Below are 55,455 nucleotides of genomic sequence, written 5' to 3'. Positions count from 1 at the left end.
GCCCGACTTCATCACGAGCGAGAGCTCAACAGGTCGGCCCGCATTCACCTGTTCAGCAATGCTGCACACCTCACACCCGGACAGGTGCTGGAGCCGCAGGCTGACGTCATTACGGCCCTGAAAAAGGGAGTGCTCCTCACGCTGGTGACCTTCCGTGGTGCCCGCGACTCCCGTCTGCACGTGTCGGTCTTGGGCCTGCCTTACACGGAACGTTACTGCTTCCGTCCGGCAGAGATCCCTCGCCCGGTCATCCCGGGGACGCTTCCGGCACGGATCGAAAGTCGCGAAAAAAATGATACTTACGCACACCTGGACGAGCAGGGCCGCTATCGGGTGAAGCTGGACTTCGACCGGGAGGGGACGGAAGCCGGTTACGGTTACCTGTGGCTGCGGATGGCGAAGCCGGTTGCCGGTGAAACGCTGGGCTGGCACCACGCCGCTCATCGACGGCACCGAAGTGGCGATTGCGTACAGCAACGGTGATATTGACCTGCCGTACATCGCGTATGCGCTGCATGACTCCGAACATCCCGACCTCGTGAACCGGGACAATCACACCCGAAATATCCTCAGGACGCCCGCCAACTCAAAACTGCGGATGGAAGACAAACGCGGCGAGGAGCACATCAAACTCGCCACGGAATACGGCAAGTCGCAGCTTAACAGCGGACACCTGGTGGACAACAAGGGAGCGTCTCGCGGCAGGGGCTCAGAATTACGTACCGATGAGTGGGGAACGCTGCGAGCCGCGAAAGGACTGTTCGTCAGTGCAGATGCCCAGGCGAAAGCCCAGGGGGAGGCACTGGACATGGATGCGGCGCTGAAGGAAATCGACAGACTTAATCAGCAACTGCAACAGCTGGAAATGGCCGCAGAAAAAGCGCAGGCGCTGAAGGGGGATGTCGACAGCCAGATACAGATGTTTGAGCAGCGGCTGAAACCGCTCAATGAAACGGTGCTTTTCTCGGCGCCGGATGGCATGGCCATGACCAGTGGCGAAGATATGCAGCTGACCGCTGGCCAAAATGTGGCCGTCAATGCCGGGGGCGATATCAGCGTCGGAACAATCGGCAATGCGACCCTGCTTTCCGGGGAGAAGCTGGGGCTCTTTGCCCGCACCGGTCAACTGAGCCTGAAATCCGGGGAAGGGCCAGTGGATGTCCAGGCGCAAAACGCCAGTATGCGGTTGTTCGCTGAGAAGAAGCTGACGCTGAGCTCGGCGAGTGACATGACTTTTGCCGGAAAAAAACGTATTACGCTGATTGGCGGAGGAAGCTATCTGAGGCTTGAGGCCGGGAAGGTCGAGTATGGTACGACGGCGTCGTACATGCGCAAAGTGAAGCGGACTATGGCTGCAGCAGCAATGTCAATTGAACCGCTGATGATAAAGGGAGCTGAGGTTTCCAGTGGCTTACCGGGGCAGGATAAAATTTCAGACTCTGTTTGCAAACCTAATGATGTTGTGGGTGTGGTTGAATCCTATTTTAGCGATGATCCGGTTCAGTTGGATTCTGTAAAAAGGAAGAGGAATGCTGCCGAAGACATTATTAAAACTGGAACTTTGCTGCTGGGGGAAAATCATCAGCAATCGGATAGCCGGGTGGTGCTACTTGATCTCATTGCAGGCGGGAAAATCAACAAATTGTTGCTGGAAATTCCCGACCATGATCTTCGCAGTCGCTTTGTGGAAATGAAAGGTAAGCCTCGAGAAAACTCTTCTGAGTGGGCCGCTACAAAGGACTTGATTGATAGAGTCGTCGGCAGGAGTGAAGCTCAAAACCGGGTAAAAATGAGCGATATCATTCACATTGCCCTTGCAGAGGGAATAGATGTGTACCCAATGGACCTGGAGAGCGTTGCCGGGGAGCGTCGTCAGGCAATGAGGCTACGTAACCTCCATATGGGGGACGTTTACAAGAAAGCGGCGACAGCTAATGAGCCTGGAGTCGCTGTTTTGGTTGGAGATGACCATCTTAAAACATTCCCCGGCCGCGCCGCATCAGGTTTTATGAGAGGACAGCAAGAAGTCCCTTCTTTAACTGATTGCTGCTCGTTATCTCCGGGGCAAGTATTGCGTGTCGACGGTGGAGAAATCTGAATGATTTTCAGGTAATAAATGAGCCAGTCAGTAATTCTTTGGTGTGACACGCATACTGTTTATGCGATTTTTTCAGCCAGTATGTAGCAATAAGTTTGAAGAAAAGGCGTCCGACAGTGGCCGAACAGATTTGGACTATTGCGGCTTATGACCTTAAAAACGATAAGGATCAAATCAGCACCAGGTCGTATTAATCGCTGCTGTGGATAAACATTAATTCTTAACAAAAGGTGAATACTGAAAGGTTGCTCTGGCTGCCATCGGGATGACAAAGACAGGTTACACCGGGACTCATTAAACCTGGAGCCGCCACCGGGCTTAAAACCCGTGAAAGTAATAGGCGTGAGTCAGTGAATTACATAAGGGCTGGCAGCGTTTTGGCTGCAAAAAAGGCGTATATAATTCTGCAACTGATCCTTCAATGTCAAAACAATGGATGCCCTGCAAACGGGATGTGTTCATATAATGAGTGATGTCCCGGGAACATAACACAGCTTCACTGTATGAAATACTCACCGGTCATTTTACCGGCGGCCTGAGCCTTAGCCAGGTTGATGAAAAAAATCAGGTCATTCTCTCGGTGCTCGATAACATGCAGCGCATCCTCAACTGCCGGGAGGGCACGCTGGCGCATCTGCCAGACTATGGCCTGCCGGATATGACCAGAGTTCTTCAGGGGATGCCGGGTACCGCCCATGAGCTGATGGGCACATTGTCTGCCGTGCTGCTCAGATATGAGCCGCGTCTGAAAAAAATCGCCGTGGTCCTGCTGGAGCAGAACGTCCCCGGCGAGTTGCGCTACGCCATTGATGCTGAGCTGAAGGGCATTGGCCCTGTACGCTACGGCACTGAATTTATGCCCGAAGGCCGCGTGCTGCTGCGACACCTGAAGAGTCAGCAGTATGTGGACTCAGCCACCCGTCTCTGAGGTCAGATAACATCATGTCACTAAAATCACAGTTTCTGAAAGAGGAGCAGGCCGGACAGCCCGCTCCGGTTGCATCAGCCACCTGGTGTCAGGCCGATATCGCAGAGTTTCACCTGAGAATGACGCTGCTTCAGGAGCAGATGGACGCGTGGCTCGACGGTACCGGGCTAAAGGTGGGAACGTTCAGCGTCTGCGTTACGGACCTGCTGGCGGAGGTTAGAGCATTTGATATCGACGGCATCGTACTGCGCGTGGACGACCGGGCGGTAAAGTTTACGCCGGTATTTTTGTACGGTCAGAGCGTGGTCGGATATGTGGACGTGACCCTTCACGCAGAAGGGTGCATCACTTCAGTGGGGCGTTTATTCATGCAGGCAGGTCAGCTTAACGACTGGCGACTGACTCAGCCAGGGGCACCGGCCCTCCCCGGAGAGCATTTTGACGAAGGCGCGTTTTTTGGCCTGATTTTATCGCTGCTGCCATAGCGGGCCTGCAGAACCCGCAAAACCGCGTGAAGCGGCTTAAGCAGAAAACAACGTCCCGGAATCCTGATATGGATATTCAGCCGTGAATAACATGACTCCCCGTAAAATCAAAACCGGTGGCGACCCCAGGTCGCTGCCGGATTATGCCGCCCTGCGCGATGAGCTGGGCAAACTCACGCATCCGGCACGTCCGGATGTGAACTGGCGATATGCCGAAAAACTCTGCCTCTCACTGTTTGAGCAGAACGGCGTGGAGCTGCAGACGGCAGCCTGGTATACGCTTGCCCGTTCACAGCTTGCCGGGCTGTCCGGGCTCAATGAAGGTCTGACAATAGTCGAGGCGCTGATAAGCCATCAGTGGAGGGCTCTGTGGCCGCAGCCGGTCCATGCCCGTGTGGAAATTCTCAGCAGTCTGAGCCAGCGTCTGCAGCAGCGGATGCGCTCGCTCCCGCTCAATGACAGCGACCTCAGCCAGCTGTACCGGGCGGAGCAGCTCCTTACCCGTCTGGGGGCGGTGCTGCAGCGCCTGGAGCTTAAGCATCTGAGCCAGTTCGATACGTTGCGCACGCTGATGCACAACAGCGCCGTCCGGCTGGAAAACAGCGATGGCATAACCAGCGCCGGGTCGGACATTCAGCCCGGTATCGTGTTGCCTTCCACCGTGATGAATGGTTCGACCGCATCCACGATAGACCTTGCTGGTGGTCCGGATGACGATTTCAGGGGACCAGACAGTGCAGTGAAGTGGGTATATGTCGCGCAGCCGAACGTGGACGTTCTGGCGACAATGCCCGCGCCGGTAAAAAAATGGAAATCCTTCGCCGCCGGGATGTGTACCATGCTGGTGATAAGCGCAACTGCAGCATTCGGCTGGCAGTATCTTCACCGTTCCGACCGGCTACAGACTCAGCTTGCTGCTTCACTGGCTCCGTTCCCGGCAACTCTCTCACCTGAACAACTGGATTTGTTGCGTCAGCAGACTCCGTTACCGAAGGATCTTATCGCACAGACACAGCAGCAGCTGGCCAGACTGGATGAATTACCTCCCGACTGGACTATCGCCTACGGCAGAAAACTTGCTGAACAGGCACGGACGCTGTGGCCGGAGCAGGCTAAGCCTCTGGTACAACAGTGGGAACAGCAGCTCAGTAGCGCCTTACTGCCAGCGGAACAGCTGAACGGCTGGCATCAGGGAATGACAATCCTGCAAAAACTGAGCGACAGGCTGAACGGGCTGGATGAGCAGAAAGGGAAATACATGACGGTCAGCGAGCTCAAATCACAGGTTTTTGCTGCTGCACAGGCATTCGGTAAAACGGTACCGGTTGAAGAACAGCTTCGGCAAATGAGCATTCCGGGTCTTTCACAGACAATCCCGGCCGCGCAAAAGATGCAGACAGAACTGCATCTTAAGCAGCTAATCACGCGGTATTCCGCCGTAACAGAACGCCAGTAACTGTCCTTACGCGTATTTTCGGAGTTTCAATGGATGAGAACGAGCTTCACAGAAATCACTGGTGCGAATGGTCAGCCGCAGACCTCACTTTTCTGGAAGTCAACTACCGTACCATGCCCCTGCCTGAGCTTGCCCGGACGCTGGGACGAACGCCGGGTTCCGTTCGCCTGATGGCTCATAAACTGGCCTGTCAGGAAAAGGCATCGCCACGATGGACCGCAGAAGAAGACGATATCATTCGTCGGCACTATGCTGCAGGCGCAGGCGCTGCTCTCATTGCGACGCTTCTTAAGGACAGAACGTCTTCGGCTGTCTTTACCCGGGCCGATACGCTGGGAGTGACCAGCGGCAGGTACTGGCGGGAGGAGGAGCGTCAAATTCTGAAGGAACACTATCCTGCTATCGGTTCCGGGGTGCTTAATCTGCTGCCAGGCAGAACCCCTGAGGCTATCAAAATAATTGCGGGAAGAATGGGGCTTCGTAAATCCAGCAGCAGCCGTGAGGGGTTCCGTCCGTGGAGTGAAGCAGAGTGGAGGCTGCTGGAGGAAAATATGCATCTCAGCATTGCTGAGCAGCAGGCAACACTGTTTCCGGACAGAACAAAACGAGCAGTGGAGAAGGCGCGCGAGCGATTACTCAAAAAAAAACGGGCTCTTTGTCGCGAGCTTAAGGCGTGATGCGTTAGCCAGTTGTCTTTAGTGCCGGATAACACCAGGTGAACCGTGCTGTTCGCCACGGGCAACACTTCAACTTTGTGGTGAGCATTTTCCCGTAACGCCGACGCCAGACCATGGCCGCCCGGAGCGGAATACGCAATAACGGCCTGCAGACAGCATGAATTTAAATTCCGCTATATGCAACGGCGATATCTCCATTATATCCACCCCGCATCATAAATTTCCGGTGCGGTTCGTAATATTCGAAATTCGCAAGCGAGAACTTAAATAAAAATCGCAAAGAAACGCTGCAGGCATATTTATATTTTAATTATGGAGGATCTGGTGCGTCAAGAAATCGTAAGACCATGCCGGCATTGTGGGGCGCTTATTTCAACTGATGCCACACAGTGTGCGTATTGTAAAGTCAGGAAGCCCTTTTCCGGACGGCGGGCAGAGCATTTACTGCCGTGGATACTCAGTGCCTTATTACTTGCCGGTTTTGTGTTATTTACCTCTTTTTACGGGTGATATATATGGCCTGCATATACAGGATGGCGGGAACGTCATTGCCTGAACTTATTTTCAAACAGCACCCGTTTGGGTGAAATTTTAAAATGGAGTTGTAAATGAAAGAGCTGAACATTACAGATGAAGTTGATAGGGCCGGTGAGTGGCTTGTAAAAAACCAGGGGTTATTAACCGAATATGCGGTCAATATTATTTCGGCCGCCGTCCTGTTAATTACCGGACTGATACTTGCCCGTCTTGTCAGTGCGGCGCTGGAGCGTGTGCTCTCCCGTCGCGGAATTGACGTGACGGTATCGGGCTTCCTTGCTGTCATGGTCCGCTATGCCATAGTGGCCTTCACGGTCATTGCCGTTCTCGGTCGTCTTGGCGTGCAGACCGCGTCGGTCATTGCCGTCATGGGGGCCGCCGGTCTGGCTGTGGGACTTGCCCTGCAGGGCTCGCTGTCTAACTTCGCCGCTGGCGTGCTGCTGGTGACGCTGCGACCACTTCGTACCGGTGAGTTTGTTGATGTGGGCGGTGTGGCCGGCATGGTTGACCGGGTGAGTATCTTTTCCACCACCCTGCGCACGCCTGATAACAAAATCATTATCGTGCCGAACGGCAAAATCATAGCCGGGGACATCATCAACTTCTCACGCGAGCCGCGTCGCAGGGTGGATATCACGGTGTCGGTTGCCTGGTCTGCCGATATTGAGCAGGTGAAGCGCGTGGTGAGTGATGTCGTTACGGCCGATGTCCGGATTATCCAGGAAAACGGCATTACGGTACGACTGAACGAGATGGCGCCGCCGGCGCTGAACTTCGTGGTGCGCTGCTGGACGGATACCGCCCTTTACTGGGATGTCTGGTTTGACCTGACGGAAGCCATCAAGCGCGGGCTCGACGACAACGGTATTCCTGCACCGCGCCCGCAGATGGATGTCAGCATCAGGAACGCCGGGCAGGAGCCTGCACGATGAGCACGCAAACGCATAACCGCGACCTGCCTCAGACCGTTCTTGGGGTTCTGCTGCTGCTCACGCTGCTGGTCTGCAGCGTCTGGATTATCCGCCCCTTTATACTGAGTGCCGTCTGGGCGGGGGTGATTGTCACCGCAACCTGGCCTCTCTTTCTCTGGCTGCGTCACAGAATGGGGAGCCGACGTCTGCCTGCCATTCTGGTGATGATGCTGTGCCTCTGTGGTCTGGTGTTACTGCCCATGGTGTATGGGATGACGGCATTATCCGCCGCGGTGTATGAGACGACAATAACTCAGTCCGGTTGGCGCTGATTATTCTGGCCGATTTTGTAATCTGAGCATCATGTACACGATCCCACAGGAAATGGCGTGACGCTCAATACTCATCAGGTCAGTTATTACATGACTCAACGTAAAAAAGGTGTAACCCAGCATATCTCGGCCATGAAGGCCGGTATCTCTGTTCGCTCAGGTCGCAGGATCGAAAAAGATCAGTGGTCTAAAACCGGTAATCGTCACTGGCGCACACGTAAAGATCCGCTTGAGGCCGTCTGGGACAACGAGCTTGTTCCCCTGTTGAAGGAAAGGCCCGCCCTGATGCCCACGACCCTGCTTGAAATGCTGCAGGATAAATATCCCGGTCAGTACCCCAACAGCCTCCGCAGGACAATGCAGCGGCGGGTCCGCGAGTGGAAGCTGCAGTATGGTGCTGAGCAGGAAGTGATGTTCCGGCAACTTCATCAGCCCGGCCTGCGCGGCCTGTCGGACTTTACCGAGCTCAAAGGTATAGTTGTCACCATCAATGGCAAGTTATTGACGCATAAGCTGTACCACTTCCGCCTTGAGTGGAGCCACTGGAGCTGGATGCGGGTCGTGCTGGGTGGTGAGAGCTTCTCTGCCCTTGCTGAAGGCCTGCAGGAAGCCCTCGGGCAACTGGGAGGTGTACCAACAGAGCATAAAACGGACAGTCTGCGGGCAGCATGGAAACATCAGGGTGAAGACGGGCGCCGCGAGCTGACTGAGCGCTATGCTGCCCTCTGCCAGCACTATGGTATGCAGGGCGTGCACAATAATGCCGGTCGTGGCCACGAAAATGGTTCGGTTGAAAGCGCCCACGGACATCTGAAAAGACGCATCCACCAGGCGCTGATGCTGCGGGGCAGTAATGACTTCAGCACCGTGGAAGAATACCAGGCCTTCATCACCCAGCAGGTTATGCGTCACAACCGTAACAATCAGGATCTGGTAAAGGAGGAGCGCCTCCACCTGAAGCCACTGCCGCTGCGTCGTAGCGCCGACTACGACGAGTTGACGGTAAGGGGTCAGTAGTAGCAGTACCATTAACGTCAAACTTGTCGTCTACAGCGTGCCTTCCCGGCTTGTTGGCCAGCTGTTACGGGTTCGGGTGTGGGATGATCGTCTGAGTTGTTACATCGGTAGTAACGAGGTTATGAGCTGCCCTCGCGTCAGACCAGAAAAGGGGAAAAGACGAGCCAGACGGATCGACTTCCGGCATGTGATCGACAGCCTGGCGAAAAAGCCCGGAGCCTTCTGCCATGCTACGCTGAGAAATGACATCCTGCCGGACGATGAATGGCGAAGACTGTGGCGTCGTCTGTGTAATCATCTGAAGCCTGAGATAGCAGGTCGTCTGATGGTGCACGCCCTGAAACTGGCTGCGGGCTATGACGATATCTCTATCGTGGCGCGGGGGATGGAGCAGATGCTGAATACTCCGGGTGAGCTGGATCTGCACCGCCTGATGCGGTTCCTGGGGATAAAGGAAAAGGAACTACCGGCGGTCAGTGTGGTTCAGCACAACCTGAGCAGTTATGAGCAGTTGCTGCGCGGAAAAGGAGGTCTGCAGTGAGCAATATCCACCTCCTTGAGCGTAGTCTGCGCAAACTGCGTCTGACCCGCGTCAGTGCGGAATGGCATGCGCTGGAGAAACGTGCGCTGGCGGAGGGCTGGACCCCGTCACGCTATCTGCTGACGCTGTGCAATGAAGAACTCCTGTGGCGCGAGAGCGAAAAGCTACGCCGCTATAAAAAGGAAGCCCGGTTGCCGGTGGCGAAAACGCTGGGTGAGTATGACTTCAGCCAGGTGCCGGAACTGAATAACGCTCAGTTCCGGCAGCTCTGCGAAACGACAGACTGGGTTGATGCCGGAGAAAACGTCCTGCTGTTCGGTGCCAGTGGTCTGGGAAAAAGCCATCTGGCAGCGGCGATCGTGGATGGCGTTATAGGGCTGGGCTACCGGGCCCGGTTCTACAGTGCCGGAGAGCTGCTGCAGGAGCTGCGTAAAGCGCGGACACAACTGAAACTGAACGAGCTTCTGCTGAAACTGGATCGCTACCGGGTGATAGTGATAGACGACCTCGGGTATGTCAAACGCGACAACGCGGAAACGGGTGTGCTGTTCGAGCTGATCGCACATCGTTATGAGCGTGGCAGTCTGGTCATCACCAGCAATCATCCGTTCAGCACGTGGGGCAGCATCTTCGTGGATGAAACGATGGCGGTGGCAGCAGCCGACCGGCTGATCCATCACGGATATATGTTCGAACTGAAGGGAGAAAGTTACAGGAAAAAGACAGCGAAGGCAGTAACCAACGTGGCGTAAAACCCCGCTCAATGGATGCGGCCAGAGTAGTTGGCGCAAGTCGGCAAAACTAGTTGACGTCTGATAGCGGTGAAAGGACTTATTGTCTGGCTGACTCACCCTGAACCCTCAGCCCTGCCGGCTCCTGAGGTTCTTTTGCGTATTCCGGTGGCCGGTCATTACCTGTATGACAAATGGATGATGTTCGTGCAAAGCGACATCTCCGTTATCGCAGGCGCGCTTAAGCCCTGGCTGATAACCGGTGCAAGGTTTGTTACAGACCAGCTCGCGGGTATGGGGATGCTGCTGGTAAACAGCATCATGATGCTGGCCCTCTGTCTGCTGCTTTATTTCTTCGGGGAACGTGTTGCACAGGGATTTCGTCGTTTTGCCTTCCGTCTGGCCCGCTCGCGTGGTGAGCACGCCGTTGAACTTGCCGGCAAAACCATCCAGGCGGTGGCGACCGGTGTGGTGCTGACGGATAACGGTTCAGCGTATACCGCGCATGAAACGCGGAGGTTCGCCAGAGAGCTGAATCTGGAGCCCTGCACAACAGCGGTGAGCAGCCCGCAGAGTAATGGCATGGCCGAGCGGTTCGTGAAGACGATGAAGGAGGACTATATCGCGTTCATGCCAAAACCGGATGTGAGAACAGCACTGCAAAAAGCATGCAGCAGCGTTCACGCATTAAAATGAAAACCACCCGCACAGCGCGCTGGGATATCACTCCCTAAGGTAATACCGGAGGCAGCGTTAACTTAAGCTAAAAAAGCTGTCCGGAGATGGCTGGTCAAGATCATACGCACCATTTCCACTAACATAAGTTTTGTGATTTAATCATCATGATGGGTAAGTTTTCTCTTAAAATTGAGCTATATCAAAGAAATGCTTACATTGCTAATTAATTGATTTACAAAGGACCTGATATGCAGTGTTTAGATTTAACATTTGAAGTCGTCAGCAATACCAATGCTACCGCCAACTATACGGGTGGGTGCTCTGGAGAGCGTAGCGACTGTTGCACTCGTGTATGCACAAGAGCTGGTAACGATGAGCAAAACTCAGCGTCGAATTTAGATGCTTGGGAAAAATACTTGGAGGTTAATGCCGGCGTTCTCCAATATTAATCTAAATTCAAAATCGCCCTTAACGGGCGATTTTATTAGGAATATACAATGGAATCAAAAAAATATAAAATAAAAGAAACTGTAGATATCTTTATATCGAACGAAGAACACACTGATAATATCACACTCACATTTCATGTGATGACAACGCGTGATAGATTAGAAATAAAAACTAATACAAATGTCGCTCGATTTATTGCCAGCCTTGATGGTATGAAAACTATAAATGATATAATTACTGAAATGGGATCCCTGCGCTCAAAAGATGTTGATAAACTGATTACTTTTCTGCTCAATCAAAATTTTATTTATGATATAAATAACATTTGTGATATTGAACCTCGTTTTTCACGACAAATTACTTTTTGGGACGATTTTGTTCTTGAACGACCAGGTATAGAAACTCAATATATGTTAGAGGGCAAAAATGTTGTTTTATTTGGGTGCGGAGCTGTAGGGGGGGGGATTATAGAAATACTTGTCCGTGCAGGCATTAAAAATATAGTTTTGGTTGATTATAAATCCCTATCAAAGTCACATGCAGCAAGACATTTTTATTATAACTATGAGAACCTCGGAAAACCAAAGGTAGATGTCCTGTCAGAATTCTTGAGTTCGATCGATAGTAGAGTAACAATAACAAAATATTTTGACAAACTTATACCTACTACTAATCTATCCTCTATTATTCCTGATGATACAGATCTGATTATTAATACTTGTGATGAGCCTTATATAGGTCATACTTCTTTAAAGCTTGGTCGATATGCTCAAGCAAGAGCCATTCCACTGTATGTATCAGGTGGATTTGATGCTCACTTAATGAGTTCAGGGGAATTAATATTCCCTCCACATACCCCCTGTATAGATTGTGCACAAAATACGTTTTCAAATGCATTAAAAGGATGGAATCCTGTATATAGCATAGTCAATAATCCTCAGCTAGAACTCTCAAAATCTATATATGATAATTATATTCCCGGTGGCCCCGGAGGATTAGCAATGATGAATGGTTTTTCAGCTAACCTATCTTGCATGAAAATAGTTCACTTCCTGTTGAATGATTCAGCATTTTCGTATGTAAATAATCGGTATGAATACCTTCCAAACGAAGGTAAAATGACTAATTTTGAATTGGTAAAACAAAGTGGATGCAAAATCTGTAATGAATAAATTTAGACTTCGGCAAAGTATTGGTATCGTCGTACATGATGATATTGTAGAGTTTTTTAAATCAAATATTAGAAAAAGTATAAAAATAAAAATCAACTTTCCAAATATAGTTCAACTCTTAAAAATGTTTGATGGGCGAACTTCGCTACAGGAAATTGTAGACAGTTACTCAGTAATCGATATTCAACAACTTGAAAAATTAGCTTTGTTTTTAAATGTAAACAATATAATTATCGATCAAGATTGCCAATACCCTGCAGAGCTAGTCACTGAACAATATCGAATGATCAATACGTTTGAAGACTACTGTTATACCACCAGTGAGGTTTTAGAATGTATAATTAATCTTAAAAAATCAAAAGTAATGATAGTAGGCATTGGAGCAGTCGGTAGTAATGTGGCAAAATATCTTGCTCATTGTAATGTTGGTTCGATAATATTTGTAGATCATGATAATGTAGATATAAGTAATTTACATCGTCAATTTTATTTTGAAGATGATATTAACTCTGATAAAAATATGGCACTACTCAACTCTTTGAAAAAGATATCTCCAGATATTAAGATTGACATCATCAATGACATTATCGATGATGATTTTTTTAAAAGAAATGTTTTACCCTCTGATATAGGTTTGATAATAAACTGCGCTGATGAACCTAATGTGGATTACACCAGTAAAATAATCGCTCTCTTTAGTATGACTCATAACATCCCACATATAGTTGGTGGGGGATATAATCTTCATCAAACCCTTATCGGTCAGACAATAATTCCATTTAAGTCTGCATGTTTTAATTGTTTTAATCTATTTTTAGGAAAAATAAATAGCAAAGATCTTGCTAATGTGAAGAAACTGCACAGGGTAAAACGAAAATTAGGTTCATTTGCACCGCTATCAGGTCTGGCTGCAAGCCTTGCAAGCTTAGACGCTATAAAATTACTTGCTGGGAAAGTAGAATATTTGCAACAAGAAAATAAAAGAGTCGAATTTAGCCTTAGAAGTTTATCTTTTAACGTCCAAGATGTTCCACGTGATCCAGAATGTGATTGGTGTAGAGGAAAGTATGAATAAAATTCTTTTTGAGGGAATAGCCACCCATAATTTAAAAAATTTAGATGTTACTATACCATTTAATACAATAACCGCTATTTATGGCCGCTCGGGTGCAGGAAAAAGTTCTTTAGCATTTTCATCAATTTATCAATTATGCAAAGATGAGTTTGATGCTGTAGAAAACGGGTATTTGAATGAAAGTGATTATAAAGTTGCAAATTTCAGTGGGTTAATTCCCGCCGTTGCCTTACCACAAAGAAATACAAATAACAACCCACGTTCAACTATATATTCATATCTTAATATAGCTCAAGCTTTGTCATCTTTAAAAGTCAAAAGATACGTAGCAGTACCTAATTATGATAAATTAAAAATAAACAATTATAAAAATGAATGTCCTCACTGCTTAGGGCTTGGCGAGATAGTAAGTGTGGATGAATCTGAATTAATTAATGAAAAATGTAGACTAGATCAAAAACCATTTTTATGTTGGCGGACTGGTGAATTATCTGATTATTATCACCAGTTACTTATGGTCTATTGTGATACGAATAATATAAAAGTAGATGATACTTTTTATTCACTATCACTTGAGAAGAAAAACCTAATACTATATGGAGAAAGCGCTGAGAAATTATCTTTTAGATTTAAACACAAAGGAAAAACTAAGCAAAGAAGGGCTTTTTATAAAGGCGTAATGTCTTTTGCTAATTCGAATATAGGACGAAGCCAAAACAATGCCAAGTATAAAAAGGAACAAAATTGCTCATTTTGTAATGGAAGCAGAATTAATCAAGAAACAGCCCAACTTGATGTTTTAGGATTTACGTTTTATGATTTTTTACTATCTCCTATCTCTGAATTATATAACATCTTGAAAAAAATTATAGGTGACTCAGTATTAATTAGAGTATTATCCTCAATAAATAATATGGGGTTGGGATATTTAAATTTGTCTCGTTCAATTCCCAGTCTTTCTGGGGGGGAAATACAAAAGCTTATTTTCAGCAGGCTTTTAACATCTAATACAACAGGTATTCTGATTGTTATAGATGAAATATCATCCCAAATTAATCCTGTGGATTTTGAAGACATATTTAAAAAATTAAAAAAATTATCAGAAAAAAATACAGTGATTTTAGTAGAGCACTCACAGTATTTCATAGATCTTGCTGATCAGCAAATCCATGTTGGTAAATACGCTGGTTCTTCTGGTGGGGAAATTTGTGAAAAAGAAAAAATTCAGTCACAAAAGAACCTCAACCCCAAAAATAATATATCGGGTTACTATTATTTTGAAGGGCTTAATAAAAATAACATCATTAATCAAAATGTACGTATCCCTAAAGAGTGTGTTACTGTTTTTTCTGGCATCTCCGGATCGGGGAAATCATCTTTAGCTAAAGCTATTTGTTGTCTTACCGATTCGATTTATATAAGCCAAAAATTGTCATCATATACAGGTCGTTCTACTGTCGCAACTATCACAGATTTGAATAAATTAATTGCGGAATTTTTCTCCAATACAACAAAGTTAGATGTAGAATATTTCCTTCCAAACAAACTTGGGGGGTGTAAAATTTGTGAGGGTAAGGGCGTGATTAAATATGAAAGGGGTTTTGAAAAGGATATCTACATATCATGTCATAAATGCGAGGGGAAACTGTTTGACCATAATATAGATGAAGTAAAGACTCAGATTAATGGTATGAATATAATGGATGTATATGATACTGAGTTGAAAGAGTTAAGCTCTTTTTTTAATAATGCTAAGATTAATACCATTATTGAAACTATCCATTCTCTTGGAATATCTCATCTGAAACTTAATAGAAAAACGCAGTCCCTATCAGGTGGTGAAATGCGTAGAATAAAACTATGTGAAATGCTCTCTAAGCCCAAAAAAACAAACAAAATATTGTTTATTGATGAACCTGTCGCCGGACTTGATTCTGAGACGGCTTCGAAGGTGTTGAATTTTATATATCAAAAAGTTAAATTATTCAATGCAATTGTCATTATAGAGCATAGGCCTGAGGCAGATGACTATGCCGACTTTAAAGTAATAATTGGACCTTTGTCTGGAAAGCAAGGCGGGCGAGTTATAGAGCAAAAGATCATTGAGTCCAATTGATGAATATAATTAACACATTATCTAATTAGCATGTGTAGTCATGGTATTAATTTAATGAAATATTAGGGGGGATACTTTGGAAGAGTTAAGATTTGATTTTTTAATTAGAACCTATCCCAGAAGGGATTGTCAGAATGTCGTAACTGATAATTTCTAAAGATGAAAAGATGAAAAGATGAAAAGATGAAAAGATGAAAAGATGACTGGCCGCAAATGGCGGATCAGCGATGAACGCTGGGAAAAAATGGCACCGCTTATCCTTGAGCACAAAACCTACCATCCACTCGGTACGCACCGGAAACGCGTTGATAACCGTGCCGCCAGGACGCCTTATTCTTCGTCCTAAGGACCGGTTGCCAGTGGAACCCCCTGAAGGCCACCGGGATATGCTCATCGAGTTCTGCACACCGGCGTTTCCAGGAATGGCGTGATGCAGGTGTCTTCGAGCGTTTCTGGCAGAACGGTTTACTTGCCTGCGAGCATGTGGACGGCATTGACTGGTCATGGCTGTCGATGGACGGCTGTATGGCCAAATCGCCACTGTCAGGAACAAAAAAACAGGCCGTAATCCCACAGACAGGGGGAAACAAGGCGTAAAGCGTAGCCTGCTGACTGACGCCATCGGTCTTCCTCTGTCGCTGGTCGTTGCAGCTGCAAACACGCACGACACAAGCTGGTTGCGGATACGCTCGATGTCCTTCAGACCGTGCGTCCGGGACAAAAACACAGACTCTGCCTGGACAAAGGTTACGATGTAGGCTGGCTGAAAACATATCTACAGAGCCGCTGCTACGAGCCACATATTCAGTCTCGCAAAGCGGAGTCTGACGCGAGTAAAGACACGAACTTTAAAGCCCATCGCAGGGTCGTCAAGAGAACTCATAGCTGGATAATCGCTTTTGCCGAATCCTGACCCGATGGGAAAAGAAGACAGAAATTACGAGGCTAAGTTGCAATTTGCCTGTGCTTTTAGCCGACAGTATTTCATCGTCTGCTTCGCCATTACGCCGTTGACAGAGTATGACCCACAAGCATTCGCATGCTTTCAAAAATTCTGCTTGAAAAACATGATTAAACAATAATTATTTTCATTTAAATCTATAAATTAATTTTGACTGCATTTTGGTTTGAAGCCTTGCGATTTAGACGTATTATTTTGAGATTAATCCACTTGCCATGCCTTCATTACTAAATTGCAAATGTGCATGGAAAATGATTTTAAGGTTATATATCATGGATTTATTGAAGTTTTTGGCGGCGGTTTTAGTCATTTACTTGTTGTTTTTTAGAAAGAAAAAATGTAAGTCTCCAAAGTCTTATGCTTCAAGCCCTGTGAAAGCACCGCCAAAAGAATGGCTCGCTGACATCAAGAAAAAAGAGGCGGTTGTGCGAAACGATGATAGTGAAGACGATAACCTTGCAACTTTTACATTGAGCGGTGGCCGGGGTGTTGAAGTTCGGGTGACAACCAATCATTACCGGAACACCTCCAAATCCGCAGGTGCACTAGCTCGATGGGTACTTCCGGGTGAGATGATAACTGTAGCTGGTGTAACAATTAGCGGTGGTCACATTTACGTGGGGCAACGTATGAAGCCCTCCGGTCAGGAATCAGGCGGCTATTATGACGATGGAAGTGAGGCATCATTAATTGATGACACATTTAAGATAAAACCTACTTCTTATCTTTACGAGGACAGTTCATTAGGATACTGGCCCAGTTTTTCATCTCTTTCCCCAGAAGCACGCGGTGCTTATGTCAGTTGGCTTGCCAGCGATAGGTCTGATCCATCGTGTCCTATCGGCTATGTTTTTATCTACCTCTATGGCCTGGAAAGAAAAGCGCTCATAGATTCCACTGACCCAAAATTCCCTGATGATGAGTTCCGTAATCTGTTCAATGAAGTCGCTCGGTTAAGATCGGTATTCATTGAGAACCGCTCCTTCCGTGGATATTCGACCCAATTACTCGAAGCCATGTCTATTCTGCGCCCGAACATGGGCGCCACTGAGCTCGATAGCAATTCAGGTTTCAGCAACAGCATGCAATTTAAGCTGGCTCTGGCAAAAACTGTACATGAAGGAGTTCCTGTATCAGCTGAACTGGCGTTGAACTGGGTAATAAACCATACCGAGTATTCGCTGCGTACCCCGGCTCGCCGCTGTGCTAAAGAGTTTGCTGCGCTTTTCAAACGGCGTTACACCCTCAAATATGGTGAAGGGAAGGTCGTTAAGGCAAATAAAACGCGCCTAAGGTTAGATTACACACCAGCAAGTCCTAGTTTGCGAGGTGTTCGACTTCCTGTTCCCGACCTGCCTGATCCAAGTGCGTTGAAGAGCCCTGTCCAGAAAATTATGGCTCTTGCCGACATATGTACGGATGAACTTGATGCTTATAGTCGCTACCTTGGTAGGAAAGGTACGTCAGTCAATGATACGGCTGCAATTATGTTGCTCCCTTCAGAGATCGTTAATGAAAGCGCAGAAAAAATATTAAGCTCATTCAAACGCTGGGCTGATGAGGCGATCCTCGTCAAGGAGGGTTTAGTCTCAGTTGCTGACTTTTGGGCACATATGAATACCAGTTGCCCCAATAAGATCAATAAAAAAGAGGCCGATTTGATGCAGGCCTTTGCTCTGAAGATGGGTTACGGTCTGGCACCTGACCCGTATTATCACCATGTGAAGGCGGATGTTGATGGGACACTTGTTCTATTCCCTGCCGCCGAAGGTGGACGCTTCTCACCTTCTCCTGAATTTATCTCAGCCGTAATGACGCTCAGATTAGGGGCGATGGTCGCCTTGATTGACGATTCTCTTGATCAAGCTGAACAGAAAGTGCTTGAGAATGCCATCAACAACAATCCTGGCTTCACCGATGATGAAAAACGCTCCCTACATGCGTATTTAACGTGGCAGCTTCATACCCCAGCCAATATGACAGGTATGAAAAGCAGGATTGAGTTGATGGGGGCCGCGGAAAAAGCTGCTGTGGGTAAGGTTATCGTTAGTGTTGCCTGTTCGGATGGGACAATAGCGCCTTCCGAAATCAAACAGCTTGAGAAGATTTATTCAAGTTTGGGGCTGGATCCCTCATCTGTCTCGAGCAATATACATCAGCATTCTGCAACTGAACATGATCTCGTCTCGTCTGTACCAACTGATCAGCCAGCAGCAGGGTTCACACTGGATGCTAATGTACTTGCCCGCCACGAATCTGCCACGGATGATGTTCGTAAATTGCTGAACACAATTTTCACCGACGAAGAACCGGAAGAGCCGGAAAGCGCTCCAGTCTCATTAGCGGAGGCGGTGGGCCTTGATTCCGCACATAGTCAGCTTTATCGCAGTTTGCTGGAGAAAGAACAGTGGTCCCGAAAAGAGGCGACAGAATTGTGCGGAAATTTGAATTTGATGCTCGGCGGTGCACTTGAGGTGATCAATGACTGGTCCTATGCGGTGGTTGATGCTCCGGTGCTGGACGATGCCGATGATGATATCTGGGTTGACCTGGAAATTGCCAAAGAATTAGAGGGATAGTGAATGTCTGTAACACGTATAAGAGTGAAAGAACGCGACGCTATTATTCAGTCACTTAAGTCAGGTGTAACACCAAGGATAGGTATTCAGCATATCCAGGTTGGCCGTGTGAATGAGATCACCGCTCTCCATCAGGATATTGAGAGGATCGCTGACGGTGGGGCAAGCTTCAGACTTATCATCGGTGAGTACGGTTCAGGTAAAACTTTCTTTCTGAGTGTTGTGCGCTCTATTGCGTTAGAGAAGAAGCTGGTGTCAGTCAGTGCTGACCTTTCTCCTGACAGACGTATTCACTCATCGGGAGGTCAGGCTCGTAACCTCTATTCAGAGCTTATGAAAAACATGTCCACCAGAAACAAGCCGGATGGTAATGCGTTACTTAGCGTTGTTGAAAGGTTCGTTACGGAGGCAAGGAAGGAAGCTGACACGGACGGCTCCGAGGTTTCATCAGTTATTCATAAACGCCTGGCAGCTCTGTCAGATATGGTGGGTGGATATGACTTTGCGAAGGTCATTGATGCATTCTGGCGCGGGCATGAACAGGATAACGAAACGCTAAAATCCAATGCTATTCGCTGGTTGCGGGGAGAGTACACCACCAAAACTGATGCCCGTAACGATCTCGACGTTCGGACTATTATCTCAGACGCTTCATTCTATGATTCTTTGAAGCTGATGAGCCTTTTTGTCCGCCTGGCAGGCTATGCCGGTCTTTTGGTCAGCCTCGACGAAATGGTGAACCTCTTTAAGCTGAATAATACGCAAGCAAGAACAGCGAACTACGAACAGATTTTGCGGATCCTGAATGACTGCCTGCAAGGCTCAGCCGAGAACATTGGTTTTATCCTTGGGGGGACGCCAGAGTTCCTTTTCGATCCGCGTAAAGGTCTTTACAGCTATGAGGCGCTCCAGTCGCGTCTGGCGGAAAACCGGTTCGCGCAAAAAGCAGGGGTGATTGACTACTCATCCCCCACTTTGCATCTTGCCAGCCTCACCCCTGAGGAACTGTATATTTTGCTGAGAAATCTTCGCCATGTTTATGCAGGCGGAGAGCCAGAGAATTATCTGGTACCAGATGAGGCACTGACTGGATTCCTGCATCACTGTAGTAAAACCATTGGAGACGCTTACTTCCGTACCCCTCGTAATACCATAAAAGGTTTCCTGGACATGCTGGCCGTGCTGGAACAAAACAGAACGATGAACTGGCAAACACTCATCGAGGGTGTGGCGATTGAAGAGGACAGGCCCAGCGATATGGATGACGCCACTACGGAGGAAAGCGTTGACGACGACGGACTGGCGAACTTCAAACTATGAGCAGTGCCTACGATAGCCTCGATCCCCGCATCCGTAAGTGGGTTTACAAGCAGGGGTGGTCTACATTAAGGCCCTTGCAGGAGAGTTCTATCCCGGCAATTTTAGCCCGTGATCGAGACGTGCTAATCAGTGCTGGTACAGCAGCGGGTAAAACAGAGGCTTTCTTTCTTCCTGCCTGTTCGGCAGTTGCAGATCTCACGAATGGATTTGGCATCGTCTATATCAGTCCGTTGAAGGCATTGATTAACGATCAGTATCGTCGTCTTGAGAGCCTTGGAGATGCATTGGAAATGCCAGTGACTCCCTGGCACGGAGATGTACCACAAAGCAAAAAGAAGAAGGTTCGGACTAACCCTGCGGGCATTTTACTGATTACACCTGAGTCACTTGAGTCTTTGCTAATAAATTCAATGGGCTGGCTCAAACAGGCGTTTTCTTCAGTCGCATACATCGTTATTGATGAGTTTCATGCTTTTATTGGCTCAGAGCGTGGTGTACAGCTGCTTTCTCTGCTCAATAGAATTGACCATGTGCTAGGTCGCCAGGTAAATCCAATTCCCCGCGTTGCGTTGAGTGCCACGCTGGGGGAACTGGAGAAAGTGCCCGAAATGTTGCGCCCGGACAAACGACTCCCCTGCGTAACTATTACAGATAGTAATAGCACGGCCACTCTTCAGGTACAGGTCAAAGGATACCTGGAGCGAGTGATCCAAAAAGAGGAAGAACTTCAGAGTTCAGCTGAACATGACGTTTGCGCTGACATTTTTAGACTTTGCCGTGGCGATTCTCATTTGGTCTTTGCAAACAGCCGAAAGCGCACTGAAAGCATTGCGGCAACGCTGAGCGACATGTGTGAGGAACATATTGTTCCCGATGAATTCTTTCCCCACCATGGTTCCCTTGCCAAGGAATTGCGGGAGGCGCTTGAAACTCGTCTTCAGAAAGGAAATTTGCCCACAACAGCTGTTTGTACAATGACGCTTGAGTTGGGAATTGATATCGGTAAGGTTAAGTCGGTTATCCAGGTTACGCCTCCGCATTCTGTTTCCAGTTTGCGCCAGCGTATGGGGCGTTCTGGGCGACGCGACTCCCCATCAGTACTCAGAATGCTAATTACAGAAAATGAGCTTACTGTGGGTAGCAGTATCGTTGATCACCTACGACTCCAGTTGGTGCAGTCGATGGCAATGATCAGGTTGATGATCTCTAAACAGTGGTTTGAGCCTGCCGATTCCCGGCAGATGCATTACTCCACGCTGCTACACCAGATTCTTGCTATTACCGCACAATGGGGTGGAGTTCGTGCCGACCAGCTCTGGTCACAACTATGCCAGACAGGGCCGTTCAGAAATGTAGATTTAAACGATTTCAAAAACCTGCTTAAACATATGGGGGCATGTGGCCTGCTCACTCAACTTGCTAGTGGGGAAATGGTTGTTGGGGCAGAGGGAGAGAAACTGACTAACCATTACACGTTTTATGCCGTGTTCAATACACCAGAAGAGTTCCGCATTGTCACCGGAAACAGAACCCTTGGAACAGTGCCTGTGGACTCCCCACTGCTACCAGACCAACACATCATCTTCGGTGGGCGGCGCTGGAAAGTGACAGAGATCGAGATAGAGAAAAAAATTATCTATGTAGAGGCAACCAAAGGCGGTCAGCCACCACAATTTAGTGGGGGAGGTATGTCTGTTCATGATGCCGTTCGTCAGGAAATGCTCGCTATCTATAGGGAAGGTGATTACCGCATAGCAGTAGGTAGTAAGAAAGTAGATTATGCCGATACTGCCGCCAGAAACCTATTTGCGGAAGGCTGTAGTAACTTTCAGCGTTTTAAACTTCAAAATGAGTGTTTTATTACGAGTGGACAACACTGTTATGTAATACCCTGGATGGGGGATAAAGTTGTCAATACGATTACAGCCTTGCTCATACGCTGTGATTTTAAAGCAAATTCATTTGCTGGTGTTATAGAAATCGATAATTCAAGTGTGGCTTCCGTTCAGCACGCGCTTAAAAAAATGCTGTTGTCAGACTTACCCTCTGCATTTGATCTTGCGGCAGATGTTCCAGAAAAATACCTGGATAAATATGACGAGTATTTACCAGAGTCCCTTCTTGCGAAGGGATTTGGGGAAAAAGCGTATGACATTGAAGGCACTTGTATTTGGTTGAAGCAGCACCTTCAGTAAACTGGTTACGTAATAAGGGAGAGATGTTCCCCCTAAGAACCTATCCCAGAAGGCAATGTCAGAATGTCGTAACTGGTAGTATTGCGTGATTATCAGACTGCCACTGGAATCATTAACGCGGCTGGCAAGGTTGACATAAAACGCACCGTTGTCAGTCCGCGCTACTACTTGAGCGGTGCCGCATTTCTGGTTGGCTTTAAAGGTGACAGGTCTCTGCTGGTTCAAATCCATCAGGCGCTGAAAACGCCCCACTGGCCCCCTTGTAAGTATCCCGGTAAAACGAACCATTCACTTTTAGAGATCTTCCGACATACGTAATGGGTGTGCTGTTCGAGCTGATCGCCCATCGCCGGACTGAGTTATTGTCGTCTCATATACCAGTACTGGCTTAATGGCTACATACGGCGCTGGCTTTACGTATATGGTCTTCCCCCGTATTGCAAGACGGCAGTCATAATGATAGTGACAGGTTTGCTTTCGTATATCCGGCCTGTTTTTGAAGCGAATCGCTTCTGGCCTTGATGAATCATCCGCACATACCGTCCTTCACGCTTACACGGCTTTAATAGCCTCGTAAAGCTCACAGGTTTTCAGCATGCAGGTTTGACCTGTTTGTCATCGTTTCTGCATTCTTCGCAATTTCAGGTTAGCTTTGATTGCACTAAAAAAAACAATAAATTACTGATTTTTCACTACTACTGGTAAATACAATTCATTTCGAGTGATGATTACCCAGGAGATCCGTAACAGCTTATTCGCAAGGGCAACAACTGCCCGATTAAAACCTCGTTTTTCCCTGACGCGATTAACCCATACACTGAGCGGGTCAGTTTTTTCGGCAGCCCTGAACAGAACAGCCCTCGCACCATGTACCAGCATAGATCTGACATACTGGTTGCCGCACTTTGTTATGCTCAGCAGCACCTGCTTTCCACCGGTACTAAACTGCCGGGGAACCAACCCTAAGGCAGCAGAGGCATCTCTTCCTCGCTTAAATTGTTTACCATCACCCATCCAGCTTTTTATTGCCTGGCTGACCAGAGGACCGAACCCTGGAATAGCTAGCAGCCGTTTACATACAGGATCTTGGTTAACGTATTTTTTCTGCTCGCCATTATACCATTCCAGTTCATCGTCCAGCGTAACTAGCCGGATGTACTGTCGATGCAGCAGTGCTCTCATTGTACCAGTGAGCTCATTTTCTGCATCCTCAAGTAATGCTGGTAGCGCTCGACGCAGTTCTGTCGCACCTTTATTCAGCACAATACCGTATTCAGCAAGAAGCCCACGTACATGATTTATCAGTTGTGTCCGCTCCATTGAAATTAGCTGGCGCATTTTTAAAAACGTCTGAATATCCTGCTGGTCAAGCGTTTTTATGGGTACAGGCCGGATAGTTCCATGCTGACAGGCCTCAGCAATTGCCTGTGCATCGTTATAATCATTTTTCTGGCGTCGCTGATAAGCTCTGACGTGCTGAGCCGGAAGCAATATCGCTATATGGCCGAGTTTTTGTATCTCCCGGGCCCAGTGATGCGATGCCCCACACGCTTCCATAGCGACGGTCATGGGCGGTTGCTGAGCCAACCAGTTGAGTAAGTTACTGCGCGAAAGTTTGATCTTTCCAGCTGGTTTCCCGTAGGCGTTGATACTGAAAAGATAAAAGTTCGTTTTAGCAAGATCGATGCCGGTGATTTTCATTTCAGACATGGTATCCCTCTTACTTTCTCTTCTGATTAAAGTTTATCCATCATGGCGGATATTGGTGCTGCCGTGAAGGAGGGGGAAGACCATCTCATCGCTTACAAAGTTACTACTTGCTCACTAACCAATAGGCTCTTGTTGCACCACCCTGCTTGGCGTAAGAGATTCCGAATGACATTAGATCTGCAAGGTGGGCATCGATTGAATCGTTGCTTATCCCTGGTTGCACGCCCACGACAGTGAATCCAAGTTGAGTTGCCCGAGTGTTGTCAAGTCTATCCTTGAGTGTTTGCAGATCACCCACTACAAATCTAGACGGCGACTTAAAACGTTGACCCATTCGATCCGCCATATGCGCAAGAAGCACCGATACATCGCAATAGAAAACGGATTTCACTAACTGGCCAGCGACTTCGTACACATCATCCACTCGCCCCCCGCTTGGGTCACCTCCTGCTCCTTTACAGTGGTACAACGCGATGTCCACGTCGCCATTGGCCTCCACGGTCACGGCAATATAGTCGGCTGCCTCTCCAGAACGGTGGTCGTAAAACAATGCGACTACGTTAGGGAGGCCAAGCAGGTACTGTTCGAGGTGTTCCTGTACAGTCCTTTTACCCTTTAGCGCTGCGCGCTGTTCCCGTGCTTTTTCAGTGTCGTTGTCGATGACAAACTCGACCCTGATTTCGCATTCGTCCCAACCAATGACCTGTGTATCATCTTTTGTGAGCGAAACTGCCTGTAACTGCGGCGCAAGCATTAAATTCAGCCCTTCAAAGGTAGATTTATCGGAGGCATAGAACATCGGCGGGTGTTCACTCAACCAATCAGCTAATGGCATCCATTGATCGCTAGCCGATTCGATCTCCAAAACCACATTCTGATCGAGCAATGTCACCATTCGCCCCTGAGGCGAAAAACGCATATTGGCACTCGCTTCCTCTGAGTGAATGCTGAAGAGCAATTGGGCTTCCGCAGGTCTGCAGTCAAAGTCTGCCAGCTCCCATTCAGTGAGGCGGCTATAAAGCGGGCGTTGTTCCTCAAGATGACGAATCCTAATCCTCGGATTCGCCTTGAATCCTGCTCTGGGCCAGGTCCCTGCAATAACTAGGTCTGGTAACTTCTGCAACGTCGTAGCCGATCGAATAACGTCGAGGCGTGTTTCGGAGAAGGGGGCATTGCCAGCGAGTCGACCATCTAATCGATCGACCCACTGGTAAAATTCTGCTATAGTGAGACGCTGATTACTCCAAATACGCGATCTACTGCTAGCTCCGATGGTCTCTTTTTCTCCCCCGCTCGATCCGCTTCCAAAAAAGTGCCCTTGAGCATATGCCCGGCTATCACCAGCCGTTACCGCACGTTCCGCTGCTGGCCCTGTTAACGTTCTGTATGTTTCGCTTTGTGAATTGAACGTCGTATTTTTTAGTCCAACATTGAAGAATCGGACCCCCTCCAAACCTGCTCGCGCGCGGCTGGTTTCCTCATAGCTCAATGACCGATAACTCTGAGGGCAAACCATGTCCATCAGTCCCAGGTAGATCTTTTCTGTTCTTCGGGTAGAGCCGATATAGCAAAGTTGGGAGTCCGCAGAGTATAAGAGCAGAAAAGCATCATGCCGAATGTTTACAAGCACATCGGATGTGGCGAAATTTGGTGGATTTTCGTCGGAGGTTAGGATTAGTGTCAGGTCTCCATCATCTGACGCCCATTGCTTCACTACTCGCAGATCACGCCCCAGGGTTTCTTTTATCTGAGTGAAGATTGGGGGTGTGCAGCAACGGAACACGCAAACGTGCGCATAGAGCTCAATTGCTAAAGGGGACACTCCATCGTAGTTTGACTCGGCAACTCGCCGCAGTCTGAGCCGCTCAACCATTTCTAACTCAGCAGCATCGCCCGCCATCTCTGCTTGTGCTGCAGCATCTATCATACTCGCAAGATCTACCCCCTCCTTCAGAAGAGCGCTAGGCGCCTCCAGAACTCTCGGGAGCGGCGCAATCAATGTTGCCTGTCCGGTTGCGCTATCCACCCTGGCGAAACGCCCAATGAACTGAATTGTCGGTACCAATGAACGATGTGGTGTGTGTAATGCGGCCACCTTCAGTTTCGGAAAGTCGTACCCCTCCCCAAACATATCCACACACACTATCCCCTGCAGCTCTCCACTGACCAAACGCTGCTCGCAGCGATCCTGGGTACGCTTGGTAATTTTACTATCTACTGCTTCAACATTGGCCCCAAGCGCTTGATAGATTGGAACCAAATCCCTGGCTGCATTGATCGTTGCTGCTCTCACGAAGAGACGATGATCATACCCAGCTGCTAAGTCTTGCTGCAGTTGGTTTACAGCAGTCTCAGCAATGACCTGGTCAATGTGATGATCATCAACCGTGTTTTGAATAGGCGCAGCTCGGAAGGCGACGGGATGAAACGCCCCTTCATCTACGGCCTTCATTACCGGGTAGCGGTAGACCAGCTTCCCTGGAATTACCTGGCCATCGCGGCGAAAGGGCGTTGCGGTCAGAAATACGAACCGGGCTTCCGTGTAGTACTCTAAGTACGCAGCCCATGTATTCGCAGGAGCGTGATGGGCTTCATCAAATACGATCAAATCGAACAAGTCTGGCGAGGCGCCAAGTGCAACAGCTGGTGATGAACTACCTGGGGTCGAAACCACAACATCATGGCTCTCTAAGGCCTGCCAATCTTTCTCCGATTTAGGCCTACCTTCATGTCGGAGCACCGATGGGTTTGCAAGATCTGCCGGAATTGCACCAATACGCTTTAGGGTAGAAAGCTCCGCAAAGTGCGATGATACCTGCTTGCGTAGCGCATTAGTCGGCTCAACAACGAGCACTCTTTTTGATTGAACCAGAAACGGCAGTGCCATCATTACAGATGTTTTACCGTACCCGGTCGGAAGGCAAATTATTGCAGGGTCGGTATAGACCGAGTAATGCGCCATTGCAGCATGCAGGGCACCAAGTTGACCCGCACGAAAGCCTTGGTTGGGCACTAACTTTTGTGCGGCTAGATTCAGAGCACCATTCGAATCCCTGAAAAAATTAGGCATCTTCCCCTCGCTGGTTCACGAAGTTTTAACGTAACACGGGTTTTTACTAGAGGTTCGTAAGCGTCGCCATATGCACTTTCGTGGCCTATTACGCCTTACACTAACCCATAACATTACATTGTGCTACTTCCTAGCTCGCTAGATTTTTGTATACAAGATTGTCTTCTGGGCAAGGCTTGACCCAGATAATCTAGAAAATACGCTAAAGGACCGCTTCTCGCTCAAAGCATATATAGAAAGGATATTCTACGGGGCATGGTTAATGGATACAACTCTTTGAAAAATTCCTCATTTCTGATGCCTCGAGGCAAGCCCCCGATCCAGTAATAAAAAAAATAAGGATATCAATCAGCCACGCCTGTATTGCCCTGGCGTGACTTATTGAAGCTGTTATTTTAGTTTAAAGAAGTTAATGCAGCAGTAGTAGTGCTCCTGTTAGCCAGCGAGTCAAGATAATCCGCGTACCACTGCATCATTTCCCGTCTGCCCTCAAGGTACTGCGCATGGTTGTAGGTACCCCGCACCGCGTTCTTGTCCACATGTGCGAGCTGAAGCTCAATCCATGCGGAACTGAAATCATGGTCGTGGGCCAGGGTGCTGAATGCATGGCGAAATCCGTGGGCGGTAGTGAAGGTATGCCAGCCAGCCTGCTGAAGAAACTCGTTGATGCACTTCCGGCTGCGCGGCTGGTCACTGCGGCGCGCGCCCGGAAGGACGAAGTGGGACTGACGTGCGGCGGTACGTAATTTTATTTCTGCCAGCAATGCCAGCGCCTGGCGTGAAAGGGGCACCATATGCGGCCGGCGCATTTTCATTCTCTCCTTCGGAATTTCCCACAGAGCACGGGTGAAATCAAACTCATCCCAGGTGGCAAGTCGAAGCTCCCCGGTGCGCACGGCCGTCAGCGCCAGAAGCCGCGTTGCCAGCGCCATCAGGTTTTCTGAGGCTTCCATCTCGCGCATGCAGTCTCCCAGCTGTTCCCCGGTCAGCGTCCGGTGGTGCTGGCGTTCCGGCGGAAGCAGCACGCTACTGAGTGCCGAGGCCGGATTGACGGTGGCCCGGCCTGTTGCGATGGCGTAATCAAATACCTGAACACAGGCCTGACGGGTTTTGCGCAGGGCTTCCAGCTTGCCCTGCGTTTCAATAACCCGCAGGGCGTTGAGTATCTCCAGGGGGCGGATGTCCGTCACCGGACGCTCCCCGATAACGGGAAAAAGGTGATTTTCGATTCTTGCCCGCTGGTCTTCAAGATAGCGTGGCGTCCATCGGCGTGCCATATGCGTGAACCATTCTTCAGCAAGTGTGCGGAAGGTGCTGGCAACGCTTTCCCGGAGAGCAAGTTTGCGGGCCTGCTTTTCATATGAAGGGTCTTTTCCTTCGGCAAGGAGTCTGCGGGCCTCATCTCGCTGCTGACGGGCCTGAGCCAGGGTAACGGCCGGGTAGACGCCAATGGTCAGTTTCTTTTCCTTGCCCGCAAAGCGATACTTCAGATTCCAGTAACGGGCCCCGGATGTTTTGACAAGCAGGTAGAGTCCCTGACCGTCGGTAAGCTTGTAGTCCCTGTCGGCAGGTCTGGCCGACTCAATTTGTCGTACGGTAAGTGGCATGAAGATAACCTGAAAATAGCCCCTGAAATGGCCCCCAAACGCAGCATGATGCCGGTAGAGCCCGGTTGACGTTCAGGGAAGGTAAACGGGTGATGACGCCTTATAATAAGGCGATAGTGAAAAGAAAGAGAGAGGTCTGTTGATTTGGGTTGAATTCAACAGACCAGATTGGATCCTCCCTGTCTGGGAGAGGGCGGAGCGAGGGCATCAGACCGCACCACCCGGCATTGCTCCCATGATATGCTAGAAAAAAACGAGCATGCAGGGGAGAACATGGGTTCCACAAAAAGAGGGATGCTGAATGTCCTGATCGCCGCCGTGTTATGGGGCAGTTCAGGGGTTTGCGCGCAGTACATTATGGAGAAGAGTCAGATTTCCTCGCCTTATCTGACCATGATTCGTCTGCTGTTCACCGGCGTGATTTTACTGACGCTCTCTTTCGTCCACGGCGACAAGATTTTCTCGGTCATCAAACATCGCAAAGACGCCATCAGCCTGCTGATTTTCTCACTGGTTGGCGCGCTCACGGTCCAGCTCACGTTCCTGCTGACGATTGAAAAATCCAACGCCGCTACCGCGACTGTCCTGCAATTTCTCTCCCCGACCATTATCGTGGCGTGGTTCGCGCTGGCGCGGAAAAAACGGCCTGGGATATTTGTCCTCTCGGCAATTTTGACCTCCCTGATCGGCACGTTTTTACTGGTGACGCACGGCGATCCGACATCGCTGTCGATCTCCCCTGCGGCGCTGTTCTTTGGCATCGCCTCGGCCTTCGCCGCCGCGTTTTATACCACCTATCCCTCAACGCTTATCGCCCGCTACGGCACGCTGCCGATTGTCGGCTGGAGTATGTTGCTGGCAGGGCTGATGCTGACGCCGTTCTACGCCGGGCGCGGCACTACCTTCGTGATTGACGGCAGCCTGCTGTTGGCCTTTTTCTATCTGGTGGTGATCGGCACCGCGCTGACCTTCAGCTTGTATCTGAAAGGCGCGCAGATGATTGGCGGACCGAAAGCGAGCATTCTGAGCTGCGCCGAACCGCTGAGCAGCGCGTTGCTGTCGGTGCTGCTGTTAGGGGTGGCGTTTACGCTGCCGGACTGGCTGGGGACGTTGTTGATTGTGTCGTCGGTAGTACTGATTTCGATGGATTCACGCAGACGCGTTCAGGCTTCGGTGTAACCCGATATCCTCACCCGAAAGGGTGAGGATATGCCAAACTTACTGCGCCTTGACCTTCCCCGCCACCAGCAGTGCCGTCAGCAGCATCAGCGTGCCAGACAATACCAGCGGCGACAGCAGCCCCAGATTATCCAGCGCATAGCCGCCAATCGCCGCGCCGCAGGTGTTTGCCAGCTGAATCACTGCCACCTGAATCGACCCGGCTTTTTCCGCCTGATCGGCAAGGGAACGGGTGATCCACGTTGACCAGCCCACCGGCACCAGCGCAAAAGCAAAGCCCCAGATAATCGCAATGGCCGACGCCACCCACTTGTCACTTCCCCACAAAATCAGCACCACGGCGCTGACTGCCAGCACCAGCGGCGCACCTGCCAGGGCGAATTTAAGAGAGCGCTTCAGGAACTGCGCCGACAGGGATGTGCCGACAAAACTCGCAATACCAAAACTCAGCAGCACCAGCGTCAGGCCATCCACATCAAAACCGGCCATGGTCATAAACACCGGGCGGATATAGGTGAAAAAGGCAAACTGTCCGGCAAACGCCATAAAGATGGCGGTCATCCCCGCCAGCACACCGGGGCGTTTCAGCAGGCTGAACATATTCTGCTTGTGATGCGCCGCTTCGCCCGGCAGGGACGGCAGCGCCTTCCACACCCAGAAAATACACAGAATGCCCATGATCGCCGCGCCGTTAAAGACGTTACGCCAGCCGATAATGCCGCCCAAAAAACTGCCCAGCGGTGCGGCAATCACCAGTGCAATCGAGACGGCGCCGAAGATCACCGAGAGCGCTTTCGGCACTTTGCGCGCGGGCACCAGACGCATGGTCAGCGAAGCCGACATTGCCCAGAATCCACCCAGCCCCAGCCCCAGACAGGCGCGGCCCAGCAGCAGCAGGGTAAAGTTATCGGCAAAGGAGACCAGTACGCAGGAGAGCGTGAGCAGAACCGCAAACAGGATCACCACTTTGCGGCGGTCGATGGTGCCGATTATCTGGGTGATAAACAGGCTGGAGAACATGGCGACAAACGCCGTGACGGTGACGGACTGGCCCGCCACTCCTTCGGAAATCCCCAGATCCTGCGCCATCGGCGTCAGCAGGCTGACCGGCAGAAACTCCACGGTAATCAGGCAGGCGACGCAAAACGCCACGGAGAAAACCGCCGACCAGTTAGGTCGCAGGACCTCACCGGTATGGGCTGTGGGCGTGGAGTGGATCTGTTCTGTCATGGCGTCACCTGAGGATAAAACTGCGGGAAAGTCGCGCAGTTTATCATCAAAACTGTGACGGATTTAACGTTTTGACAACTTTTGTTGAAATCTGACCTTCACCGACAGACAGCCAGCATGGGGCTCAGTGCAGGAAAAAAACGCCCTCTTCAGGCAGGAACAGGCGGTTGTAGCGCAGCTGAAAAGCGTTGAACTCCTGCGGATCGGGGTCTATTTCGCGCATAAATCCCAGCGCCAGGCGGATCTGCGCGTCGGTAATCGGCGCGGCAAGACGCGCTTTACGCAGTAGTCGATGCCAGGTATGCAGATTCTCTTCGCTGCCGTCGACGATGCAGACCTGCCAGATCAGCAGCACCTGCGCGGCATTTTGCAGATGGGCTTCGTCCGGGCGCTCCAGGTAGCGGATAAACTCACTGCCTGCGGCTTTACCACACTGGTCAATCATCGACTCCAGCGGAACAGGCGTAATCCCTAAGCGTTCGCTCAGTCGTTTGATCGCCCGACGCGAATCAGACGTCAGAATGCGAAACCCGACAACAAACACCACAACCAGGGTGGCCAGCATTATCCAGACCATGCGTTCTCCTTAATAATAGCCGCTCATGATATCGGGAAACGCGCCGTTGTCGACAGCGTAAAACATGCTGAAAGGGATCGGAAAAAACAGGGGCGGGAATGAAAAAAGCCCGGCACATAGCCGGGCAAAAAAGTTACCTGCACAATCACTCAAGCCATTAGGCCGCTTTCAGTCGTTGAATGCGTTTTTCGCGGCGAATTTTGCGCTCTTCCATCACGGCAACCATCGCCATCAGGCAGATACAGGCGATAGCTGCGGCGTCCAGCGCGGCGAAGGTGCCCGCCCAGCCGGTCAGGCCGAAGATCGGCGTGCCGTCGGCGATCATCCCGAGACCCAGCTTGGCAAAGCTGTCGCCGATCAGATAGGCGAAGGTGCCTTTGATCCCATCGGCAGCGCCGATCGCTTTTTTCGGCACAAATCCGACGGCCGCGACGCCAATCAGCAGCTGCGGGCCAAACACCAGGAAACCGAGCGCAAACAGGGAGGCGAGATAGACGTACTGGTTGCTGGCGTGCTGATACACACCCAGCGTAGCGATAATCAATGCCAGCGCAACGCAGGCCACCAGCGCCCGACGACCGTTTGCCAGATCCGACAGCCAGCCCCACAGCAGCGTTCCCACCAGCGCGCCCACTTCAAACAGGGTAAAGCCCTGGATCGCCACCTCTTTGGAGAGTTTCAGCTCCTGGAAGGCGTACACGGTAGACCACTGGTCGATGCCGATGCGCACCACGTACAGGAAGATGTTGGAGAAGCAGAGCAGCCAGATGACTTTGTTTTTCAGCACATACTCAACGAAGATCTGCCATTTGGTCATCGACTCGTCTTCAGCGTCTTTGTCTTCTTCACTCAGCTCTTCGCCAAACAGCTCTTCCGCTTTGCCCAGACCGTAGGATTCCGGGGAGTCGCTGCCGTAGCGCAGGCCGATAAAGCCAACAATCAGCGCGATAATGGACGGGAAGATGAACATGCCGATCACATGGCCGTCGAACAGGACATTTGCCCCGAACAATGCCACGCCTGCCGCACCTGCCCCGCCGAGGTTATGGGAGATGTTCCACATACCAAGATAAGTGCCGCGCTTGCGACGTGGCGTCCATTTGGTGATGGTGGAATAGCTGCACGACCCGCCGGTGCTCTGGAAGAAACCGCTCAGGGCGTAGAAGGCGATCATCATAAACAGGCTGACGGAGCCTGCGCCCATGCTGGCGCTAAAACCGAGCATACAGATGGCGGAGAGGATCAGCATAAACGGCAGGAACTGCTTGGTATTTTTACCGTCGGCGTAGTACGAAACCAGGGTTTTCCCCACCCCGTAGGTGATGGAGAAACCGAGGCCGATCATCCCCAGCTGCGTCATACTCAGCCCGTAGGTGGAGATCATGTCGTTCTGGGCGATGTTGAAGTTTTTGCGGATCAGGTACATGGTCAGGTAGCCGATGAACACCACCAGATAGGACTGCATGAACGGCTTGAACCACATTTTGCGCCGCATCTCGAGCGGCAGATCCAGGGTCGGCTTGCGCACCTGGTTTAGAAAGGCCAGCATCAAAAACTCCTGATATGAATACCTGCGAATGGCAGGCATTGTAAAAATCAGCAGTCGCATTGGCCTGAGACAGCGTCCAGGCGAAACCGGGAAAATTTCCTAGTTTTGCCCCACTCGGAGCAAAAAGGTGAGGCGCATCACGCTTCGTTGACCTCACGCGGGGCCTGAGCGTTCAAAAACGGCAACAGCAGCAGGGCGGAAATCCCCGCCGCGATAGCGATCACCGCGAAAAAACCGCTCCAGTGCCAGATGTCGATGACCCGCGCCAATGGCCAGCCGGACAGGGACGCGCCAAGATAGGCAAACAGGCCGACAAAACCGGTCGCCGCCCCCGCCGCCTCTTTGTGCGAGCACTCCGCTGCCGCCATGCCGATCAGCATTTGCGGGCCGAAAACGAAGAATCCGGTAGTGAAGAAGCACGCCGCCTGCATCACGTAGCTGGCAAAAGGCATCAGCCACAGCGAGCCAACGGAGAGCAAAATCCCGGCGGCGAAAATCAGGTTCATCGGGCCACGGTTGCCGTTAAACAGTTTGTCCGAGCCCCAGCCCGCCACCAGCGCGCCGATAAATCCGCCCAACTCAAACATGGTCACCGCCGAGTTGGCGGTCACCAGATCGACGCCGAGCGTCTCGGACATATACAGATTTCCCCAGTCGTTGATCGCCGCACGCACCACGTACACCAGCACATAGCACAGGGACAGCAGCCAGATATACGGGTTCAGCAGCACATATTTGGTGAGGATCTCTTTGCGCGTCAGCCCCGCCCCTTCCTGCTGCTGGGCGATCTCCATCTCATCGTGACGCCAGTCACCCACCGGCGGCAGGCCGACGGTTTGCGGGCGGTCGCGCAGACGCCAGCAGAGAAACAGCCCGGCGAAAATGGCCAGGGTTCCGGCGATCATCATCCCGGCGCGCCAGCCGTAGTGCAGCGCCGCCGCGCCCACCACGATGGGGATCAGCGCCCCGCCGACGTTATGGGCAGTGTTCCAGATTGCCCACCAGCCGCCGCGCTCGTTGCGGGAGAACCAGGCGGTGAGCAGACGCGCGCAGACGGGCGCGCCCCAGCCCTGGAAAAAGGCGTTCAGCGCCCACAGCAGGGCGAAGGCCCACAGGGAGGTGGAGAAACCAAACAGGATATTGACCACTCCGGTTGCGATAAGCCCCATCCCCATAAAGTAACGGGCGTTCGAGCGGTCGCTGACGATGCCGGAGAAGAATTTCGACAGACCGTAGGTGATGTAAAACAGCGTCGCCAGCAGGCCGATGTCCGTGCGCGTCATCACGCCGCTGGCGAGGATTTCGGGCGCAGCGGCGTTAAAACTTTTGCGGGTGAAATAGAACAGCGCATAGCCCAGCCAGATAGTGGTCAGAATATGACGTCGCCAGTAGCGGTAACGCGCATCTCTTTCGCGTTTATCGCCAATGGGTGCGGCATTCGCCGGCGTTTTCAGAAAGGTAAACATGGTCGGTCCTTACGTATAACGCAGCGGCAAATTCACGCTGACGCGCGTACCGTGGGTACAGGAGATCGTCAACGTTCCGCCGAGCGCCGTGACGCGCTCGCGCATTCCGGCCAGGCCAAACCCCTGCTGCCCGGAGCCAGGCGGCAGACCGCAGCCGTCGTCTTCGAGAACCAGCATCAGGCGCTCGTCCTGCTGCCAGCCCTGGAGCGTCACCGCGCTGGCACTGGCGTGTTTGACGATATTGTTCAGCCCCTCTTGACAGACGCGGAACAGGGTGACGCGCTGGCTTTCGCTCAGGAGTGTCTCGTCGATAGCCCAGTCGAGATGGCTGACGATCCCGCGATCTTCCAGCTCCATCTCACGCATCAGGGAACGCACCGCCTGCTCAAGGGATAAATCATCTAACTGGCGTGGACGCAGGCGCCCCAGCAGACGTCGCACGGAATCGTACACCCCGAGAGAGAGCTGCTCGATGTGCGCGCCGCCCTGCCGGACGCCGGGATTTTCCGGGGCCAGCCGCTGAACGATGCCCGCCTGAGTGCGGATGGCCGTGATGGTCTGGCCGATATCATCGTGCAGTTCGCGCGCCACTTCCTGCCGCACATTTTCTTCGGTTTCCAGTAACCGCTCCGCCAGGCGTCGATTGCGGGCCAGCTCGTTTTGCAGCGACTGGTTCAGCTCGCGCAGACGCTGTATACCCGCGCCCAGCAGCAGTCCGGTCAGGCTTTGCGCCAGCAGCGAGAGGAGTAAATCAACGGGATGATCGTGCCACGTCTGGCTGGCAATCAGGGCGATGGCGTTCATCAGGGTAGCGATCAGCGCCCCCTGCCAGCCGTAATGCCAGGCCAGCGCGATAATCGGCAGCGCCAGACAAAACGGCGTAAAGCGGGAGAGTTCCGCAGGCAGACCCAGCTGCAGCCACAGGCTGACCACAAACAGCAGCAGATACCAGATAAGGTGCCGCGCGCGCCAGTTCACCGGCTGGGAGACCAGCGCCGGGCCGAGCGGCTGCCAGACAGTGCTGGTGAGATAATGCCAGATGACGAGGCACGTGGGCGCAAGCGTCAGGCCGCCGGTCAGCGTCAGCAGGAGCGCCGTCAGGGTGTCGGGTTTGCCGATCCACGGCAGGGATTGCAGCAGCGCAGCGGCAATCAGCGCCGCCCCCTGACGCAGCAGCGTGCGCCAGTCGCGCTGATGGCGGTAGCGGGAAATCAGCGCCACCGGCAGCAGCGTCAATACGCCCCCGATCATCAATAAGGGGAGATGCGCCAGTGCCACTTCCTGCGCCAGCCAGACCAGCATGATCCACTCGGCCCCCAGCAAAACCGGCCAGTAGCCGCGCGGACATTGCAGCATCAGCCCCAGACGCAGGCCAAACGGGAAGAGCAGCACCGCCAGCTCCGGGCGCTCGACCAGATGCAGGCTAATACTCCACAGACAAAACCAGGCGGCCGAGAAGATAAAAAAGCTGGCGACGACGGAGACCAGCCGCGAGAAGTACGGGCTCATTGCCAGCCGTCAAACATGCGGCGGGCCAGCTCGACATCGTTACTGACGCCGAGTTTTTCCATCAGATTGGCGCGATGAACGTGAACGGTTTTGGGCGACAGGCCCAGCTCGACGGCAATCTCTTTCACCGCCATCCCCTGGGCGAGCTTTTCCGCCACCTGACGCTCGCGTTTTGTCAGCGGGTCCTGGCGTCCGGCGGCCAGTTTAATGGCGATATCCGGCGTGAGGTAACATCCGCCCGTCGCGACGGTGCGCACAGCGGAAATGAGTTCGTCGGGGCTACAACGTTTGGAGAGAAACCCTCGCGCACCGGCGTTGAGCGCCTGTTCTACCAGCGCCGGGCTGTCGTGAACAGAGAGCATAATGGTCGCCATTCCTTTCGGCAGCTGGCTGAGCAGCTCAAGCCCGGAGAGATCCGGCATCGAGATATCGCAAATGCAGACCTGCACGCCACGCCCCGGTAATCCGGCCAGCGCCTCGCGGCCTGAACCGAATTCAGCCACGACCTGAAAATCTGCCTCCAGGCTCAGCAACTGGGCAAAACCGGAGCGGACGATAAGGTGATCGTCGATAAGGGCAATGGTGGTCATGTGGCATTCCTGGCGGATAAAAAACGCGCTTACCTTAACGATAAGCGCGTTGCCGTTCAAGCCTTGAGCGATTTACTCGAAAAACACCGCAATTTTATTAAACATGGTCGGATCGGACTGGTTGCGGACCACTTGGGTGACATCTTCCAGTTTGTCGATTTGGGCAATCATCTGCTCAAGGCGCTGATCGTCGTTCACGAGGAGCCAGATGCGGCTATGATCGCTGCCCTGAATCGGCAGACAAAGAATGCCTTCCACGTTAAATGCGCGGCGCGCGAACAGGCCGCAGACGTGGGTCATGACGCCAGGGTGGTTGCGGACGGTGAGTTCGAGAATGACGTTATCATATTGTTTCTGCATGGCTTATTCTCCCACCATCTCAGTATTCGCCGCACCCGGCGGGACCATTGGATACACTTTTTGTTCAGGATCGATGCGCACGTGAATCAGCGCCGGGCCAGGGCGGGAAATCGCCTCCTGCAGGGCGGCTTGCGCGTCCTCGGCGGCGTTCAGATCGCAGGTGTGCAGGCCAAAACCGGCCGCAATCTGCATAAAGTTGATCATCCCCGGATAGGTCGCCGCAAACACGCCCTGCTTGTAGAAGAGGCTCTGCTGTTGATGCACCAGCCCCAGCGCTTCGTTGTTCATCAGAATGATTTTCACATCCAGCTGGTTTTCAGCCGCCGTCGCCATCTCCTGAATGTTCATCATCAGGCTGCCGTCACCGGAGAAGCAAATCACCTTCCGATCCGGATTCGCCAGCGCAGCACCCACGGCGGCGGGCAGGCCAAAGCCCATAGTGCCTAAGCCGCCGGACGTCAACCACTGACGCGGACGGTTCAGCGGGTAAGCCTGGGCGGTCCACATCTGATGCTGGCCGACGTCGGTGGTGATAATAGCGCTGTCGTCCACGCAGGAGGCGACGGCGTTAATCAGGCCGTAGTGGCTCAGCGGGTCGCCTTCGTTCGGGATGGCGCTCGGGAACTCCTGCTGCAGTTGAGCAACCAAATCGCACCACTCGGCGTTGTCGGTGGCGTGGGTTTGGGGGATTAACTGGGCCAACACCTCGCCCACGTCACCCTGAATCGCCACATGCGGCTGCTTGATTTTGCCAAGCTCTGCGCGGTCGATATCCACGTGAATGATTTTCGCGTTCGGGCAGAACTGCTCAGTTTTACCAATCGCCCGGTCATCAAAACGTGCGCCAAGAACGATCAGTAAATCAGACTCTTGCAAAATAAAGTTGGTGCTGCGCGCGCCGTGCATCCCCAGCATGCCCAGCGACAGCGGGTGCGCTTTCGGCAGCATTCCCAGGGCCATTAAGGTCATGGTGGTCGGCAGATTGGCTTTTTCGGCAAATTCACGCACCTGTTCTGCGGCGTTGATCGCCCCGCCGCCCAGATAGAGCACTGGCCGTTTCGCGGCGTTGATCATCGCGGCGGCGTCCTGCACGCTCTGAGCGCTGAATTCCGGTGCGGGGGCACGGCCACCCGGCTCCGGGAAGGTTTCGATGTCGATTTCAGCGGTTTGTACGTCCTTAGGAATGTCTATCCACACCGGGCCTGGGCGGCCGGATTGCGCAATGCGGAACGCATCGCTGATCACCTGAGGTAACTCGGCGATGTCGCGAACTAAATAGTTATGCTTGGTGATGGGGATAGAAATACCGTAGGTGTCGACTTCCTGAAACGCATCGGTGCCGATCATCGACGAAGGGACCTGGCCGGTAATACAGATCAGCGGAATGGAGTCGAGGCGCGCGTCGGCAATCGCCGTGACCAGGTTGGTGGCACCCGGCCCGCTACAGGCCATACAGACCGCAGGTTTGCCCTGCGTACGTGCCATGCCCTGGGCGATAAAGCCTGCGCCCTGCTCGTGGCGCGCCAGAACGTGGCGGATTTGCGTGCTTTGACTTAACGCGTCATAGAGCGGCAGGACCGTACCGCCCGGGATCCCCGAAACGATGCTGATACCCTGACGTTCCAGTAAGTGAACGATTAATTGCGCGCCCGTAAAACGCGTCTTGCCTGATGTTGTGCCCGAACTTGCCATGCTCCAGTCCTTTTGTTCTGAGCCGACTTTCCGGGAGGTTTAAACTAAAAACCCCGCCGGTTTGCGCCGGCGGGGTTTTGGATTCGTGTGTTGATCCAGTCCCTACGGCGCATTGCCGACGACCACCACCACACGTACGACGACCACTGCGGCAGGTTGCGCAGTTTTTAGTAGGGTCGACGCCATCATGGAAGTTGTCATTGAGGACCTGTGTTTAGAATCATTGATAGAATTTATACAAACACAGGATTCGGTGCCTGACAATGGAAATATTTTCATCCACCCAAATTTGCGTCAGGGATCACGTTTCGTTTGTAAGAGAAATAAAAACAAAAAACCCCGCCGGAGCGAGGTTTTTTTCAGGGTTTGCGGTTGGTTTCCGCGAACACACTGTGTTACGTCAACGCAAGAAGTATACGCGATCGGCCACGAACGCGCAATTTTAGCTCTCTTTTTTGACGAATATGAGTATGGATCAGCCTACCGAATTTGTCGATAAAATACTGTTCATGCATCCAGTGTTTATCTATACTGAGTTTGTTCGCAGTGCGTATTGGGGGCCGCAAGCAGTACACCGGCGCAAAGAAGTCCTGGCTGAAACGGGTGGTGCCGTCAGTGCCTTAACCCCCAAATGAGCACACTGTGTTACGTCAACAAAGGTGCTGGCAACAGGCGGCGGAGAGGTACGCCAGCATCGTGCTCCTTCTGCCAGAAGGAGGCGCGTATGGGCGTCGTGGATATGGTTATTCTTATCCTGAGACTCATTGTTGCGGTACTGCAACTGCTTGACGCTGTCCTGAAATACCTCCGGTGATTCAGGGTCAAGTCGCACCAAAGAGGGGCGGGCAACCGCCCCTCTTTAACATCTGCACACTGGCAACATAAGTTGCCGATATCGTTTACAAATCCTGCCTGCTTCTGCTCAATCATTCACCCCAGAGATGCTTAAATTGTCATCTCATTGTGGTAGATTCCTCGCGCATTTATGGGAATGCGCAGTCACTTATTCTTTATTTCTCTCTTTTTGCAAAAGTATTCAGCGACATGAAAAAGCAAAGGAACGTTAATTTACTGTTGATGCTGGTGTTACTGGTGGCCGTCGGTCAGATGGCGCAGACCATTTATATTCCGGCGATTGCAGACATGGCGAAAGCGCTCAGCGTACGCGAAGGTGCGGTGCAGAGCGTGATGGCCGCCTATCTGCTGACTTACGGCGTCTCACAGCTGTTCTACGGTCCGCTGTCTGACCGCGTCGGGCGTCGCCCGGTGATCCTGGTCGGGATGACCATTTTCATGATCGCCACGGTGATCGCCATAACCACTCACAGCCTGACGATCCTGATTGCCGCCAGCGCCCTGCAGGGCATGGGGACCGGCGTCGGCGGGGTGATGGCGCGTACGCTACCGCGCGATCTGTACGAAGGGACACAGCTGCGTCATGCCAACAGCCTGCTGAATATGGGGATTCTGGTAAGCCCGCTGCTGGCACCGCTGATTGGCGGCGTGCTGGACAGCATCTGGTCGTGGCGCGCCTGCTACGCTTTCCTGCTGGTCCTGTGCATTATCGTCACCTTCAGCATGGCGCGCTGGATGCCGGAAACACGCCCGACGGGCGCACCGCGCACCAGGCTTATTGCCAACTACAAAACGCTTTTCGGCAACGGCGCGTTCACCTGTTACCTGCTGATGCTGATTGGCGGCCTGGCGGGAATTGCGGTGTTTGAAGCCTGTTCAGGCGTGTTGCTGGGCGCAGGCCTGGGGTTAAGCAGCATGGTGGTGAGCATTCTGTTCATTCTGCCGATTCCGGCGGCATTCTTCGGCGCATGGTTTGCCGGTCGCCCGAACAAGCGTTTTTCCACGCTGATGTGGCAGTCGGTGATGAGCTGCCTGCTGGCAGGGGTGATGATGTGGGTCCCAGGCTTACTGGGTGTGATGACCGTCTGGACGCTGCTGATCCCGGCCGCCCTGTTCTTCTTCGGTGCGGGAATGCTCTTCCCGCTCGCGACCAGCGGCGCGATGGAGCCGTTCCCGTTCCTGGCAGGAACCGCAGGTGCGCTGGTGGGCGGCCTGCAAAACATCGGCTCCGGCGCGCTGGCCTGGCTCTCCGCCATGATGCCGCAGACGGGTCAGTCTAGCCTTGGCCTGTTGATGACCTTGATGGGGCTGCTGATTTTACTGTGCTGGCTGCCGCTGGCGTCGCGCGAGCCGCATCACGAGCAGACGATTTAATCACATGATGGCCCGGCTTCTCATCGGGCTTTTCACACACCGGTGCAAGCATCGCCTGCAGCAGCGGTTCCGGCCCTGGTCGCCACGCCCCCTCCTCGCCGTCATAAAACTGGAAATCCGCGTTAATGGCGTAAGGGATTTTGGCTTTTTGCAGTTCGCAGGCCATAAAGCTGGCGAAAGCCATCTGCGGTGCCGTTGGGGTAACGCGGCTGGATTCACCCACGCCCCAGCCGCCCACCCAGCTCACATGCCCGGTTTTTTGCTGCCAGCGCAACGCGGTAGTGATCCGGCTGCGAATCATCGATTTCTCCGCCGCCGTGCCTGATGTCCACGGGTATTTTCCGTTGTTCTTGAGCGGTCCCCACGGGAAGATGTGCCATTCGGCCAGCACGTAATTCTGGCTGTGGGCAGGCAGCTTAAGGCTGCCGAGATCTTCCGGTGCCGCGCGCAGGCGCGGAGCGACGAAAATCATGCGTTCGGCATCGATGGCATGAATGGCTTTGATCGCTTTTTCGTAGACGCGGTTAAGGGATGCGAGATTGTGATTGAGCTTGTCCGCCGGCTCGTAGATCAGGTCAAAACCGAGCAGCGGCGAGCTTTTCTCAAAGTAGTGCGCCACGGCAATCCACCAGTTCACCACCTCTTTTTCGTTATCCGCTTTCGGGTCGTTTTTGTATTCATCCGCCTGATAGGCAATCACCGGGATCACGCCGTATTGCTCACAGGCTTCCACCAGCTTGCGCAGATGAATCAGGCGCGCTTCCGTCGGCTCGCCGGCCACGCGGATACGCACGTGGGTAAAACCCTTGGCCTTAAAATCACGCACTTCCAGCGGATCGAATTCGCGAATGCCGCGCTCGGTGCGCGCCCAGTCCACGTCGATGCCCACCCCGAGCTGCTGCGCGTAGCGCGCAGCCGTCAGCGGTGGCTCAGCGGCAGACACCCAGCCAGAGGAGATAATCAGCGCAGCGGCGATCAGGGGCTTTAACACGGTTAACCTTGCGAGAAATCGAAAGCAATATGCTGTATTTAGCACGCTTTTCGCGGTTTGGTGTAGAGGCTACGCGTAATAATTCTTCAACCCACCTGACTTTTCAGCCAGTCGATAAAGGCATCAATTTTCGGCCACTGCCTGCCCGAAAGGGTCGATATGTAGTAGTGCTGATGGCATTTCAGGGCTTTCTCGCCGAAGGGCGCAATCAGCTCCCCGCGATCCAGCCGCTTTTGCACCAGCCGCTGACGCCCCATGGCGACACCCACGTGGTTCATCGCGGCGATAACGGCTAAATCGGAACGATCGAAACCAATGCCCGACGATGGCGGCAAATTCACTGCAAAGTGCTGCGCCCAGCTAAACCACTCATCGGTTCCCGAGTCGTTACTCCACGCCTGTCTGTCATGCAGCAGCGTGCAATGGCGCAGATTGTCAGGGTTTTTAATTAACTCATGTTCGCGCGCGTATTCCGGTGTGCACACCGGCAGGATCGCCTCGTTCATCAGAAAATGATGGGCGAGCTGAGTGGGCGGCGTATCGTCGAAGTAGAGCGCCAGATCGATACCCGTTCGCTGCATGTTCGGGTAATCATTGCCTGTCAGTATGGTCAGGGAGATCGACGGATAGCGACGGGAAAAATCCCCGAGCATCGGCACCAGCCAGCACTGGGCGATGCTGGGGCGCGAATAGACGGTCAGGGTGCCGGAAAGCGCCTGATTCTTGATGTCGAGGATCTCCTGGTTCAGGGTATCCAGCGACGATTTGAGGGTCCAGAAAACCCGTTTTCCCTCCTGCGTCAGCTCCACTTTGCGGTGCGAGCGGACGAACAGCTGAATCCCCAGCTCCTCTTCCAGCAGGTTAATGCGATGGCTGACGGCGCTCGGGCTGAGCGACAGCTCTTCCGCCGCCAGCGCGAAGGACTCATGCCGGGCCGCCACTTCAAACGTGTACATTTTTGACAGTTGCCAGCCGTTCAGCAGGCGATTGCCGACCTCATTCGCATCGTTCATGGCGGTTTTTTATCCCCTCAGCCTCGTATTTCTGCCCTCAGAATATCCGTTATGAATGAATTAATGTGAAGCAACGACGAATAAAGTGCGCTTTTTAGAGCAATGTCACTCACTTGATCCAATCTGCCTCACCTGAACGGCAATTTATATCGTTTGTCAGCCGGTGCCGTTTTTTCGTCCAATAGCCGCAGATAACTTAAGGGTGAGGTGAGGTATGGGATCTCAGATGTGGGTTGTGGCGACGCTGCTGGCAAGCATCGTGTTGATTGTATTAACCATCGTAAAACTGAAGTTTCACCCGTTTCTGGCGCTGCTGCTGGCGAGCTTCTTCGTTGGCGCAATGATGGGCATGAGCCCGCTGGATATGGTCAATGCCATCGAGAGCGGCATCGGCGGCACGCTGGGATTCCTGGCGGCGGTGATTGGCCTCGGCACCATTCTCGGCAAGATGATGGAAGTTTCTGGCGCGGCGGAACGCATCGGGCTGACGCTCCAGCGCTGCCGCTGGCTCTCCGCCGATGTGATTATGGTTCTGGTCGGGCTGATCTGCGGTATCACGCTGTTCGTTGAAGTAGGCGTGGTATTGCTGATCCCGCTGGCGTTCTCAATCGCCAAAAAGACGCAGACTTCGCTGCTGAAACTGGCAATCCCTCTGTGTACGGCGCTGATGGCGGTTCACTGCGTGGTGCCTCCCCATCCGGCGGCGCTGTTTGTCACCAACAAACTGGGCGCGGATGTCGGAACGGTAATTGTATACGGTCTGCTGGTCGGGCTGATGGCCTCTCTGGTGGGCGGCCCGCTGTTCCTGAAAATCCTCGGCGATCGCCTGCCGTTTAAACCGGTTCCGGCGGAGTTTTCTGACCTCAAAGTGCGAGAAGAACATACGCTGCCCACGCTGGGCGCCACGTTGTTCACGGTGCTGTTACCGATTGGCCTGATGCTGGTAAAAACCATCGCCGAGCTGAATATGGAAAAAACCGGCTCGCTCTACACGCTGCTGGAATTTATCGGCAACCCGATCACCGCCATGTTTATCGCCGTGTTTGTGGCCTATTACCTGCTCGGCATTCGTCAGCATATCGGGATGAGCGCGCTGCTCAAGCACACGGAAACGGGCTTTGGTTCGATTGCCAACATCCTGTTGATTATCGGGGCGGGCGGGGCATTTAACGCGATCCTCAAAACCAGCGGCCTGGCCGATACGCTGGCGCTGATTTTATCGAACATGCATATGCACCCGATTCTGCTGGCCTGGCTGGTGGCGTTAATTCTGCATGCGGCCGTCGGGTCTGCCACGGTTGCGATGATGGGGGCCACGGCGATTGTCGCGCCGATGCTGCCTCTCTATCCCAACGTCAGCCCGGAGATCATCGCCATTGCCATCGGTTCTGGCGCCATTGGCTGCACGATCGTCACAGATTCTCTCTTCTGGCTGGTGAAGCAATACTGCGGCGCGACCCTGAACGAGACCTTTAAATACTATACAACGGCGACATTTATCGCCTCGGTACTTGCACTTGGCTGCACGTTCCTGCTTTCTTTCATTATCTAAGCGCGAAGAGACGTACTATGGAAAACGCAAACATCACCACCTTAATCGCCCAATATCCTCTGGTAGAGGATCTGATGGCGCTGAAAGAGACCACCTGGTTTAACCCGCGCACCACCACGCTTGCCGAAGGGCTGCCGTATGTCGGGCTGACGCAGGCGGATGTGAAGGATGCTCACGCCCGCCTGGCCCGCTTTGCGCCTTATCTGGCGAAAGCGTTCCCGGAAACCGCGGCCAAAAACGGCATTATCGAATCAGACGTGGTGGCCATTCCCGCCATGCAAAAGCGCCTGGCGAAGGAGTTTGCCACGCCGATCAACGGCACTTTGCTGCTGAAAAAAGACAGCCATTTACCGATTTCCGGCTCTATCAAAGCGCGTGGCGGGATTTATGAAGTGCTGACCCACGCCGAAAAACTGGCGCTGGAAGCGGGGCTGCTGTCGCTGACAGACGATTACAGCATCCTGCTGGAACCACGCTTTAAAGCGTTTTTCAGCCAGTACAGCATTGCCGTTGGCTCAACGGGTAATCTGGGGATGTCGATTGGCATCATGAGCGCCCGCGTTGGCTTTAAGGTAACGGTGCATATGTCTGCCGACGCCCGCGAGTGGAAAAAGGCCAAACTGCGCAGCCACGGCGTTGAAGTGGTGGAGTACGAACAAGATTACGGCGTGGCCGTGGAGCAGGGGCGCAAGGCTGCCGAGAGCGATCCCAACTGCTTCTTTATCGACGACGAAAACTCTCGCACCCTGTTTTTGGGTTATGCCGTGGCGGGTGAGCGTCTGAAAGCTCAGTTTGCTGAACAGGGGCGCGTGGTGGATGCGGATCATCCCCTGTATGTCTATCTGCCGTGCGGCGTGGGCGGTGGCCCTGGCGGCGTCGCGTTTGGCCTCAAGCTGGCCTTTGGCGACCACGTTCACTGCTTCTTCGCCGAGCCAACCCATTCGCCGTGCATGTTGCTGGGTGTTTATACCGGTTTGCACGATGAAATTGCGGTGCAGGATTTGGGGATCGATAACCTAACGGCCGCAGATGGTCTGGCGGTGGGACGCGCGTCCGGGTTTGTCGGCCGCGCAATGGAGCGTCTGCTGGACGGGTTCTACACCCTGTCCGATCAGAGCATGTACGATATGCTGGGCTGGCTGGCGCAGGAAGAGGGCATTCGTCTGGAGCCATCGGCGCTGGCGGGTATGGCCGGGCCGGTGCGTGTCCCTTCTTCAGCCAATGCGACCCACCTCGTCTGGGCAACGGGCGGCGGGATGGTGCCGGAAGCGGAGATGGCAAAATATCTGGCGAAAGGCCGTCCGTCACGTCTGCCGTAACAGCGTCATCAGCTCTTGCGTCGAGCGGTTGTGCTTTTTCAAATCGCGCATCACTTTCATAAAGGGTGCGCTGTAGTCATAGAACGCCAGATAGCCCTGACACAGCACGTCGTCATTTGCCGACGTGCATAACCGCCGTCCTGCGCACGTCTGGCATTTCAGCAGCCCTTTCTTCTGGCACAGCGCGGTGCCGCACCAGCCGTCCAGTGTGTCGTCGAACAGGCGTACCGAGATCTCCCCGATATCCTGCCAGACCCACATCGCAAAAATCTGCGTTAAGAACTCGCCCCACACTTCCGGCGTTACGGGCTTTTCACCCGCCGTCTGTGGCAAAAAATGGACGTTTTTGTTACCGCTGAGGCGTAACGCTTGATAAACCTTCCCTGGCTCGCGCGCGTTGCAGTTATCGACTACAACCACGCGGGTACTTCCGTGGCATCCTGTCATTCACGACCTTAGAAAAATCAGTATTTGCTGTAAGTGTGTTACAGCAAACAGTAATGCGAGGGAGAGTACTGCGAGAGAGATCAAGAATTTGTCACGCACTGCTTTGGGCTGTACGAAATCGTTGTGATTCACGTCCATCAGGTTGCGGCTGCGGGTGTAGCGCCAGAGAAGAGCCGCTACCAGCGCCAGCACCACAATCGAGACCCAGAACGGCAGACCGGTGCGGTGCCAGTTGTGTTTAATCGCCAGTGCGATCAGCGCGCCGTAGCCCAGCAGCGTGCGCAGCCAGGCCAGCGATGTGCGCTCGGGCTGCAGGCCGGGGTCGGCTTCCCGTCGCGCTTTGCGGCTATCCGCCATAGAACACCAGCACCATGACCGCTGCCGCGACGGCCAGCAATATCACGCTGATCGCCAGCAGGCCGCGCGTGTAGGGCATATCCTGTTTCAGGCGCATCGCCTTTTCATTGCGCAGCCAGCGCAGATAACCGTAGATCGCCAGCACACCGGCGAACAGACACAGCAGCAGCGCCAGCACTTCACGAATCAGCGGCGTGGCGAAATCCGGTGCGAGCTGGTCCAGCCCGACGCCTGCCGCGAGAAACCCCAGCGCGGTGCGGATCCATGCGAGAAATGTGCGCTCATTGGCGAGGGAAAACCGATAGTCAGGCGCTTCGCCCAGCTGGGAAATTTTCATGAAGGCTCCTTGTCGTACCGCAAGCAGGCTTCAGCATAGCGTAAATTGACCGGCATCTGGGATGCCGGTCGGCGGGATTAGTGCAATTCTGGCCAGTAATCTTTGTTGGCCTCAATCAGATCATCGAGGATGGCTTTGGCAACCGAAGCGCTTGGCACCGTTTTAGACAGGGTAATCGCCTGCCAGAGTTTGGTGTAGGAGCGCTCTTCCCAGGCATCGACCACCAGTTTTTCCACTGCCACCTGCTGGCCCATCAGCCCTTTCTGGAAGTGCGGAATATCGCCCACGGTCAGCGGCTCAGGGCCGTTTTTGCCGACCAGGCAAGGGATTTCGACCATCGCATCGGCGTCGAAGTTATGAATCGCCCCGTTGTTCGGCACAATCAGCAGCATCCGCTCCTGAGTGTTGAACGCAATAGCCGTTGCCAGATCGACGATGTACGACGCATGTTCGTCGATTTCCAGCTCACCGGCGGAAGATTTCCCCGCTTCGATGATGGCGCGGCAGGAGCTGAAAACATGCTTCTCGCGGTGATCCATCACTTCGTTCGCGCGGGTGCGCTCCGGGTTTGAGTGCGCCACCACGTAATCCGGGAAGAGGTAATATTTCAGGTAGGTGTTCGGCATGGTGTCCGGATCGAGCGCCTGCACGTCTTTTGCTTTCGCGAACGTGTCATTCCAGCTGGCTTCCGTATGGGCATCGTCAGAAGGTGGCACATAACCGTTTTTCGCCACGTACTCGCGCAGTTTCGGCATCAGATCGTTACCGTTCAGATCTTCAATCGACGTCCACCAGCCGAAATGGTTCAGCCCGTAGTAGCGCACGCGCATCTCTTTGCGGTCTTTCAGACCGACGATCTGCGCCATTCGCCCTTCGATGCCAATCGGCATATCGCAGATGTTGAGAATTTTGGCGTGAGGTCGCAGACGGCGGGTGGCTTCAGCAACGATCGCCGCCGGGTTGGAGTAGTTGAGCATCCATGCATTCGGGGAGTATTGCTCCATATAATCCACCAGCTCCAGCACGCCGCCAATGGAGCGCATACCGTAGGAGATCCCACCCGGACCGCAGGTTTCCTGACCCAGCACGCCGTGGCGTAACGGGATTTTCTCATCCTTCTCACGCATCGGGTATTTGCCGACACGGATATGCGCCATCACAAAGTCCACGTCAGTAAACGCGGCTTTAGGGTCGGTGGTGTAGCTGAATTCGATATCCGGCGCCTGCTCCTGCAGGATGATTTTGCACGCCTCGGCGATGGTCTCCTGACGTGCGCCGTCGTTGTCATAGAACTTGAGCGCACGCAGTGGGAAGCGGTCGCGATTCGCCAGCAACATCAGGACGATACCAGGAGTGAACGTGCTGCCGCCGCCTGCGATAACAACTGAGAATTTTTTCATGATACAGCCTCTGTCATGGTGGATGATGGGTTTGTAGTAGAAGGGGTCATCAGGGATTCAAGCTGGTCGCGCACCTGTGGGACGTGCAGCCCAACAATCACCTGAATACCATTGCCGCGACGCACCACACCGTGGGCGCCAAGGGCTTTGAAAACGTCGTCACTTTGCGTTTTGCTCATATCAAACAGGGCGATACGCAGCCGGGTGGCGCAGTTGTTGATACTTTCGATATTGCCTGCGCCGCCCAGCGCCTGCAGATAGGCGGCCGCCTGGCCAGAGCTGGTGTTCGCCGCAACGGTGGTTTGCCCGCGCGCGGCCTGGTAATCCGCTTTGCTGTAGAGTTTGATTTCGCTCTCTTCACGGCCCGGGGTTTTCAGGTTGAAGCGTTCGATAAGCGTCTTAAAGACCAGGAAATAGAGGGCGGTGAAGCACAAGCCGATGCCAATCTGGGTGAACATCATGGAGGCATGATTGTGGAACATCGGGATCCAGTTCTGCGGCAGGAACTGGTCAAGCAGCCCGCCGCCCATGTTGCCGACCACGCCAAAGATATACATCACGGTCGCCATGGTCGCAGCGAGGACCGCGTGAACGGCAAACAGCAGTGGCGAGATAAACAGGAAGGTAAACTCCAGCGGTTCGGTGATCCCCACCAGCATCGCGGTCAGCGTCGCCGGGATCAGCAGCCCCGCCACTTTGACGCGATTTTCCGGCGAGGCGGTGTACCAGAGCGCCAGCGCAATCCCAACGGAACCAAACACTTTCGAGTTACCGTGCAACGCAAAGCCGCCTTCCGGGAACAGGGTTTTCAGCGGCAACGTGCTCTGGCTGAACGCCTGCAAATGCTGCGCCCAGTACACCTGAATACCGCCCTCGACCGCCGCCGGGCCGAAAATAAATGGACCGTAGACGAAGTGGTGCAGGCCCGTTGGGATCAAAATGCGTTCCAGGAAGGTATAAACCCACACGCCCAGCGCCCCGGCGGAGCGTAAAAACGCCTGCAACGACTCAATGCCCATCTGCACTTTTGGCCAGCCGAGCAGCGTCAGCCAGGCGCACGGAATCATCACGAAGAAGGCGATGATCACCACAAACGAGGTGCCCTGGAAGATGCCTAAAAATACCGGCAGCTGTTTATCGAAATAGCGGTTGTGGATGGCGGTCACCAGCCCGGAAATCACAATCGCGCCGATAATGCTGGTATCGAGGGTTTTGATCCCGGCAATCATCGCCAGCCCGCTTCCCGCGGTAGGCTCGGCCATAAAGTTCACGCCAAAGAACTGACCCCAGGTCATGCCCATCGCGTTGATAAAGTAGTTCCAGGTCAGGAAGCTAATCAGCACCGCCAGACACGCCCGGCCCTGCGCCTGTTTGGCGAGGCCGATCGGTAAGCCGACAGCGAAAATCAGCGGCATATTACGAAAGACCGCCCAGCCGCCCTCTTCAATGATGTGGACGATTTGGGCAAATAAATGATCGGGTGCCGTTAAGGCCTCGCCCACAAAAAGCGGATTGCGCAGCATGATGGCAATTCCAACCACCATGCCTGCGAAAGGGAACAACAGCACCGGGGTAAACATGGCGCCGCCAAAACGTTGTATTTGACTGAGCATCTTTAAATCCTCATGTAACAACCTGTAGGGGGTTTGGCCTTATTGGTTTTGTGCTGGCCTGAAATGAGAATAAAAATTTACTCAGCGGCTCACACCGCGCGCCGCTGCGTTCCGTGATCGCATTCATGGTTTTAATTTGCCCACTCAGGTCTACTTTCAGTTCAAAATATGGACATGTTAAGACGCGATGCACGACTGAATACGCGCAGAGAGGTCTACAGGTGATCTACAAATCCATTGCCGACAGATTACGTCTGCGGCTCAATTCGTCGGATTACAATGTCGGCAGCCCGCTGCCCGGCGAAAAAGCGCTGGCGCAGGAGTTTGGCGTGGCGCGGATGACCATTCGCAAGGCCATCGATTTACTGGTCGGCTGGGGGCTGGTGGTGCGCCGTCACGGCAGCGGCACCTTTGTCGCGCGCAAGGATGTTCACCATGAAACCACCAATCTGACCGGGCTGGTGGAGGTGTTGCGCCAGCAAGGCAAAGAGGTGCAGAGCCAGGTATTGCAGTTTGAAGTGATGCCCGCCCCGCCCGCCATCGCCAGCCAGCTGCGTATTCAGATTGACGAGCGGATCTACTTTTCGCGTCGGGTGCGTTACGTGGAGGGAAAACCGCTGATGCTGGAAGACAGCTTTATGCCCGTGAAGCTGTTCCGCAATCTGTCGCTGGCGCATCTTGAAGGGTCGAAGTTTGATTACATCGAGAAGGAGTGCGGGATCACTATCAGCGGGAACTACGAGAGCCTGACGCCGGTGCTGGCTGACCGGCAGCTGGCGAATCTGATGAATTTACCGGAACAGACGCCGCTGCTGCGCATTACGTCCTTGTCCTACAGCGACAGCGGCGAGTTCCTGAATTACTCCGTGATGTTCCGCAATACCAGCGATTACCAGGTGGACTACCATCTGCGGCGCATCCACCCGGACGCGTTGTTAGCCTATCCCCCAGAACAGCACGGCCAGTAGCTGCGGCGTGATGATGCGCAGGAACATCACCAGCGGATAAACGGTGGCGTAGGAGAGTGCCGCCGCGCCGCTGGTGGCGTGCAGATTGTTGGCGAAGGCCAGCGCCGGAGGATCGGTCATGGAGCCGGCCAGCATGCCGCACAGGGTCAGGTAGTTCATCTTCGCGAAGATCCGCGCCAGAATCCCGACCGTCAGCAGCGGAACCGCCGTGATGATAATCCCATAGCCGATCCAGCTTATCCCCTCGCCCTGCGTCAGAGTGTGGATAAAGTCGCCGCCAGATTTCAGCCCCACTACCGAGAGGAACAGCACAATGCCCAACTCGCGCAGGGCCAGGTTGGCGCTTGGCGGCATGAACCAGTACAGCTTCCCGATACAGCCGATACGCCCCAAAATCAGCGCCATGATCAACGGCCCGCCCGCCAGACCGAGCTTGAGCGCTACCGGGAATCCGGGCACATAGAGGGGAATTGAGCCGAGCAGCACCCCCAGCCCGATTCCGATAAACACCGGCAGCATCTGCACCTGCTGCAATTTTTGCTGCGCATTGCCGACCATATCGGCGACGGCGTCAATGGACGACGGGCGGCCAACCAGATTGAGGATATCGCCAAACTGCAGGCTGGCATCCGGGCTGGCGACCAGTTCAACGCCCGCACGATTCAGGCGTGAGATCACGACGTCGTAACGCTCTTTTACCTGTAAATCGCGGATTTTCTTGCCCAATACCTGCTCGTTGGTGACCACAACGCGTTCCACGCGCATGTCGGTGCCCCGCGTCGAGAGGGAGGTGTCTACCTCCTGGCCGATGACCAGTTGCGCGCTGTGCAGATCGCCGGGCTGGCCGACCAGGTGCAATAAGTCCCCGAGCTGAATCACAGTGCCGGGAGATGGGACCATCAGCATTTCGTCCCGCTTCAGGCGCGAGCAGATGATATTGACGCTGTTCAGAATCGGCACATCCTGAATCGCCATGTGGTTCAGATTGGGGTTTTCGACGCGAATGTTGATGGTTTTGATCAGCATGTGGCCGTTGGTGATCGTGGATTCATGCTTTTTGGCTTCGTCGTCCACGTTGATACGAAACAGCACACGCACCAGCCACATGGTCAGCAGAATGCCGCAAATGCCAAACGGGTAAGCCATCGCATAGCTCATCCCCATCTGATCCACTACGCCGGGCGCAATGCCCAGATCGCGCAGAATTTGCTGTCCAGCCCCCAGCGCAGGGGTATTGGTGACCGCGCCGGAGAAAATCCCCAGAACCACCGGGAGCGGAATATCAAAGATTTTATGCAGAATGGCGGTGACGAGGCCGCCCATGACGACAATACCGAGAGCAAAGAGATTCAGCCGCAGCCCGGAGACGCGCAGCGAGGCGAAAAACCCAGGCCCGACCTGAATGCCGATGGTGTAGACGAAGAGGATCAGACCGAATTCCTGAATGAAGTGCAGCATTTCAGCGCTGAGGGTTAACCCAAGCTGATCGGCGAAATGGCCGACAAAAATACCGCCGAAAAGCACTCCGCCAATGCCAAATCCGACACCGCGGATTTTGATATTGCCAATCCACAGCCCAACCACTGCAACCAGGGCCAACACGCTAACCGTTAACGCGATATCACTCATGACCTTTTCCCTGCGCATATCCTTAGTGATTAAGGGGATTCTCGCAGAGGTTATGGGGTTTGTATGGGCGATGGCGCACAAAAAAGCCCCGCGAAAGCGGGGCTTAGTCGTTTGCTTTGCCCGCAGACACTGCCCTTGAGCAGGCCTGCGGGTTTTGTTGGCCGGGAAAGCGCAGCGCCTCCCGACACAAATTAGCTGTTCAGCGCCGGACGTTCGCTGATGGCGATTTTCTGCGGTGCCAGTGCTTCCGGCACATTGCGCGTCAAATCAATGTGCAACAGCCCGTTGGTAAAGGTCGCTCCGGAGACTTCCATATGGTCAGCCAGGGTAAAGCTCAGGCTAAACGGCTGAGTCACCAGGCCCTGATGCAGCCACTGGGTCTCAGTTTGTGGTTTTTCCGGCGTCCCTTTCACCGTCAGGCGCGCGCCTTCGAGCTGGATATCGAGATCCTCCTGACGGAATCCGGCCAGCGCCAGCGTGATGCGGTAGTGGTTGTCATCGCTTTTTTCGATGTTGTACGGCGGAAAACTCTGTTGTTCAGCCGTGCTTTGCAGGGCGTTAGCCAGTTTGTCAAAACCAATCCACTGACGCAGCAGGGGGGATAAATCGTAGTTACGCATTGTTAATCTCCTTCTGAGAAGCGAGTTAAGCACTGTTTTTAGTGCGCAGTTGTTCCTGCAAATCCACATGGATTCGCACAGGCTCCCGTTTCGGCAAGCCACTCTGGATGGGCCGCGCGAGCGACCCGCTTAAATTAGTTGATCTCGATACGGCGCGGTTTTTTCTCTTCCGGAATCACACGTTCCAGATCGATAAACAGCAGACCGTTCACCAGGTTCGCACCGTAAACGTGGATGTTTTCGGCGAGCTGGAATTTGCGTTCAAAGTTGCGCTCAGCAATGCCCTGGTAGAGATAGGTACGTTCTTTCTGCTCTGCCGTGTGTGCGCCTTTCACCACCAGCAGGTTGTCCTGCGCGGTGATTTCCAGTTCGCTCTCAGCGAAACCGGCGACAGCAATGGCAATGCGGTAGTGGTTTTCGTCAACCAGCTCAACGTTGTATGGAGGGTAACCGTTACCTTGGCTTTGGTTATTTTCTAAATGGTTGAACAGGCGATCAAAACCAATAGCAGAACGGTACAGCGGGGAAAAATCGAAATTACGCATAAATCAACGCTCCTGAAATCAGCGAGTAATGTTTGCCTTCCACCATGGACAGGCCGTTGTGCCACCAAACACCCATCAGGCGTGTTCGTTCTTCGGCTACACAGATAAAGTGGGTCTGATTCCGATCATTTCAAGAGGTTAAATGCGAGATTTTTTTGCACTTTGCTGGGTCTCGCATAGACTGGGACTACAGCACAAAGAGTGAAATTGCGATGGCTGCCACAGAGCGGCGCTTTCCAGCTATTCTTTTCGCACATGGCTCGCTATAACTCGATATTGCGGTTATGTCTCGCCATTAACATTGATTAACAGATGATGAATAATGTTCTGATAAAGCTGACAACATGCAGCGTAGTGGTATTACTTTGCGGGTGTTCGAGCGTGATGTCTCACACCGGCGGTAAAGAAGGAACATATCCGGGCACGCGCGCTAGCGCGAATATGATTTCGGATGATGAGACGAACTGGGGCACCAAATCCCTGGCGATTCTGGATCTGCCGTTTACAGCGGTGCTGGATACGCTGTTAGTCCCGTGGGATCTGTTCCGCACCGATAGCTCGGTGCGTTCACGCGTGGAAAAAAGCGAAAAGCAGAATATGGCCACCAACAGCGTTATCCCACCCGCTGAGATGACAGCGCCCTGATTACTTCCCGGTTTCCGTGACCCAAAGCTGACGGAAACCGGCAGTCTCTTCCATCCACGCCACATAACGACCATCCGGCGAGAACACCACCGCATCACCCGAGGGCGGATTGCCGTGATCGGACGTCAAAAACGTCACTTCACCGCTTCGCGCATCGCAGCAGGCAATGCGGTTGTCCAGCACAAATCCCAGCGCTTCGCCCGACGGATGCCAGTTAAACGCCGACTGAATATCGCGGGTGTTATGCGTCAGCTGGCGCGGCTCCCCGCCCTCTGGTGCGATAAGCCACAGCTGCACAATGCCACGCTCATCGCGCATCAAAAACGCGATTTCACCGCCCTGCGGATGGCTGCGCACCCAGTGGCGTGGCACGTTGACCAGCCCCGGATAGCGGTTTTCATGGGTGAACGTTAAACGCCGCTGCACCACACCAGCAGGCGGTGCGGGCAGGGTCTGCTCCGTCCCTTCCAGCGGTTCGTCGCCCGCCTGTTTCCAGCCCGCCTCATCCTCTGGAAGATCGACGATAAACAGCTCCGGCACTTTTTCGCCGCGTTCAGAGAGCGTGTCGCCGATAAAGGCCAGCTGGCGGTTACCCACCCAGCCCTCTTCATAGGCGCGGTTGATCTCATCGCTGCCGGGCCGTGGCGTAGACGTCGTGCGGCTGATCAGTACGCTCCAGAACGTTCCGGCATATTCGCGCGGATGACTGCCCTGCGGCGTCACCGGGCCGAACGGCACGGCGACGCCGACATTGCGCAGATCCAGCGTCACGTCGCGTTCGTGCATCACATGGTCGTTATAGGTAAAACTGACCCGTTGCCCGTTGGGGCTAAAGACGTGAACATGGCTCCCGCCGCGCAGCGCGCCGGGGGTATAGGGCGCAGTGATGTCCATGGCATCGAGATTACTGACTTCGCCGTTGCGGGCAATCACACCGCGACGATGGTGAAAATCGTAGTGCCAGCCCGCATCCGGGTTTTCCGGGCCGTGAA

At 53.0% G+C, this 55,455-nt stretch carries 45 protein-coding genes, 4 pseudogenes and 1 other annotated feature (1 of these 50 only partly in view); of the genes and pseudogenes, 26 read left to right on the top strand and 23 right to left on the bottom strand.

The features are described 5' to 3' along the window. The 18 genes and pseudogenes from OVA10_RS26040 to OVA10_RS26105 form a co-directional block, all read left to right on the top strand. Positions 1-1,372, top strand: a pseudogene (locus tag OVA10_RS26040) (DUF2345 domain-containing protein); the annotation flags it as partial. Between the two features lie 1,198 nt (positions 1,373-2,570). Continuing rightward, positions 2,571-3,026, top strand: a complete 456-nt coding sequence (gene tssE / locus OVA10_RS03860) for a type VI secretion system baseplate subunit TssE (protein WP_268195351.1) — start codon at positions 2,571-2,573, stop codon at positions 3,024-3,026. A gap of 14 nt (positions 3,027-3,040) precedes the next feature. Beyond that, entirely contained in the window at positions 3,041-3,511 is a 471-nt protein-coding gene (locus tag OVA10_RS03855) for a hypothetical protein (RefSeq protein ID WP_268195349.1), read from the top strand. A gap of 82 nt (positions 3,512-3,593) precedes the next feature. Then, entirely contained in the window at positions 3,594-4,967 is a 1,374-nt protein-coding gene (locus OVA10_RS03850) for a VasL domain-containing protein (protein ID WP_268195347.1), read from the top strand. Positions 4,968-4,996: 29 nt separating this feature from the next. Continuing rightward, on the top strand, positions 4,997-5,644 hold the full coding sequence (locus OVA10_RS03845; RefSeq protein ID WP_268195345.1) for a hypothetical protein: 648 nt from the start codon (positions 4,997-4,999) through the stop codon (positions 5,642-5,644). 608 nt (positions 5,645-6,252) lie between these two features. Beyond that, positions 6,253-7,113 carry a small-conductance mechanosensitive channel MscS gene (gene mscS, locus OVA10_RS03840; protein ID WP_268195344.1) on the top strand — a complete coding sequence of 287 codons (861 nt, stop codon included), beginning with the start codon at positions 6,253-6,255 and terminating at the stop codon, positions 7,111-7,113. Beyond that, positions 7,110-7,424 carry a hypothetical protein gene (locus OVA10_RS03835; RefSeq protein WP_268195343.1) on the top strand — a complete coding sequence of 105 codons (315 nt, stop codon included), beginning with the start codon at positions 7,110-7,112 and terminating at the stop codon, positions 7,422-7,424. Before mscS ends, OVA10_RS03835 begins: the two co-directional genes overlap by 4 nt. Positions 7,425-7,481: 57 nt before the next feature. Further along, a pseudogene (gene istA / locus OVA10_RS03830) lies at positions 7,482-8,982 on the top strand (IS21 family transposase). After that, on the top strand, positions 8,979-9,734 hold the full coding sequence (gene istB / locus OVA10_RS03825) for an IS21-like element ISEc10 family helper ATPase IstB (RefSeq protein ID WP_174340113.1): 756 nt from the start codon (positions 8,979-8,981) through the stop codon (positions 9,732-9,734). Before istA ends, istB begins: the two are co-directional and overlap by 4 nt. Positions 9,735-10,187: 453 nt before the next feature. Continuing rightward, positions 10,188-10,452: pseudogene (locus OVA10_RS03820) on the top strand (integrase core domain-containing protein); the annotation flags it as partial. Between the two features lie 436 nt (positions 10,453-10,888). Beyond that, positions 10,889-12,013: a ThiF family adenylyltransferase gene (locus OVA10_RS03815; protein WP_268195341.1), complete on the top strand. Its 1,125-nt coding sequence runs from the start codon at positions 10,889-10,891 to the stop codon at positions 12,011-12,013. Beyond that, positions 12,006-13,088, top strand: coding sequence for a HesA/MoeB/ThiF family protein (locus OVA10_RS03810; RefSeq protein ID WP_268195339.1), 1,083 nt, complete (start codon positions 12,006-12,008; stop codon positions 13,086-13,088). Before OVA10_RS03815 ends, OVA10_RS03810 begins: the two co-directional genes overlap by 8 nt. After that, positions 13,081-15,204: an ATP-binding cassette domain-containing protein gene (locus tag OVA10_RS03805; RefSeq protein WP_268195337.1), complete on the top strand. Its 2,124-nt coding sequence runs from the start codon at positions 13,081-13,083 to the stop codon at positions 15,202-15,204. The genes OVA10_RS03810 and OVA10_RS03805 overlap by 8 nt, the downstream gene beginning before the upstream one ends. 199 nt (positions 15,205-15,403) lie before the next feature. Next, positions 15,404-16,172, top strand: a pseudogene (locus OVA10_RS03800) (IS5 family transposase); the annotation flags it as partial. 265 nt (positions 16,173-16,437) lie between these two features. Then, positions 16,438-18,744, top strand: a complete 2,307-nt coding sequence (locus OVA10_RS03795) for a tellurite resistance TerB family protein (protein WP_264438947.1) — start codon at positions 16,438-16,440, stop codon at positions 18,742-18,744. A 3-nt stretch (positions 18,745-18,747) separates the two neighbouring features. Next, the gene (locus OVA10_RS03790) at positions 18,748-20,064 is read left to right on the top strand and encodes an ATP-binding protein (RefSeq protein ID WP_268195335.1); all 1,317 of its coding nucleotides are present in this window, start codon (positions 18,748-18,750) and stop codon (positions 20,062-20,064) included. After that, positions 20,061-22,259: a DEAD/DEAH box helicase gene (locus OVA10_RS03785; protein WP_264438950.1), complete on the top strand. Its 2,199-nt coding sequence runs from the start codon at positions 20,061-20,063 to the stop codon at positions 22,257-22,259. The genes OVA10_RS03790 and OVA10_RS03785 overlap by 4 nt, the downstream gene beginning before the upstream one ends. 81 nt (positions 22,260-22,340) lie before the next feature. Further along, positions 22,341-22,577 carry a type I-E CRISPR-associated protein Cas5/CasD gene (locus OVA10_RS26105; RefSeq protein WP_442786961.1) on the top strand — a complete coding sequence of 79 codons (237 nt, stop codon included), beginning with the start codon at positions 22,341-22,343 and terminating at the stop codon, positions 22,575-22,577. A gap of 360 nt (positions 22,578-22,937) precedes the next feature. On the opposite strand, the gene OVA10_RS03780 is transcribed toward OVA10_RS26105, so the two are convergent. From OVA10_RS03780 to OVA10_RS03770, 3 genes are all read right to left on the bottom strand, one after another. Next, entirely contained in the window at positions 22,938-23,969 is a 1,032-nt protein-coding gene (locus tag OVA10_RS03780) for an IS110 family transposase (RefSeq protein ID WP_264438952.1), read from the bottom strand. 103 nt (positions 23,970-24,072) lie between these two features. Continuing rightward, positions 24,073-27,039 carry a DEAD/DEAH box helicase gene (locus OVA10_RS03775; RefSeq protein WP_268195331.1) on the bottom strand — a complete coding sequence of 989 codons (2,967 nt, stop codon included), beginning with the start codon at positions 27,037-27,039 and terminating at the stop codon, positions 24,073-24,075. A 395-nt stretch (positions 27,040-27,434) separates the two neighbouring features. Then, the gene (locus OVA10_RS03770) at positions 27,435-28,646 is read right to left on the bottom strand and encodes a tyrosine-type recombinase/integrase (protein WP_268195329.1); all 1,212 of its coding nucleotides are present in this window, start codon (positions 28,644-28,646) and stop codon (positions 27,435-27,437) included. A 273-nt stretch (positions 28,647-28,919) separates the two neighbouring features. Here OVA10_RS03770 and OVA10_RS03765 point away from each other — a divergent pair, with 273 nt between their 5' ends. Next, positions 28,920-29,825, top strand: a complete 906-nt coding sequence (locus OVA10_RS03765) for an EamA family transporter (protein WP_100778247.1) — start codon at positions 28,920-28,922, stop codon at positions 29,823-29,825. Between the two features lie 39 nt (positions 29,826-29,864). Here the strand turns inward: OVA10_RS03765 and nepI are convergent, their stop codons facing one another. The 9 genes from nepI to ivbL all read right to left on the bottom strand — a co-directional run bounded on the left by nepI (position 29,865) and on the right by ivbL (position 38,999). Beyond that, positions 29,865-31,055, bottom strand: a complete 1,191-nt coding sequence (gene nepI / locus OVA10_RS03760; protein ID WP_100778248.1) for a purine ribonucleoside efflux pump NepI — start codon at positions 31,053-31,055, stop codon at positions 29,865-29,867. Between the two features lie 124 nt (positions 31,056-31,179). Further along, positions 31,180-31,632 carry a DUF1198 domain-containing protein gene (locus OVA10_RS03755; RefSeq protein ID WP_123429732.1) on the bottom strand — a complete coding sequence of 151 codons (453 nt, stop codon included), beginning with the start codon at positions 31,630-31,632 and terminating at the stop codon, positions 31,180-31,182. Positions 31,633-31,789: 157 nt separating this feature from the next. Next, entirely contained in the window at positions 31,790-33,181 is a 1,392-nt protein-coding gene (gene uhpT / locus OVA10_RS03750) for a hexose-6-phosphate:phosphate antiporter (RefSeq protein WP_100778250.1), read from the bottom strand. A 137-nt stretch (positions 33,182-33,318) separates the two neighbouring features. Next, the gene (locus OVA10_RS03745) at positions 33,319-34,647 is read right to left on the bottom strand and encodes an MFS transporter (RefSeq protein ID WP_102105108.1); all 1,329 of its coding nucleotides are present in this window, start codon (positions 34,645-34,647) and stop codon (positions 33,319-33,321) included. 9 nt (positions 34,648-34,656) lie between these two features. Further along, positions 34,657-36,156, bottom strand: a complete 1,500-nt coding sequence (uhpB, locus tag OVA10_RS03740) for a signal transduction histidine-protein kinase/phosphatase UhpB (RefSeq protein ID WP_100778252.1) — start codon at positions 36,154-36,156, stop codon at positions 34,657-34,659. Next, positions 36,153-36,746 carry a transcriptional regulator UhpA gene (uhpA, locus tag OVA10_RS03735; protein ID WP_095280027.1) on the bottom strand — a complete coding sequence of 198 codons (594 nt, stop codon included), beginning with the start codon at positions 36,744-36,746 and terminating at the stop codon, positions 36,153-36,155. The genes uhpB and uhpA overlap by 4 nt, the downstream gene beginning before the upstream one ends. A 72-nt stretch (positions 36,747-36,818) precedes the next feature. Further along, positions 36,819-37,106 (bottom strand): acetolactate synthase small subunit, encoded by a 288-nt coding sequence (ilvN, locus tag OVA10_RS03730; RefSeq protein ID WP_100778253.1) that lies wholly within the window; start codon positions 37,104-37,106, stop codon positions 36,819-36,821. A 3-nt stretch (positions 37,107-37,109) separates the two neighbouring features. After that, on the bottom strand, positions 37,110-38,798 hold the full coding sequence (gene ilvB / locus OVA10_RS03725) for an acetolactate synthase large subunit (RefSeq protein ID WP_123429735.1): 1,689 nt from the start codon (positions 38,796-38,798) through the stop codon (positions 37,110-37,112). 102 nt (positions 38,799-38,900) lie between these two features. Further along, positions 38,901-38,999, bottom strand: a complete 99-nt coding sequence (gene ivbL, locus OVA10_RS03720; RefSeq protein WP_100778255.1) for an ilvB operon leader peptide IvbL — start codon at positions 38,997-38,999, stop codon at positions 38,901-38,903. Positions 39,000-39,268: 269 nt separating this feature from the next. On the opposite strand from ivbL, the gene OVA10_RS03715 reads away from it, so the two are divergent. From OVA10_RS03715 to emrD, 3 genes are all read left to right on the top strand, one after another. Next, a complete protein-coding gene (locus tag OVA10_RS03715; protein WP_268195323.1) occupies positions 39,269-39,433 on the top strand; it encodes a hypothetical protein in 165 nt (54 codons plus the stop codon). Positions 39,434-39,522: 89 nt separating this feature from the next. Then, complete coding sequence (gene tisB / locus OVA10_RS26035; RefSeq protein WP_100778256.1) at positions 39,523-39,612, top strand: type I toxin-antitoxin system toxin TisB; 90 nt, start codon at positions 39,523-39,525, stop codon at positions 39,610-39,612. A 230-nt stretch (positions 39,613-39,842) separates the two neighbouring features. Beyond that, the gene (gene emrD, locus OVA10_RS03710) at positions 39,843-41,027 is read left to right on the top strand and encodes a multidrug efflux MFS transporter EmrD (RefSeq protein WP_107704216.1); all 1,185 of its coding nucleotides are present in this window, start codon (positions 39,843-39,845) and stop codon (positions 41,025-41,027) included. Here emrD and OVA10_RS03705 read toward each other — a convergent pair. Next, a complete protein-coding gene (locus OVA10_RS03705; protein ID WP_268195321.1) occupies positions 40,930-42,018 on the bottom strand; it encodes a glycoside hydrolase family 5 protein in 1,089 nt (362 codons plus the stop codon). The genes emrD and OVA10_RS03705 overlap by 98 nt on opposite strands. Before the next feature lie 86 nt (positions 42,019-42,104). Further along, positions 42,105-43,031: a DNA-binding transcriptional regulator DsdC gene (gene dsdC, locus OVA10_RS03700; protein ID WP_100778258.1), complete on the bottom strand. Its 927-nt coding sequence runs from the start codon at positions 43,029-43,031 to the stop codon at positions 42,105-42,107. Positions 43,032-43,245: 214 nt separating this feature from the next. Between dsdC and dsdX the strand changes: the two genes are divergently transcribed. Continuing rightward, entirely contained in the window at positions 43,246-44,583 is a 1,338-nt protein-coding gene (gene dsdX / locus OVA10_RS03695; protein ID WP_102105110.1) for a D-serine transporter DsdX, read from the top strand. A 17-nt stretch (positions 44,584-44,600) separates the two neighbouring features. Continuing rightward, on the top strand, positions 44,601-45,902 hold the full coding sequence (dsdA, locus tag OVA10_RS03690; RefSeq protein WP_129035796.1) for a D-serine ammonia-lyase: 1,302 nt from the start codon (positions 44,601-44,603) through the stop codon (positions 45,900-45,902). Here dsdA and OVA10_RS03685 read toward each other — a convergent pair. The 5 genes from OVA10_RS03685 to OVA10_RS03665 form a co-directional block, all read right to left on the bottom strand. Continuing rightward, complete coding sequence (locus tag OVA10_RS03685; protein ID WP_268195319.1) at positions 45,888-46,349, bottom strand: regulator; 462 nt, start codon at positions 46,347-46,349, stop codon at positions 45,888-45,890. The genes dsdA and OVA10_RS03685 overlap by 15 nt on opposite strands. After that, positions 46,350-46,706: a DUF202 domain-containing protein gene (locus OVA10_RS03680; protein ID WP_181827073.1), complete on the bottom strand. Its 357-nt coding sequence runs from the start codon at positions 46,704-46,706 to the stop codon at positions 46,350-46,352. Then, positions 46,696-47,043, bottom strand: coding sequence for a YidH family protein (locus tag OVA10_RS03675; protein ID WP_100778263.1), 348 nt, complete (start codon positions 47,041-47,043; stop codon positions 46,696-46,698). The genes OVA10_RS03680 and OVA10_RS03675 overlap by 11 nt, the downstream gene beginning before the upstream one ends. Positions 47,044-47,120: 77 nt before the next feature. After that, complete coding sequence (locus tag OVA10_RS03670; protein WP_100778264.1) at positions 47,121-48,443, bottom strand: 6-phospho-alpha-glucosidase; 1,323 nt, start codon at positions 48,441-48,443, stop codon at positions 47,121-47,123. Next, positions 48,440-50,056: an alpha-glucoside-specific PTS transporter subunit IIBC gene (locus OVA10_RS03665; RefSeq protein WP_184957400.1), complete on the bottom strand. Its 1,617-nt coding sequence runs from the start codon at positions 50,054-50,056 to the stop codon at positions 48,440-48,442. Before OVA10_RS03665 ends, OVA10_RS03670 begins: the two co-directional genes overlap by 4 nt. A gap of 221 nt (positions 50,057-50,277) precedes the next feature. On the opposite strand from OVA10_RS03665, the gene OVA10_RS03660 reads away from it, so the two are divergent. Beyond that, positions 50,278-51,024, top strand: a complete 747-nt coding sequence (locus tag OVA10_RS03660; protein WP_268195314.1) for a GntR family transcriptional regulator — start codon at positions 50,278-50,280, stop codon at positions 51,022-51,024. Here the strand turns inward: OVA10_RS03660 and OVA10_RS03655 are convergent. The 3 genes from OVA10_RS03655 to ibpA form a co-directional block, all read right to left on the bottom strand. After that, a complete protein-coding gene (locus tag OVA10_RS03655; protein ID WP_102105113.1) occupies positions 50,992-52,653 on the bottom strand; it encodes a putative transporter in 1,662 nt (553 codons plus the stop codon). The genes OVA10_RS03660 and OVA10_RS03655 overlap by 33 nt on opposite strands. A 191-nt stretch (positions 52,654-52,844) precedes the next feature. Next, entirely contained in the window at positions 52,845-53,273 is a 429-nt protein-coding gene (ibpB, locus tag OVA10_RS03650; protein WP_100778267.1) for a small heat shock chaperone IbpB, read from the bottom strand. A gap of 134 nt (positions 53,274-53,407) precedes the next feature. Next, a complete protein-coding gene (ibpA, locus tag OVA10_RS03645; protein ID WP_100778268.1) occupies positions 53,408-53,818 on the bottom strand; it encodes a small heat shock chaperone IbpA in 411 nt (136 codons plus the stop codon). Continuing rightward, positions 53,812-53,884: a sequence feature (ROSE (Repression Of Heat Shock gene Expression) occurs in the 5'-region of heat shock genes and acts as an RNA thermometer to modulate expression.), on the bottom strand. (Overlaps the previous gene by 7 nt.) 246 nt (positions 53,885-54,130) lie before the next feature. Between ibpA and OVA10_RS03640 the strand changes: the two genes are divergently transcribed. Further along, on the top strand, positions 54,131-54,463 hold the full coding sequence (locus tag OVA10_RS03640) for a YceK/YidQ family lipoprotein (RefSeq protein WP_100778269.1): 333 nt from the start codon (positions 54,131-54,133) through the stop codon (positions 54,461-54,463). On the opposite strand, the gene OVA10_RS03635 is transcribed toward OVA10_RS03640, so the two are convergent. Beyond that, positions 54,464-55,455: the 3' portion of a DUF3748 domain-containing protein gene (locus OVA10_RS03635; protein WP_248859380.1), read on the bottom strand. The gene runs 235 nt beyond the window's last position; the window shows 992 of its 1,227 coding nt (coding positions 236-1,227); its start codon lies off the right edge, out of view; its stop codon occupies positions 54,464-54,466.

Source organism: Lelliottia sp. SL45 (assembly GCF_026672535.1).
Taxonomy (GTDB): domain Bacteria; phylum Pseudomonadota; class Gammaproteobacteria; order Enterobacterales; family Enterobacteriaceae; genus Enterobacter; species Enterobacter nimipressuralis.
Note: the sequence above shows the minus strand (reverse complement) of the source record. Positions and strands in the feature narration are given on the sequence as shown.

What these genes read in the sequence shown, in the direction of transcription:
- tssE (WP_268195351.1), top strand. Translation starts at nt 2,571, where the DNA reads ATGTCCCGGGAACATAACACAGCTTCACTGTATGAAATACTCACCGGT.
- OVA10_RS03855 (WP_268195349.1), top strand. Translation starts at nt 3,041, where the DNA reads ATGTCACTAAAATCACAGTTTCTGAAAGAGGAGCAGGCCGGACAGCCC.
- OVA10_RS03845 (WP_268195345.1), top strand. Translation starts at nt 4,997, where the DNA reads ATGGATGAGAACGAGCTTCACAGAAATCACTGGTGCGAATGGTCAGCC.
- mscS (WP_268195344.1), top strand. Translation starts at nt 6,253, where the DNA reads ATGAAAGAGCTGAACATTACAGATGAAGTTGATAGGGCCGGTGAGTGG.
- OVA10_RS03835 (WP_268195343.1), top strand. Translation starts at nt 7,110, where the DNA reads ATGAGCACGCAAACGCATAACCGCGACCTGCCTCAGACCGTTCTTGGG.
- OVA10_RS03815 (WP_268195341.1), top strand. Translation starts at nt 10,889, where the DNA reads ATGGAATCAAAAAAATATAAAATAAAAGAAACTGTAGATATCTTTATA.
- OVA10_RS03810 (WP_268195339.1), top strand. Translation starts at nt 12,006, where the DNA reads ATGAATAAATTTAGACTTCGGCAAAGTATTGGTATCGTCGTACATGAT.
- OVA10_RS03805 (WP_268195337.1), top strand. Translation starts at nt 13,081, where the DNA reads ATGAATAAAATTCTTTTTGAGGGAATAGCCACCCATAATTTAAAAAAT.
- OVA10_RS03795 (WP_264438947.1), top strand. Translation starts at nt 16,438, where the DNA reads ATGGATTTATTGAAGTTTTTGGCGGCGGTTTTAGTCATTTACTTGTTG.
- OVA10_RS03790 (WP_268195335.1), top strand. Translation starts at nt 18,748, where the DNA reads ATGTCTGTAACACGTATAAGAGTGAAAGAACGCGACGCTATTATTCAG.
- OVA10_RS03785 (WP_264438950.1), top strand. Translation starts at nt 20,061, where the DNA reads ATGAGCAGTGCCTACGATAGCCTCGATCCCCGCATCCGTAAGTGGGTT.
- OVA10_RS03780 (WP_264438952.1), bottom strand. Translation starts at nt 23,969, where the DNA reads ATGTCTGAAATGAAAATCACCGGCATCGATCTTGCTAAAACGAACTTT.
- OVA10_RS03775 (WP_268195331.1), bottom strand. Translation starts at nt 27,039, where the DNA reads ATGCCTAATTTTTTCAGGGATTCGAATGGTGCTCTGAATCTAGCCGCA.
- OVA10_RS03770 (WP_268195329.1), bottom strand. Translation starts at nt 28,646, where the DNA reads ATGCCACTTACCGTACGACAAATTGAGTCGGCCAGACCTGCCGACAGG.
- OVA10_RS03765 (WP_100778247.1), top strand. Translation starts at nt 28,920, where the DNA reads ATGGGTTCCACAAAAAGAGGGATGCTGAATGTCCTGATCGCCGCCGTG.
- nepI (WP_100778248.1), bottom strand. Translation starts at nt 31,055, where the DNA reads ATGACAGAACAGATCCACTCCACGCCCACAGCCCATACCGGTGAGGTC.
- OVA10_RS03755 (WP_123429732.1), bottom strand. Translation starts at nt 31,632, where the DNA reads ATGGTCTGGATAATGCTGGCCACCCTGGTTGTGGTGTTTGTTGTCGGG.
- uhpT (WP_100778250.1), bottom strand. Translation starts at nt 33,181, where the DNA reads ATGCTGGCCTTTCTAAACCAGGTGCGCAAGCCGACCCTGGATCTGCCG.
- OVA10_RS03745 (WP_102105108.1), bottom strand. Translation starts at nt 34,647, where the DNA reads ATGTTTACCTTTCTGAAAACGCCGGCGAATGCCGCACCCATTGGCGAT.
- uhpB (WP_100778252.1), bottom strand. Translation starts at nt 36,156, where the DNA reads ATGAGCCCGTACTTCTCGCGGCTGGTCTCCGTCGTCGCCAGCTTTTTT.
- uhpA (WP_095280027.1), bottom strand. Translation starts at nt 36,746, where the DNA reads ATGACCACCATTGCCCTTATCGACGATCACCTTATCGTCCGCTCCGGT.
- ilvN (WP_100778253.1), bottom strand. Translation starts at nt 37,106, where the DNA reads ATGCAGAAACAATATGATAACGTCATTCTCGAACTCACCGTCCGCAAC.
- ilvB (WP_123429735.1), bottom strand. Translation starts at nt 38,798, where the DNA reads ATGGCAAGTTCGGGCACAACATCAGGCAAGACGCGTTTTACGGGCGCG.
- ivbL (WP_100778255.1), bottom strand. Translation starts at nt 38,999, where the DNA reads ATGACAACTTCCATGATGGCGTCGACCCTACTAAAAACTGCGCAACCT.
- OVA10_RS03715 (WP_268195323.1), top strand. Translation starts at nt 39,269, where the DNA reads ATGGATCAGCCTACCGAATTTGTCGATAAAATACTGTTCATGCATCCA.
- tisB (WP_100778256.1), top strand. Translation starts at nt 39,523, where the DNA reads ATGGGCGTCGTGGATATGGTTATTCTTATCCTGAGACTCATTGTTGCG.
- emrD (WP_107704216.1), top strand. Translation starts at nt 39,843, where the DNA reads ATGAAAAAGCAAAGGAACGTTAATTTACTGTTGATGCTGGTGTTACTG.
- dsdC (WP_100778258.1), bottom strand. Translation starts at nt 43,031, where the DNA reads ATGAACGATGCGAATGAGGTCGGCAATCGCCTGCTGAACGGCTGGCAA.
- dsdX (WP_102105110.1), top strand. Translation starts at nt 43,246, where the DNA reads ATGGGATCTCAGATGTGGGTTGTGGCGACGCTGCTGGCAAGCATCGTG.
- dsdA (WP_129035796.1), top strand. Translation starts at nt 44,601, where the DNA reads ATGGAAAACGCAAACATCACCACCTTAATCGCCCAATATCCTCTGGTA.
- OVA10_RS03685 (WP_268195319.1), bottom strand. Translation starts at nt 46,349, where the DNA reads ATGACAGGATGCCACGGAAGTACCCGCGTGGTTGTAGTCGATAACTGC.
- OVA10_RS03680 (WP_181827073.1), bottom strand. Translation starts at nt 46,706, where the DNA reads ATGGCGGATAGCCGCAAAGCGCGACGGGAAGCCGACCCCGGCCTGCAG.
- OVA10_RS03675 (WP_100778263.1), bottom strand. Translation starts at nt 47,043, where the DNA reads ATGAAAATTTCCCAGCTGGGCGAAGCGCCTGACTATCGGTTTTCCCTC.
- OVA10_RS03670 (WP_100778264.1), bottom strand. Translation starts at nt 48,443, where the DNA reads ATGAAAAAATTCTCAGTTGTTATCGCAGGCGGCGGCAGCACGTTCACT.
- OVA10_RS03665 (WP_184957400.1), bottom strand. Translation starts at nt 50,056, where the DNA reads ATGCTCAGTCAAATACAACGTTTTGGCGGCGCCATGTTTACCCCGGTG.
- OVA10_RS03655 (WP_102105113.1), bottom strand. Translation starts at nt 52,653, where the DNA reads ATGAGTGATATCGCGTTAACGGTTAGCGTGTTGGCCCTGGTTGCAGTG.
- ibpB (WP_100778267.1), bottom strand. Translation starts at nt 53,273, where the DNA reads ATGCGTAACTACGATTTATCCCCCCTGCTGCGTCAGTGGATTGGTTTT.
- ibpA (WP_100778268.1), bottom strand. Translation starts at nt 53,818, where the DNA reads ATGCGTAATTTCGATTTTTCCCCGCTGTACCGTTCTGCTATTGGTTTT.
- OVA10_RS03640 (WP_100778269.1), top strand. Translation starts at nt 54,131, where the DNA reads ATGATGAATAATGTTCTGATAAAGCTGACAACATGCAGCGTAGTGGTA.